Origin of the sequence: Pelagimonas sp., from assembly GCF_050633425.1 — a bacterium.
In the GTDB taxonomy this organism is placed as follows: Bacteria; Pseudomonadota; Alphaproteobacteria; order Rhodobacterales; family Rhodobacteraceae; genus Pelagimonas.
In genome coordinates this window covers 225,246-280,826 of record NZ_JBOEGM010000013.1, presented here as the reverse complement: position 1 = coordinate 280,826, position 55,581 = coordinate 225,246, and the positions used below count along the sequence as shown (strand labels likewise).

Genomic DNA, 55,581 nt, shown 5'->3' with positions numbered 1-55,581 from the left:
GGACAGTTTGTCAAGAAGTGGCCCCATTTCTTGGGCCAAACCTTCCAACTCGTCCATCGCGGGTTCCATTTCTTCCATCAACCCTTTGAAAAACAGCTTCGCCCCCTGCTCCATCAGCGAGGGGCCAGTGTCGTCTTGGGCAACCAACGGGGTGGCGGCGAAAGTGGCGATCAAGATTGGTACAGCTAAACGTGTCATGCCACCAATATAGGCCGTCTTGACATCCATGTAAGGGGAAAGGTGCAGTTAAAGCTCAATATCCAGTGTCACCGGAAAATGATCCGATGCCGTCAACAGGGCCTCCCGCAGTTCCGGCATGGACCAGCAACGCGGGTCGTCGAACGGGTGCCAAATACACCAATCGCCACTTTTGCTCTGCAAATCACGCGAGACCATGATGTAGTCCAACAATGCCTGCAAATAGCGTTTTTTGTCTTTGATGAAAAACCGTGATGTCGTTGGATGCGCACCAAGCCGACTGCGTAGGGCCTGATCGGCATGCGGATCAAACAGCGCGGTGTCACCCTCGCCCAACACAATTTCGACCGAGCTTCGCCCGAACAGGTGTTCATATTCGTCAAGCCCAGGACCGTCGTTGAGATCCCCCATAACCATGACCGGCTCATCTGCGGCTAGGTGACTATCAACCCGCCGCCGCAGCCAAATCGCCTGCGCCAATTGTTTACGCCGATTGGCAATCGAAATGCGCATGACTTCATCGCGCGATCGTGCCCCATGCGGAGCCTTGGATTTCAAATGCGCTCCGATCAACCGCAAAGTCGCACCGGATTGGGTTGTGACTGACAACTCAAGCGGTGGCTTGGAAAAACGCACCTCATCCCGCGTCGCATCAATATCAAGATCAATGCCCAAAACCTGATCAAAAACAGGAGCATCAAGCTCCGCTGCCCCCTTGGGATCATGGTGAACCGTCAGCACATCGGGATCATACAAAAACGCAATTTCCTGTTGCGTGTCATTGGCAAAACCGGTGACCACCTCACGGGTCCGCAATCCATAGACCTCGGCAAACCCCGTCAAGGCCTTGGTCGTCGACCGCTTGGAACTGGTATCGGGGGCCTCGATGATCATAACCCCGTCGGCATCCATCGCGGTAAAGACTTTGCCAAGTGCTTCGGCCTGTTGAGCACGGGTGATATTATAGCGGGCTGACCACTCCCCATCTGCCTGCAATTGCCCATGAACATCAAACAGCGCGTCAAACCATTCGACATTATAGGTGGCAATCCGCATCAACTGCGCGTTCCGGTAAGCTGGGCCTTAATCTCGGCCCAGGCATCGTTGATGTCTTGCATCCGGCGCTCTGACAGTTTGATCGCCTCTTCGGGCAATCCGCGCGCAATCATCACATCGGGATGGCTTTCGCGCACCAATTGGCGCCAATGCTTGCGGATCTCATCAATTGGCATGTCTGGGGTGACCCCCAGAACGGTGTAGGGGTCTGGTGTTGCGTCGGGCACAAATCGCGCCCGCATCGTCCGAAATTTCAGATCGTCGATCTCAAAAATCTGCGCGACCTCGGTTAAAAATGCGTCCTCGGCTGGGTGATATGTCCCGTCTGCCATTGCGATGTGAAAGAGCCCCTCGACCAGATCGTAGAGCGCTTCGGGTTCTGATCCGAACATCGATTTGATCCTGCGGGCATATTCGTCGAAGCCCGCAACATCTTGACGTGCAAGGTTAAACACCTTGGCAGCGCCAGCCTCATCTTCGGCTGATATGTGAAACACCTCGCGAAAAGCAGTGACTTCGTCGCGTGTCACAAGACCGTCGGCCTTGGCCATTTTGGCAGACAGCGCAATCACAGCAATTGTAAAAGCGATTGATTTCTCCGGCGGGCTGCGGAGTTTGTCAAAGACAACCGACAAGGCCTCGCCAGACGCGAGGGCGGCGACAGCTTGAGATATGCGGGACCAGATCGACATAATAGCTACCTTACGTCAGCAACAAGCGACTGTCAGGCGATCAATCCAGATTATTCTGTAACAAGATCAGACCGATCCAACGGGCAGACTTGTGCCCGACCTCTGTCCGGGTTGCAATATTGCGAATGAAATTCTCCTCTGAACGAAAGTCCGCTAGCGGTTAACCGCCCATCGCGCCCCCAAACCGGTCTGATTATGTCAGCGTCATGGAACCAAGCGGAGTAGACACTTTGGCCGACATGCCGGCATTTCCAGTCGCAAACGTCACTTGCGGCGTTGTGAGCAAGGGCCCCAAGACCGATTGCAGCGCATCTGCCTGAGGATGAGAAATGGTCAACTGCTCTAGCTCCAAACCACCCGCTGGCAAAATACGACCCGGTATCAGATCGCTATGCCATTGAATAAGCGCCGGGAAAAACCCGTCAAATGGCAGCTTCCCATCCTCAGGAACAGCCATCGACCACCGCAATTCCCCGCGCGACAGATCAACCCGACGACCGGCCATCGGCAATTGGGCCAGCGCCGCGTCGATATCATCAACCCGGCAAATCCATTTATCGAGACGCGCAGCACCAGAAAACTCATCAAGCCCAAACCATCGCGCGTCCTTGGGTTTCTCGGCCGAAGGATCAATTGCAATCGCCTCAAGATAAAGTCCGGGGGCCATTCCCAAAAGCCGATTATGGGTGCCGAACCTGTCATGTTTTCCACCCGGCAACATCGGGGAATGCAACGCAGCCTCAAGATGGGCAGCAGCCTCTTCCAAGGTTTCCCCCAAAACTGCGATATGATCGAGTGTCAGCATCTGGTTTGCGCCCCTATTGCCGCGAGGTTGGTGTGATCTCCGCTACAGGCTACAGAGCTTTGCGCAAAACACCAATGATTTGAAAAATGTCCGCGAAACTGAACACTTGGGCTGCGATGAACCTGAGGTGCAACAGACAAAACACGCCTCTGCATGGCAAAGGCGCGCTCACTTTTTTGATTACTAGGCGGTGTGTGCCCCTTAGGTCCGAGCCTCCCGGATCAGGCGCAAGATATCCTGCGCGGCCTCAGGAATATTGGTACCTGGGCCAAAGATCGCTTTGACACCCGCAGATTTCAGGAAATCATAATCCTGCTGCGGAATGACACCGCCGCAAATGACCAAAATGTCCCCTGCCCCTTGTGCCTTGAGTTCAGAAATCAGTTGCGGTGCCAGGGTTTTGTGACCCGCAGCCTGAGAACTGATGCCAACCACATGCACATCGTTATCAATGGCGTCTTGCGCCGCTTCGTCCGGGGTCTGGAACAACGGGCCAACATCAACATCAAAACCGATATCGGCAAAGGCCGTCGCAATTACTTTGGCACCGCGATCATGCCCATCCTGACCCATTTTGACGACCAGCATACGCGGGCGGCGGCCCTCTTCTTGCGCAAACTTCTCGATGTCTTTTTGAATGGCGGCAAATCCTTCGTCGCCTTCATAGGCAGCTCCATAAACACCGGCCAAGGTCTTTACCTCGGCGCGGTGGCGGCCAAATTCCTCTTCCATCGCCATGCTGATTTCCCCCACGGATGCACGAGCACGGGCCGCCTCAACTGCGGCCTCAAGCAAGTTTCCACCTTCTTTTGACCGGCGTGTCAGCTCGTTCAAAGCGGCCTGACAGACATCCTCATCGCGATCAGCCCGCATTTTCTCAAGGCGCGCAATCTGGCTTTCGCGAACGGCAACGTTGTCAACATCCAGAATGTCGAGCTGGTCTTCCTGCTCCAACTTGTATTTGTTCACACCGACAATGGTTTCGTCGCCGCGATCAATCGCCGCCTGCCGTTTGGCGGCAGATTCCTCGATCCGAAGTTTGGGCATACCGCTGGCAACAGCCTTGGTCATACCGCCCATTTCCTCAACTTCCTGCATCAAGGCCCAGGCATCGTTGATGAGCTGATCGGTCAGGCTTTCGACATAGTATGACCCCGCCAGCGGGTCGACGACATTGGTGACACCGGTTTCTTCTTGCAAGATGATCTGCGTGTTTCGGGCGATACGCGCCGAAAACTCAGTCGGCAGAGCAATCGCTTCGTCCAACGCATTGGTGTGCAAGGATTGTGTCCCACCCAAAACCGCGCTCATCGCCTCATAGGCCGTGCGGATCACGTTGTTATAGGGGTCTTGTTCTTGCAAACTCACGCCAGAGGTTTGGCAATGGGTGCGCAGCATTTTTGAACGCTCGGACTTCGCATCAAATTCAGTCATGACCCGGTGCCACAAGGTCCGTGCGGCGCGCAATTTCGCCGCTTCCATGAAGAAATTCATGCCAATCGCAAAGAAGAACGACAGGCGGCCAGCAAACTTATCGACATCCATGCCGGCTTCGATTGCGGCACGGACATACTCCCGACCGTCGGCAAGCGTATAGGCCAACTCTTGAACAAGATTGGCCCCGGCTTCTTGCATGTGGTAGCCGGAAATCGAAATAGAGTTGAATTTCGGCATCTCATTCGAGGTGTATTCGATGATGTCGGAAATGATCTTCATCGACGGTTCAGGCGGGTAAATATAGGTATTGCGCACCATGAATTCCTTCAGAATATCATTCTGAATGGTGCCCGCCAAAAGCGATTTTTCATGGCCTTGCTCTTCGCCCGCAACGATAAAATTGGCAAGGATCGGGATCACCGCGCCGTTCATCGTCATCGACACCGACACTTTGTCGAGCGGAATACCATCGAAGAGGATTTTCATGTCCTCAACGCTGTCGATCGCAACACCAGCTTTGCCAACATCGCCAACAACGCGGGGGTGATCGCTGTCGTACCCACGGTGGGTGGCCAAATCAAAGGCGACCGACACCCCCTGTTGCCCCGCAGCCAGGTTTTTGCGGTAGAATGCGTTTGATTCCTCTGCAGTCGAGAAGCCCGCATATTGCCGGATTGTCCAAGGACGACCGGCATACATGGTTGCCTTGACACCACGGGTGAACGGGCCAACACCCGGTGTCCCGCCCATATGTTCAAGGTTCTCAGTGTCGTCTGCCGTGTAAAGCGGCTTGACGTCGATCCCCTCTAATGTGTTCCACGTCAGATCGTCCAACGGACGTCCGCGCAGCTCTTTTTCAGCGAGTTTCTTCCAATCGTCGGGCAGATCTGTCATAGGCTTGTCCTCTCTCAGTCGGCAACGCCGCCAGCTTGTTCGCTGATCTTGCGGGCACGGGATCTTCTCTTAGTTTTGCCAACCCTTCTGCACCGGCACGCAGCCAATACAGATCGTCGGCATAGGCCTCGCGCAGAGCGGATGCCTGAAATGGGGTGAACGGCTGCCAGCGGCCCGTGTCGTCGGGCAGCAGGTCGGGGAAATCGCCGCGATCAATCAAAACGTTACGCAAAGTTTTGAGATCAGGGCTTCGATTGGCCCAGAATTGCCCCGGACCTGCGGGCGGCAGGTTGCCGCTTCCAATTGCAAGGCTCAGCAATTCGTCCGGGTGTGGGGCGAACCGTTCAAACGGGGTGACAAGGATTTCTGAATCTGGGCAAGCACAGGCCAAATCGGTAATCACATGCCGCCAACTCCGGTCGGATTTGGCAATTGCGTCCAGTGCCATTTCGTCCAAGACCGCCTCACCGCGCGGCAACAGATATGACATGGAAGAGGCCCACCAACGATCAGGCGAGCGTATTTGTAAAACCACGCGCTTGATCGGGGCAAAAGCCGCATTGATCCGCGCCATGCGTTCGCCGATATCGGGATACATTGTACCGGTGCGAAGATTGCGACGCGCGGTGCCGATTATGTTTTCGTCCGAAACAACCAAAACCTCTGCGCCATGCGCTTTGGCGCTTGTCAGGTTCAGTTGCACACGCCCTTTGGCGCGTCTCGCTTGGGCTGGGTTAATCGGTCGATCCGCGCCCCCATGCAAAAGGCCCTTACGGGTCCGCCACGGCCCCCAGAAACCAACACCCCGTAGGTTCAAAGCGCTGCGATTGGCACGCAGGTATTGCTGAAAGCTGGTCGATCCGGTGCGGTGCGCACCGATATGCATGATGACGTCCATTTGGCAACGGCCCTTAACCGGACCTGCGCGACGGATAGCGCAGGCATTTGTAGATGCCTGCGACCCTGCTGCCTTGCTTATGACAATGTCGTTAATGCTAAAATTTTCACAGCCACCGCCACCTGCACCCTGTGCAGGCCGCAAACTTGCACCTATATCTATGTGTATGAACGCATTTTCTCGTCTCGCCCTAGCGGCATTGGTGCCCGTAGCCCTTGGAACTATGGCGTTTTCCGCCACCGAGGCCGAAGAGCCATTTACCCTGATCCATGACGCGTCTGAGACAACGCTTGAGGATTGGGCCTGGCAAAAACGCGTTGTTGTCGTTTTTGCAGACAATCCTAACGATCCGCGCTTTGCAAAGCAGATGGAGCTGATCAATGACCGCCCAGAGGCTTTGCTGGACCGGGATGTGGTCGTGATCACCGACACTGATCCCGCAGCCGACAGCGCGGTGCGGCACAAATTGCGGGCGCGTGGATTTATGCTTGTTGTCCTGGCCAAAGACGGCAGCGTGGTAATACGCAAACCGGCCCCGTGGGACATGCGCGAAATTTCACGCTCAATCGACAAACTCCCCCTACGCCAGCAAGAGATACGCGAACGTTGAGCGATTAAACGTTGCCGCGCAAAAAGAAGGCTAGGTTTTCGGGCGGGTAGACCATCAGCAAGGCATCGCCAGCCGGGTCGTAGACTGTACGCGTCTCGGGAGACATCAAAACAGCGAAATAAGCCGCGGCCACGTCGTCGTCCATACAATCCTTTGCCGGGCCGACCCCGGTGGACAACATGCCAAGGCCCTTGCCCAAATCGCGCGACATCAGTTGTTCGGAAATACTGTTGGGGCTGATGTCCGGTATGTCGAACAACACTGGGATTCCCTTGTGCACACGTATCAGCGCCGTGTCGATAGACGTCGCGCGTGAAACTTTGCTGCTGATCTCGGAACGGGCCAAATCGAAAACCGCAACCGTACAGACCATTTTTGACGTGAAGTACCGGGTTTGCGCCACAAAAATCCAACCCGACAAATGCCGACGCAAATCCGCCTCTTTGTCCAGCGCGCACCCCGCCAGCAGCGCTGAAAGCACGCACACCAGACCAATCAGGTTCAATCGGGCCGCCATCCGCCGTGTCCAATCGCAAATACTCATTCACAGACTGAATAGCCGAGAATGATTGACGCTTGGTTTCCAGCCCTGAGGAGCTGGAAAGATATGTGGCGGCCCGTTTCACTGGATTACTCGAATTCCATGATCACGTCGTCGACCGCAAGGCTGTCCCCCGCAGCGGCGTTAATTTTGGAAACCACGCCCTTCTTCTCGGCGCGCAGGATGTTTTCCATCTTCATCGCCTCAACGGTGCAGAGCGCCTGACCATCCTCAACTTCTTGGCCTTCTTCGACGTTGACCTTAACGATCAGGCCGGGCATCGGGCATAGCAGCATTTTCGACGTATCAGGCGGCAGTTTCTCGGGCATCAGCTTGGCAAGTTCGGCCTGACGCGGGCTGCGCACATGCACCTTGAGATCGGCACCACGTGTCCGCATACGGAACCCATGGGTGATTTTGTCGACCTTCAACACCAAAGGATCGCCATTCACGGTCATCCGGGCAAGGCTATCTCCGGGTGTCCAATCGCCTTCGACCCGCAGCTCAGAACCATCTTCGAACCGGACAGTAGAGCCGCCCTGATCCGCAGCAATTGTCACGTCAAACCCGCGTCCTTGCAGGCTGACATGCCAGTCGGCCCCGACAACCCGTTCGTGATTGTCCAAACGGCCCGACACCCGCGCACGGCGAATTTCAGCCACACGGTTCATGGCCGCCGCAGCCGCAGCAACACGATGGAGCTCCGCATCGGCCAGTGTCACACCTTGGAAACCGTCAGGATATTGCTCTTCGATAAAGGCGGTGGTCATGTCGCCTTTGATAAAGACCGGGTGGTCCATAACAGCCGACAGGAATGGCAGATTATGGCCAATACCTTCGACTTCAAACCCATCCAGCGCCACACGCATCTCTTCGATGGCGGCCTCACGGGTTGGGGCCCATGTGCACAGTTTGGCGATCATCGGATCATAATACATGCTGATCTCGCCGCCTTCATAGACACCGGTATCGTTGCGCACCGCGTGCTCACCAACAGGCGCATCGCCCTGCCATTTGTCATTCTCAACCATCAAGCCAGCAGCAACTTCAGCCGGTGGGCGGTAGCGGGTCAAACGGCCAATTGAGGGCAAAAAGCCACGATACGGGTCTTCGGCATAGAGGCGGTTTTCAATCGCCCAACCGTTCAACTGGACGTCGTCCTGGGTGATGCTGAGCGGTTCGCCATTGGCAACGCGGATCATCTGTTCGACCAGATCGACACCAGTGATCAATTCCGTCACCGGGTGTTCCACCTGCAACCGGGTGTTCATTTCGAGGAAATAGAAGTTACGATCGCCATCAACAATGAATTCAACCGTGCCCGCGCTGGTGTAGCCAACGGCTTTGGCCAAGGCGACCGATTGCTCGCCCATGGCTTTTCGGGTGGCTTCATCAAGGAAAGGTGACGGCGCTTCTTCGACAACCTTTTGCTGACGGCGCTGGATCGAGCATTCGCGCTCGTTCAGATAGATGCCGTTGCCATGGGCATCGCACAGGACCTGAATTTCAATGTGACGCGGCTGGGTCACGAATTTCTCAATGAAAATCCGGTCATCGCCAAAACTGTTGGCCGCTTCGTTCTTGGACGACTGAAAGCCTTCGCGGGCTTCCTGGTCGTTCCAGGCGATCCGCATACCTTTGCCGCCGCCGCCAGCCGAAGCCTTGAGCATAACAGGATAGCCAACCTCGTTGGAGATTTTCACCGCCTCATCCGCGTCTTCAATCAGACCCATATAGCCCGGAACGGTTGACACTTTGGCCTCCTGAGCAATCTTCTTGGAGGTGATTTTATCCCCCATGCTTTCGATCGCAAATTTTGGGGGGCCAACAAAGGCGACGCCTTCGGCCTCAAGTGCCTCAGCGAATTTGGAGTTTTCCGACAAAAAACCATAGCCAGGGTGAACCGCCTGCGCGCCGGTCTGGCGGATCGCGTCCATGATCTTGTCGATCACGATATAGGACTGGTTGGCCTGTGGCGGGCCAATATGCACGGCCTCGTCTGCCATCTGCACATGCAGCGCCTGTTTGTCCGCATCCGAATAGACGGCAACGGTCTTAATACCCATCTTTTGCGCGGTCTTGATAACCCGGCAGGCGATTTCGCCGCGGTTGGCGATCAGGATCTTGTCGAACATGTCTGTCCCTTTCCTTATGTCTCAGGCCCGGCGGCGCAAAGGCGCGCACCAGAACATGCAAAAAGACCGCCCCCAGCCCCGGATGATCTCCGAGGCCAAAGACGGTCAAACCCATTACGAACCGCAGGCTGACGAGGGTCAGCAGCGATCCGGATATTTCTGGCAATAGGCGATGTTACCGGCAGCTCCGAGTGCCGCTCCGATAAGCGCGTCTTGCTCAAGCACAACGGCTGCTGCGCCGCCTGCCCCTGCGCCGACAAGCGCCTGTTCGCCAATTGTGTCACCGCATGCAGCAAGCGCCGTAAGCGCAAGACCAGCGGCCATCCATTTGAAATTTTGCATTCTGCTCTCTCCTCAAGGGTCCTTATAACGGATACCGCCAAGGACCACGAAATCGCACCAACAGTCCACGGCGCTGTGTCACATGAGGAAATCTCGGCAACTCCTTGCCGAACCACAGTTTTACGAGAATGACTGAAAAGGTGGGGCGGCTGGACAGGGGAATGTCCAGACCGCCCCGCAAGGGAAGGGTCACGATGAAAAATGACCGCGTCTTGGGTTCGCGTTTCAATTTTCAACCTTAGGCTGCCAAAGCCATCGGCCATCGCATAGCGCAAAGACAAACGACTGCCTATTTCGGCAGCGTTTTGCGCAAATCGGATGGCCGCAAGCAGGATCATGCCCATTGCCCCGGATTGTCGAAGGATTCAGGGAACGCAGCGCGGGCCGCGGTTTCATCAATCACCAGCAAGGCTTCATAGCTTTCGGGATCAAATGGATCGTCATAAGGCAGCACCTCGCGGCCAAACAGCCAGCTGAGACGCCCCGCATCCAGATTGCCGCGTTCAAACGGCTGGTCACCAAAATGCGTCCACAAGGCCGCCATAAACGCGGCATCCGCCCGGCGATCCGGGGGGCGACGATCACGAAACCGCTCACGCGCAGTGATGGCGGTGACCCCTTTGGGGTTTGGGCGACGCACTGTGAATTGAAAATCTGTGCCCGGCAAACGTCCGGGGAAGCCGCGATGTTTTAGCATAGTGTACCCTCCGATTGGTATTCCCAACGGTGGGTGCATCGCGAAGAAAACTCTTGCAAGAGTTTTACAAAAGCTTTGCAAAGCTTTTTTGCGCCCGTTTCAGATGTGGCGCGGTGCGGAGCGGGCCCAAAGGCCCGCCCCGTGGTACAATTACTTGTACTTGCCGGTGTAGACGGGCTCAACGCTGATCGGCTCTGGATCAACGACAACGAACTCTTCTTCTTGCTGGCCACCACAAGCGGAAACGCCTGCGACGATGGCGAACATGGCAAGCAGTTTGATGCTCTTGGACATCTAAGACTCCTGTCAATGTCAACGAAACGGACACGGTTCTGACGCCGCGCCAATTCCCTTTGCGAGGTAAAGATTGCTTGGGAGCAATCGAGCCTCAAAATAGCCGACAGGGTCTCAAAAAGATACGTTCCCATTCCCGAGAGAAAATCCTGTGACTGCAAAGCCTCAAAAAGTTGTCCACATGAGAGTCGACCCGCAAGATATTGTGTAGTCATTAAAAAACCTCCCAGATACAGAGACCGTTTTCGACGCTGTAACTTTCAAAATACTGGGTGGTCTCGGGCTGAAGCTCGCCAAAATCGACAGGTTCTTGCATCAAACTGATCACGACCTGGGTCGCTGACAGGCCTTGGATTTCAAGCTGCGGAAGCACGAATTTATCGCATAAAAATGCCATATCATCGAGCACATCACTAAAGTCTTTGCCGCCCGGGCCAATTTCAGGCGCAACAAAGCGGAAGCGGTGCGCACCTTGGTCATCCAGCCAATCGTGGAACACAACGTTGAGGCCCGATGGCACGTCAACAGGCTCTTGAGCGCGGGTCACAACAGGCATGAAGGTTATGGCGAAAGCAGTAAGTAAGGCGCAGCCCCGACCCCCATAGGGTCCTCCCGCCGGGGCTGCTAAAATCCCGGGCGCACCCAGGGACGTATTCCAAGTGCGCCAGCTCATGAGCGTCGCACCCGCGCCCAAGTCAGCCAACGCGCGCGATGCGCGGGGCTGTCCAGCAGCGCTTGAATTCTGTTTGAAAGGTTCTTTGGTACCGCACCGCGCACCAAAAACTGGCCGCCTGCCTTTACCGTTACCCCCTCCTCCGTAGCGTCAATGAGTATCACAGGTGAGAAACCGCGCAAGCCCCTAAGTTCGCGCCACAGATCTTGCCTGATTTGACGCGCCAACCGCCCCCGCCGCGCAGGCGGCAGGGTGGTCTCGGCCAACACGTCGAAACGCGCTGGCAGATGCCGCGTAAGCGTCAGTTGCGTACCTTCACGCACCTCATGCCAACCCCGGCGAGCTTTATGTGGTCCCCCAGACATAACGATCCTTACAGCGGAATATTATCGTGCTTTTTCCACGGGTTGCTAAGCTGCTTACCGCGCAGCATCGCAAAGGCCCGTGACACGCGACGGCGGGTCGATTTCGGTTGGATCACCTCATCAATAAAGCCGCGCTCTGCCGCCACAAACGGGTTGGCAAAGCGATCTTCGTATTGCGCGGTGTGCGCCGCGATCTTCTCAGGGTCACCCAAATCGGCACGGTGGATGATCTCGGTTGCGCCTTTGGCCCCCATCACCGCGATCTCAGCCGTTGGCCATGCGTAGTTCACATCACCACGCAAATGCTTGGACGCCATAACGTCATAGGCACCGCCATAGGCTTTGCGGGTGATAACGGTGACTTTGGGCACCGTCGCCTCACCATAGGCGAACAGAAGCTTCGCACCGTGTTTGATAACGCCGCCATATTCCTGCGACGTGCCCGGCAAAAAGCCCGGAACATCAACCAGTGTCAGGATCGGAATTTCAAAGCAATCGCAGAACCGCACAAAACGCGCAGCCTTGCGCGAACTGTCGATATCGAGGCATCCCGCCAGAACCATTGGCTGGTTGGCAACGACGCCCACGGTCTGGCCTTCAAGGCGGATAAAGCCGGTCAGGATGTTGCCCGCAAAGTCCTCTTGAATTTCATAGAAGTCACCTTCGTCCGCGACCTTGGCAATCAGCTCCTTCATGTCATAGGGCATGTTGGGGTTTGCCGGGATCAGCGTGTCGAGGCTGGTTTCGATCCGATCCACATCGTCAAAGAACGGGCGCACCGGCGGCTTTTCTTTGTTGTTGAGCGGCAGGAAATCGACCAAACGGCGGACTTCAGCCAAGGCCTCCACGTCGTTCTCAAACGCGCCATCGGCCACGCTGGATTTCTTGGTATGGGTGCTTGCGCCGCCCAGTTCTTCGGCTGTCACAACCTCGTTGGTTACGGTTTTCACCACATCCGGTCCGGTGACGAACATGTAAGAGCTGTCTTTGACCATAAAGATGAAGTCAGTCATCGCAGGTGAATAGACCGCGCCGCCCGCGCAAGGGCCCATGATCACAGAAATCTGCGGAATCACCCCAGAGGCCAAGACGTTGCGCTGGAAAATCTCGGCATATCCGGCCAACGCATCAACACCCTCCTGGATCCGCGCACCGCCGGAGTCGTTCAAGCCGATGATAGGCGCCCCGTTTTGCATCGCCATATCCATAACTTTGCAAATCTTGGCTGCATGGGTCGCTGAGACCGATCCCCCCAAAACCGTAAAGTCCTGAGAGAACACATACACCATCCGACCATTGATCGTGCCCCAGCCCGTGACGACGCCGTCACCATAGGGCCGATTTTCTTCCATACCAAAATCAGTACAGCGATGGGCGACAAAGGTGTCATACTCTTCAAAGCTGCCCTCATCGAGCAACAGATCAATACGTTCACGCGCGGTCAGTTTGCCTTTGGCGTGCTGGCTATCGATGCGGCGCTGGCCACCACCCAAACGGGCGTTTTCGCGGCGGTCATGCAGTTCCTGGAGAATGTCTTTCATGTGCCATCCCTTTCCTGTCCAAATTGCGCCCTTGGCCTGACCATGGGCCCGACCTTGCAAATCTGCGCACATGAACTGTGCGTGTAGCAAGAGGTGGCCAGTTTGGAGCGCAAAAGCTTTGCGGCGAAAATACAGCCCAAACCCTTTGTCTCAAGGGTTTCTTGGCAAATTTGCAAAGTGAGCATAGAATTCAATTGTAAATTTGCAAAACTGCAAACTCGCCTTTCTTGTCATTGCTATCATGGACAAACGCCCATTTGAGGCATACCGATACCCAAATGGATAGCCGCATTCAGGTCCGTTTTCGCGACCGTACCACCCCGCCACATATTGTCACACTGGTCCTTTTGGCAGGGCTGTCAGCCCTTGCGATGAACATTTTTGTTCCCTCGCTGCCGATGATGACTGCCTATTTCGATACCGAATATCAGGTCATGCAGCTTGCGGTGGCGGGATATCTTGCGGCCAACGCGATCCTGCAAATCTTTATCGGGCCGACATCTGATCACTATGGCCGTCGCCCCGTTTTGCTGGCTGGGATTGGGGTGTTTTGCCTGGCAACGGTTGGCTGCCTGTTGGCACCGGATGTCTACAGTTTCCTCGCCTTCAGAATGCTTCAAGCCGTGAGCGCAACCGCCATGGTTCTGAGCCGCGCCATTGTACGCGACATGTATCCGCAAGATCAGGCCGCCTCGATGATTGGCTATGTCACCATGGGCATGTCCGTGGTTCCGATGATTGGCCCCGTCATTGGCGGTTATCTGGGCGAGCTTATGGGCTGGCAGGCCAATTTCTGGCTGTTGCTGATCGTCGGCGTACTGATCCTGTGGATCTCCTTCGAAGACGTTGGCGAAACCAATGTTCGCAGTGGCCAGACATTGCGCCAACAAGTGCGCGAGTATCCTGAGCTGCTCTCGTCTCCGCGGTTTTGGGGCTATGCGTCTGCATCTGCCCTCTCATCAGGGGCGTTCTTCTCCTATGTGGGGGGCGCTCCGTTTATCGGCACTGAAATCTACGGCATGAATGCATCCGTTCTGGGCTTTTTCTTTGGGGCCCCTGCGGTTGGATATTTCATCGGCAATTACATCACCGGCCGTTATGCAGCCCGGATCGGAGTCAACACCATGGTGCTCTGGGGCAGCTTGATCGTCGCAGTCCCAATGATGTGTTTGATGGCGTTCTTTGCCATGGGCCTTGATAGCAAATGGGTGTTCTTTGGTTTCATGACCTTTGTCGGAGTCGGCAACGGCATGACCATTCCCAATGCGACAGCGGGCATGTTGTCAGTACGACCGCGTCTGGCGGGCACGGCCTCGGGGCTTGGCGGGGCCATCATGCTTGGCGGCGGCGCCGCGATGTCGGCAATGGCGGGCCTTTTGCTCAGTGTCGAAACGGGCGCTTGGCCACTCTTGTACATGATGTCGGGGACCGCTTCGGCATCGGTTGTGGTTATCTTGCTGGTGATCCGCCGTGAAAGACGCCTCAAGGGGCTGGACGTCGTCTAATTAACTTGCAAAGTTGCGATACGTTAATCGCAAAGGTGCAAACATGGCGACGCAAAAACTCTATGCCGGGGCCAAACTGCGGGATATCCGCACCCGGCTGGGCCTCACCCAAAAAGACTTCGCCGCCAAACTCAGCGTCTCCCTGCCCTATCTCAACCAGATGGAAAACAACAACCGGCCGGTCTCGACCACAGTTGTTTTAGCATTGGCGCAGGAATTTGGGTTTGACGTCACCGAATTGGGCCAAGGGGATGCTGAACGTCTTGTCTCGGACATGCGCGAAGCCTTGGCCGATCCGGTCTTTGGCGAAGCGGCCCCGCAATTGGCTGATCTGCGCTTAACCGCGTCCAATGCCCCGGCGTTTGCGCGCGCGTTTCTGGCGCTCCACCGGGCATATAAGCAAACACATGAGCGGCTCGCCTCCTTGGACGAAGCCTTGGGGCGCGAAGACGCCCAGTTGCGTCCCAGCCCATGGGAAGAGGTGCGCGATTTCTTTCACTATTGCGACAACTACATTGATGCGGTGGACCGCGCAGCAGAACACTACGCCCAATTGGGGGCAACCGAGCCAGACATCCGCACCGCCGCCATTGCCCGGCTGGCCCGGCATCGCGTCTCTGTGCGTTTCACCGAATCCACCCCGATGCGCAGCTTTGACGCTGAACGCCGCGAACTGACGCTTAGCGCGCTGGCCCCAGTCGAAACCCAGACCTTTCAGCTCCTGGTCCAAGTTGCCCTTCTGGGGCAAAATCAACTGCTGGATGCGACACTGGATTTGGCCCGCTTCCAATCGGACGAGGCGCGCTCCATCGCCAAACTAGGTCTGGCCAACTATTTCGCCGGGGCTGCGATGATGCCCTACACGGCGTTCCTGGATGCCGCACAAGAAACCCGCCACGACCTCGAATTATTGTCCGCGCGCTTTGGGGCTTCGGTCGAACAAGTCGCCCACCGCCTGTCCACCTTGCAGCGCCCCGGTGCCAAAGGTGTGCCCTTCTTCTTTGTCCGCGTCGATCAAGCCGGGACGATCACCAAACGTCATTCCGCCACCAGACTGCAATTCGCCCGCTTTGGCGGAGCCTGTCCCTTGTGGAACGTCCACCGGGCTTTTGAAACTCCGGGGCAATTCCTGCGCCAGCTCGCTGAAACACCGGACGGTGTGCGCTATATTTCTCTGGCACGGGATGTGTCCAAAACCGGCGGTCATTTCGGAGCCCCATTGCGCCGCTATGCCATCGCGTTGGGCTGCGATGTGCGCCATGCGGCGGCTCTGGTTTATGCAGACGACATGGACTTCACCCGCGCCTCTGCGTTTGAACCCATCGGTATTTCCTGTCGCATTTGCGAGCGCACAAAATGCCACCAGCGCTCAGTGCCGCCTTTGGAAAAACGTTTATCCATCGACCCAGCTTTGCGCGGCGTGCTTCCCTATCGGTTGGAATAAACTACCCGCAAGAGAACCGCCACTCAGCAACAAACGGATCGTCACCTCTCACATCGCGAAAAAAGCGCGCGGAAGCGCATAATGTAACAACCTCTACCCGATCAAATCGGCCCCAGGTCGATGTGGCGACCGATAGGGCCAGCGTGCGGCCAAATCGGCGGCAAGGGCTCGGTCATGCTCATCCAGTGGCCCCTCAGCCCAGGGACGAAACCGCATTCTGAACGCCGCGAGCAATGTCTCTTGTTGCGTCGCATCGGCAACATAGCCAAACCTTGCGCAATCGGCGGTAAAATCTCCCGCGTCTCGGGCCTCGGGCCAGATCGCCAAGCCCTGCCGCGCCAATCGCAACCAGTCAAATCGCCCACCCGGATCTATTTTGCGGCCCATGGCACAGTCGGAATGGCCGATCACCCGCTCGGGGCGTATGTCCCAGCGAGTCATCATTCCGCTCATCAGCCTCTCAAGCACCGCCATTTGCGGCTCGCAAAAAGGGTGTGACCCGGAATTGGCAATCTCGATCCCGATTGATTGTGAATTGACGTCGGTCACATCTCCCCAGGCACCAGCCCCGGCATGCCAGGCCCGCATGTCTTCGCTGACCAGCTGCCACAGGCGGCCATCTTCGGCGATCACATAATGCGCCGACACCTGCGCCTCGGGATTGCAGAGCCAATCACGGGCCCCGATCGCGCTTGTCATGGCGGTATAATGCAGCACAATCAAATCAGGCCGCGCGCAATTGCGCCGCGGCCCGAAATTTTCCGATGGAAAGACAATCGAGTCTGACGATCCAATCACGAGATCACATCACCCGCCGCGTGCGGCCCGAAACGGGCCTGGGTTCCAATCACAGGCAAAGCCATCGCCATCAGGGTCCATGCCCTTGCGATCCTTTTGCGGTCCGCCTTGGGCCAAAAAGGCCTCCTGCGCCAAATCGGACGAGGCAAATGCCGCACAGGCTTTGGCATATTTCACATCAGCCCGAAAGCTTGACCGCTTGTACAGCGACGTGCCAACCGGGTTGTCGGTCCGCAGCGCGTATTCAACGATATTCGGCGCATCGCTGCCCGGACGTTTGGGCAGGTCGGTCGGCGCGATCAACGTGTATTGCGCGCGATTTTGCGCGATCAATGCGGCGTCTGCTTCGATGTCACGCTCGGCGGCAACGGCGTCAAAGTCGTTCTCGCCCGAAATCCCTTCGGAGTTGCGCACAACAGAAGGGGCCGGAGCAGCGGGTGTTCCTGCGTCCAGTGGCGTTGCTTCAACATCCACCGGGCCGGGCACTGTTGCAGGGCCAGTCGCTGGCGCAGTGCCATTTAGTTGCGCTTCACGCTGCGCATCATAGCTCTCGTAATCGCCGAATCCGACGCCGCGGCCCGTATCAACAACACCTGCAGCGCTATCAGGCACCGCTGGCTCACATGCCATCAAGCCAAGAGCTGCCACGCTCAACATCAAAAATCGCATTATCGCTCCTGCCTCACCCTGATTGGGTGTTAACTTTTGACGCCGATTACCACCATTTTCCGGGTTTGGCTACAAAACCGGCGGCTTGCTCAAGCGCATAAGCGGTATTCAGCAGATCACCCTCTTCCCACGGACGGCCAATCAGCTGCAGACCAAGTGGCAATCCCTGTTTGTCCAAACCTGTCGGAATGGCGATACCGGGCAGACCAGCAAGGTTCACCGTCACAGTGAACACGTCGTTGAGATACATCTGAATAGGATCAGCATCGATCATCTCGCCAAGGCCAAAGGCCGAAGATGGTGTCGCCGGCGTCAGGATTGCATCGACCCCCTGCGCAAACACGTCTTCAAAGTCTTTCTTGATCAAGGTCCGCACTTTGCGGGCCCGGTTGTAATAGGCGTCATAGAAGCCTGCCGACAAAACATAGGTACCAACCATGACACGGCGCTGAACTTCATGACCAAACCCTTCGGCGCGAGTCTTTTCATACATTTCAGTGATGCCATCACCCGCGTCCAATGTGGCGCGGTGTCCGTAGCGCACACCGTCATAGCGGGCGAGGTTCGAAGACGCCTCAGCCGGGGCAATCACATAATAGGCTGGCAGCGCGTATTTGGTGTGCGGCAGGCTGATATCGACAACCTTAGCGCCTGCGTCTTCCAGCATTTTACGCCCTTCGGCCCAAAGTGCTTCGATCTCTTCTGGGATACCTTCCATATGGTATTCGCGCGGGATACCAATGGTTTTGCCCTTGATGTCACCGGTTAGCATCGCCTCAAAGTTGGGCACAGCCAGATCGGCTGAGGTGCTATCCTTGGGGTCATGACCACACATGGTTTCCAGCATGATCGCCGCATCGCGCACGTCTTTGGTCATCGGACCGGCTTGGTCCAGAGACGAAGCAAAGGCCACAACGCCCCAACGCGAACAGCGGCCATAGGTCGGCTTGATCCCGGTGATGCCGGTGAAGGCCGCAGGCTGGCGGATCGATCCGCCCGTATCGGTTCCGGTCGCAGCCAAGCACAGGTCAGCCGCGACAGCAGACGCCGATCCCCCCGAGCTTCCACCCGGCGTCAGTGCCGCTTCGTCATTGCCACGACGCCACGGGTTGACCGCATTGCCATAAGCCGACGTTTCATTGGACGAGCCCATGGCGAATTCGTCCATGTTCAACTTGCCCAACATAACAGACCCGGCACCAAACAATTGGCTAGTGATCGTGCTTTCGTATTCGGGTTTAAAGCCGCTAAGAATATTTGAAGCCGCTTGGCTCGGCACGCCTTTGGTACAGAACAGATCTTTAATACCCAACGGGATGCCACACATATCGGGCGCATCACCGGCCTTGATACGCTCATCGGCCGCCTTGGCCTGTTCGCGCGCAAGCTCAGGCGTGTTGTGGACAAAAGCGTTCAAAGCCCCCGCCCCTTCGATCGCTGACAGGCAGCTTTCGGTCAATTCAAGGCTTGTCACATCGCCCTTGCGCAGCGCGTCACGGGCTTCGGCGATTTTCATGTTGTTGAGATCAGCCATTATTCCACCACCTTCGGCACAGCAAAGAACCCTTCACGCGCATCGGGCGCATTCTTCAAGACTTTCTCAGGCTGATCGCCATCAGTCACCACATCTTCGCGACGTTTCAAACGCATAGGTGTCACCGAAACCATCGGCTCAACCCCATCGACATCAACTTCGTTCAGCTGTTCGATAAAGCCGAGGATATCATTAAACTCCTGCGCGAGCGCTGGCAGGGCGTCGTCTTCGACTTTGATACGGGCGAGTTTCGCCACCTTGGCGGCGGTCTCGATGTCAATCGACATGGGCAGGCCTCATAGAAGTTTGGGTCGGATCAGGCTTTAGCCTGCACTTAAAGGGGTTGCAAGCATTGGCACGCTTCTCGCCTGATCGCAGGTCTCGTTTCGCGTCAACCGGTGATCCTGAACAAAACTAGCCGTGATCTTGATGGATATCCCAAGTAAATCGGAGCAACTCACCATTGCTGGTTATCTGGTCCAGAACCGATAGGATAACGTCATGTGATAGTGGTGCCGCGATCACGGTGAAGTGCGAGGTGCCGCCATGAAACCGCCCCCCGCTTGCCACAACTTGGTCGCCAAAGTGGTTCAACGCTTCTGGTGTCGTGACCCAGCACCAGCGATGCTGGCCATCTGACATGTGAATGTCGACTTCGATGGCACATTTGCGCTGTTCGTTCAGCCCGTCCAGGATTTTAATACGCTCAATCTTGAGTTCTGAACTCACGGCATCAATGCGCCTTTGCGGTTATAGGTCACCCGTTCCGTGGTCAGATCGTCATAAATCAACTCAACCGTCACGGTGTCAACCGACCCCAAAGCATATTCGCGATACGGCAACCCGTCTTCAGGCTTCATCACGTTGGGGCTGTTGGTGTCTTCGTGGCACTTGGGCAGCGGCCATTCCTCTAGCGGCTCATCATTGACTGCGTATTTCATCGCCACCAACCCACACCGCCACGACCAGATATGTGTCACATAGACCAAATCCTGCCCGTTATATTCGCGAATCGCGATCCAGGCGTTGCGCGTGGCATTCATGATCGGTTTGACCTCAAGCGCCGTGGTAAAGCGTCCACTGGCGACCTGCTGTTCGGCCTTATAAGGCAACACCTCAGGAACCGGTTCGGCCTTTGGTTTTGCTCCGGGCGGAAGCTCCTCTCCGCCACCACCGGCTTTGGCCGCAGCCGGAGCCGCCTGCACGCCGGTGTCTAAAACCAGGGTTTCGCGATCAGCACCACCTGCCCCGGCGTCTCCGCCACCGCCAGCTATGGCCAAAACAATCAATAAAACGTCGAGCATTGTGCGCTCCTGTTTGGAATTCATGACCTATCGACAGATCAACGCTTTTGGACGCCTGATTTCCTGCCTATAGTACCCGCAAAAGACAAACACGGGCAGCCCCAGCATGGCACGCAACGCGCGCGCACCTCAAACTGTAAATATTTGCATAGTAGGCCAATCTGGGCGATTGCAATACGAGGCCGTGCTGTTCGCTGCTTCTTTGCGGCGCAATACTCCGTCACAACGGTTTCGCCTGCTGATTGCCGAACCTCAGCCCGGACCGCTCTGGCCAAACGATCCGCGCATCTCGGACCCGGCCTGTCGCGCTTTGCTGATGGATTTAGGGGCCGAGTTTGTGCCCTTTGAGAGCCAGCATTTTGGCCATGCCTATCCCTATGGCAACAAAATCGAAGCGCTGGCCGCTCTCCCCCAAGGCGAACCCTTTGTGTTTTTTGACACCGACACGCTGGTCACTGGCGATCTGGATCAGGTGCCGTTTGACTTTGAGCGGCCAACGGCCTCGATGAAACGCGAAGGCACTTGGCCGCAACTCGAAATTTATGGCCCCGGTTATTCACAGATTTGGAAATCGCTTTATGATCGGTTTGAGTTGAATTTCGAAAGTTCGCTCGATCTCAGCTGGCCCGACGAATATTGGCGGCGATACCTCTATTTTAACGCTGGGTTCTTCTTTTACCGCTGTCCAAAAACCTTTGGCGATCTGTTTTTGAAATTCGCGCTGGAAATCCGTGATAACGCCCCGCGCGAATTGGTCTGTCAGAGCCTGGACCCCTGGCTGGATCAAGTGGCCCTGCCATTGGTGATACACGCCTTGAACGGTGGGCGGGATACGCTGCCCGACGGATTGTTGGATGGTGACATCACTTGTCATTACAGGCTGTTGCCGCTCATGTATGCCCGCGAAAGCGATGCGGTGATTGACTGCCTCGAGGACATCACCGCGCCCAATAAGATCAAGAAAGTGCTCAAGGCTTATGATCCGTTCAAGCGGATGATCTATCAATCACGTGGCCAAAAGGTACGGGCGCTGTTTGACCGCGATGACCTGCCCCGCAAGGAACAGGCGATCCGTAACAAGATCAAACGCGAAGGGTTTTGGATGCGTTAACCCGCACCGCTGCGGAACAAAAGTTCCAAACGGCCCCACAAAGATGGAACAATAGTTCCAACTGACACGTTGCTAAATCATTTTCGCAAATGCCCCGTTGCCGGTTGGGCATCAATCCCTTACGCATGCTGCAAAGACTTTAGGGAGAGAACCATGACAGACGCCCCCACATACGGCTTTGACACGTTGCAAATCCATGCCGGAGCCCGGCCAGATCCGGCCACCGGCGCGCGCCAAACACCGATTTATCAAACCACCGCTTACGTGTTTCGCGATGCGGAACATGCGGCGGCGTTGTTCAATCTCCAAGAAGTTGGATACATTTATTCCCGCCTGACCAACCCAACCGTTGCGGTCTTGCAAGAACGTGTTGCAACGCTTGAGGGCGGTGTTGGTGCGGTGGCCTGTTCCTCAGGTCACGCAGCGCAGATCATGGCGCTGTTCCCATTGATGGCCCCCGGTTTGAACGTGGTTGTCTCGACCCGTCTTTACGGTGGATCGATCACGCAGTTTAGCCAGACCATCAAGCGTTTCGGCTGGGAGGCCAAATTCGTTGATTTCGACGATCTCGACGCCGTTGAAGCCGCGATTGACGAAAATACCCGTGCGGTCTTCTGTGAATCCATTGCCAATCCGGGCGGCTATATCACTGATCTTGATGCGATTTCGGCTGTGGCAGACAAAGCGGGGCTGCCGCTTATCGTCGACAACACATCGGCCACTCCATACCTGTGTAACCCGATCCAACATGGTGCAACACTGGTCGTGCATTCTTTGACCAAATACCTGACCGGCAACGGCACAGTCACCGGTGGCATCGTGGTCGACAGCGGCAAGTTCGACTGGTCCGCCAGCGACAAGTTTCCCTCGCTGAGCGCCCCCGAGCCAGCCTATCATGGGCTCAAATTCCACGAGACTTTTGGCCCGCTGGCCTTTACGTTCCACGGTATTGCCATTGGCCTGCGTGACTTGGGCATGACGCTCAACCCGCAAGCGGCACATTACACGCTGATGGGCACCGAAACCCTGTCACTGCGCATGCAACGCCACGTTGAAAACGCCCAGACCATCGCAAGCTGGCTCGAAGCGCATCCGGCGGTCGAAGAGGTGACATATGCTGGCTTGCCATCCTCGCCCTATAACAACCGCGTCGCGCGCATCTGCCCCAAAGGGGCCGGTGGTTTATTCACCGTTGCGCTGAAAGGCGGCTATGATTCCTGCGTGAAATTCGTGGATTCACTGGAAATCTTTAGCCACGTCGCCAATTTGGGTGACACGCGTAGCCTTGTCATTCACTCGGCCTCAACAACCCACCGCCAGTTGACACCAGAGCAACAAACCGCAGCTGGCGCGGGCCCCAATGTTGTACGGATTTCGATTGGTATTGAGGACGCAACCGACTTGATTGGTGATCTGGAACAGGCTTTGGCCAAGGCCAGCAGCTAACCAAAAAGGTCGCCATAGGACGACCTTGGAAAGCAAGGACAGGCGGGGGCTATATCCCCGCCTTTCTTTTGACCTTATCGGGCGATTTCAAAGACCATCGTTACCCTCGCGGTGGCTTCGATTTCCCCCGCCGCCACAGGCACATCAGCCGCCATCGCCTCTAGCATCGGCGCATCACGGTGCATCGAAGTTTGCACCATCGGATCTGCCGTATCACGGATCGAGATCACCGGCCCGAGATCAACACCGGCCGCGTCGGCATAGAGCGCGGCCTTGGCCATTGCGTCCTTGACCGCGCGACGGCGCGCCTCGTCTTCCAAAACCTGTGGGTTTTGCACGCCCCAACTCAGGTTGGACAACGAGTTGGCACCATCCTCCAGAACCGCCGCCAAAACAGCGCTAAGCCGCGATAAATCCTTCACTCGAATCGTCAGGATATTGCTGGCCTCAAAGCCTTCAAAAACCTCGACATCCTTGTCGCGATCCCACCGGGCCAGACGGTTCAACCGCAACGACGACGTCTGAATGTCGCGTTCTTCGACACCTTGGGCACGTAACCGGGCGATCACCGATTCCAAAACCGCCGACGTGCCATTCATTGCCGTGATTGGGTCTTTGCCCCGCTCTTTCGCACCCAATGACAAGGTCGCCATATCCGGGGCGGTGACAACGTTCGCTTCTCCTGAAACAGTGATGAAGGCCTCACTCTCAGCCAAAACCGGGGACGCCAAAAGCAAAGCTACGACAAGTGTAAGGGCACGCATGGGTTGCCTCCTTTAAAGATACCTTCCGGGCATGTTGCGCTGGAACTTGCCACTTACAAGACCCTCGGCGCGAAGTTTCTTTGCGTCGGCAAACAGTTGCTGTATTATATTTGCATCAGGCAATAAGACTCCCATAGCCAAGGCAAGGCTGGTAAAGACGGCTCCATGGTACCAAATTTTGCACTTTCTCTGTCCTTCGAAGGCATCGCGCTGCTGCGACGCACCGGTGATGTTTGGGCACAAATTCAAGAGGTTCCGCTAGATGGCGGTGACCTCGAAGCCGCTGTTCTGGGGTTGCGAAACCGCGCGGAAGATCTGGACCCCGCCGGCGCTCAGGTCACGTTGGTTATTCCAAACGAACAAATTCGATATCTAGATGTCGAAGACTTGGGCGGTGATGCCTCTGCACAGGATGTGGCTGTTCGAACCGCCTTGGATGGGGCGACGCCTTATCCCGTCGATGAATTGGTGTATGATTTTGCGGTTCACAATGGCCGCATTTTCATCGCTGCCGTCGCACGCGAAACGCTTGACGAAGCGGAAGATTTTGCACGCCAGAATGGCTTTGAGCCGGTGGGTCACGCGGCCATTGCTCCCGATGGGCAATTTGACGGCGCGGTTTTCTTTGGGCCTGCCGGGTCTTGGAGCGGCAGCGCGCCAGAGCGTCTTCCCAACACCATCGCGATCGTTCCTGCAAACGACGCGGCCCTGCTCCCCCTTGCGGCTGTTTCCTTGGAAGACGAAGGCAACGGCTGGCCAGAGCAGGACGATGACACAGACCAAGAACCAGAGGTCGATCAACATCAGGATGCACAGCCTGATATCCAACAGCCCGAGGCTGACGAAGCGGAAACCCCAGCGGTTGCAGTAGAACCGGACGCTGAGCCGGAAATCGCCCCCACGCAACTGTCGGCCCAACAACAAGAGTTGGATTTTGCAGAGCCTGCAACAGACGTTGTGATTGCCCCAGAGGGGGACGCGCCTTCTGACACAGCGCTCCAAGCTGACCCTGACGCCCATGAAGACACTGGCGACCAGAGCGATGAGCCTGAGTTAATCGCAGCTGAGTCTTTGGAAAAACGTCAGGACAGTCAGCTTGATCACACAGACGCCCAAGCCGCTTCTAAAGACCAACTGCCTCAGGCCGAAAACTCTTTGGCCGAAAACTCTTTGGCCGAAGCCCCTCTGGCCGAAGTTCCTCTGGCCCAAGATTTTGATCTGATTGAAGAACGTGATTTCGTCTCCGACAAAGAGCCCGATGCAGAACTGTCAGAGCCTATCACCGAAACGCTCGTAGAACCTGCTGAGTCGGAAACGCCGCCTCCGGCCATGTCGTTTTCGACCATCCGTGCCACCCGCGATGGTTCGGATATGCCTGCCCCACTCAAAGACCGAACGGTTGAGACGCAAGAGCGGCCAGCAGCGCAGGTTAAACCTCGGTTTACCCCTGTCGCAACACGCGACACTGCCGTCAAGGAAGCCGGTGTGACATCGGCTCGTTTGGATACTGAGGACGCCAAGCTAGGATCGCCCGTTGCGGCACCAAAGGTGGCTCCCGCCCCGATGTCTCCCAAAGCGCCATCGGCTCCGGTGCGCACGACACCTCAGGATCAAGCTGACGCGGCCCCAAGCACGGCTCCGGCGCTTGCGCGTTTGGCAGCTTTGCGCGCCCGGTCCGACAAACCCGTTCAGGACAACAAGGACGCTGACGGTGCTGCGCCTGACGTAGTACCGCAGCCCTCAAAGGCCGCTTCTGCAAAGGGGCGCGGCGCTTTGGCTGGTCTTGCCGCAGCGCGACAAACGAAAACCACCCAAGAGCCCGCCGTTTCCGCCCCAGAACAGCCAGAGGCGGTTCCGGAGAAAAGTGGAAAATCGGCCCTTGGACGCATCGCTGCCTTGCGCGCCAAGCCCAAGACCGAAACAGCCGACCCAACGCTTGCCGAAACGGCGGCCGCATCGCTGACTTCGCAAAGCGAGCGAGATCGTCTCACTGTTTTTGGCGCACGCAATCACGCTCAGATCGGCGGGAAACCCCGTTTCTTGGGCCTCCTTTTGACTGCGGGGCTCTTGCTCTTTATGGCGGGGGTCGCGGCCTGGGCATCGGTGTTCTTGGATGACGGTCTGGCTGGCCTATTTGGAACCGACCCAGACGAGCCTGCGATTGCTGTCGCTCCTGAAATCGCGCCAGAGGGTGTGGCGACACCCGAGATTCCGACTCTGCGTCCTTCGGATGAACCCAAAGAGGAAGATGCGGACATTCAGCTCGCGGCTCTGGATTTGGGCCCAACCACAGATGCGCCCAAGCCCCGTTCGCTGCCTATTGTACCGCAAATGCTGTCACCCGAAGAGGCCGCAGCCACATACGCTGCGACAGGCATTTGGCAGCGGGCCCCAGTCGCGCCGCATGGGTTGCCCGAAGACAACGTTGATAACATTTATGTCGCGTCGATTGACCCCGCAGTACAAGAAGCCGATGCCATCGCCCTTCCATCACCTTCTGCCCTCGCACAAGAGCCTCTGCTCGAGCCTCAGCGGTTGCCACCACCCGCAGGGCAAGTCTTTGACATGGATTCACGCGGCTTGGTGCGCGCAACCCCTCAAGGGGCCCTAAGCCCCGATGGTGTCAGAGTTTTTGCGGGCCTGCCACCTGTAATCCCACCTCAGCGCAGCGTAGCAGCAGCGCCTCAAGCCGCAGATCCGGTGCCGCCAATCAACCAAGCCCTGAGCAAACTACGCCCGCGTTTGCGGCCTGAAAACCTGGTTGAAACCCGTGAACGCGCGGTTCTCAGCGGCATTTCAAGATCTGAGCTTGCGGCCATCCGGCCTGTTATGCGGCCAAAAACCGTGCAGGAAGAAGCGGTGGTTCAAGAACCGGATGCACCTGCAACTGATCGTGCTGTTACATCTTCGCTTGCCCCCATTGGTCGGCCCCGTGATATGGCTGCAATTGTACGACGCGCCGAGAGGTCAGCCGCTGCTGCCCCGTCTAACGAACCTGTACAAACTGCCGCGATTGCCCCAAGAACAGTGACGCCCGCCGCCCCGACGTCGCGCGGCGTGGCCCAATCGGCAACGGTGCGCAACGCAATTAATCTCAATAAAATCAGCCTGATAGGCGTGTATGGAACCCCCGCCAATCGCCGCGCCTTGGTCCGTCTCCCAAACGGTAAATACAAAAAGGTCAAAGTTGGTGATCGGTTGGATGGTGGTCGCGTTGCCGCAATCGGGGATGGTGATTTGCGCTATACCAAAAGCGGGCGCAATCTGACTTTGAAAATGCCCCGTAGCTAAGTTGACCAACGTCAAACGCCGCCCCGATCTGGGACGGCGCTGTACAATATTGGCAAAATCAGATCACTCTGCGGCGCTGAGTTCACCACTTTCGATTTGCTCACGTTCAATAGATTCGAACAGAGCTTTGAAATTCCCCTCGCCAAAGCCGTCATCGCCTTTGCGCTGAATAAACTCAAAAAAGATTGGCCCGATCACCGTTTTTGAGAAGATTTGCAGCAAAATCTTGGTCTCACCACCATCATCGACACCCTCACCATCAATCAAGATGCCATGTTTCATCATCTTGTCTTTGGGTTCATCATGGCCCACCACACGGTCATAAGACAGATCGTAATAGGTCTCATTTGGGCCGGGCATGAACTTGATTCCCTTTTGGGCGATCTCATCGGTCGAATGATAAATATCCTTGGATCCGACAGCGATGTGCTGAATCCCTTCGCCATTGTATTTCTTGAGATAGGCCACAATCTGCCCCGTCTCGCCCCGGTCTTCATTGATTGGAATACGAATGCGCCCACAAGGTGACGTCAAAGCACGCGACCGCAGACCTGTGAATTTTCCCTCAATGTCAAAGAAGCGAATTTCCTTGAAGTTGAACAGATCACCGTAGAATTTGAACCACTTGTCCATGTTGCCTTTGACGACATTATGCGTGAGGTGATCGAGGTAAAAGAAACCAACGCCACGTGGTTTGGACTCTGCGATCCAGTCAAACTCTTGGTTATAAGGCGACGTGTCGTAATACTGATCGGTAAAGTACAACAGGCTGCCACCGATGCCTCGGATAGCAGGCCAATCAACGGTTTTGTCATCGCCCTCATAGGCTTCCGCGCCTTGGGAAACCGCATAGTCAAACGCCTTTTGCGCGTCGACAACCCGCCACGCCATTGAGGGGGCACAGGGCCCGTGCTCTTCGACAAAACGCGCGGCAAAACTATTGGCTTCGGCGTTGATGACATAGGTGATATCGCCCTGCTGCCATAGCTCAATAGCCTTGGTTTTGTGATTGGCAACATGCTGATAGCCCATAGATGCAAAGAGATCGCGCAATTCCTGAGGCTCTGGATGTGCGTATTCAACAAACTCAAACCCATCGGTGCCGGCAGGGTTTTCAACACTTATTGTCGATTGCGGTGCGTCATGTGGGAATGGGCCCATTGGATGTCTCCTTTAAAAGTTCCACCAACAATATAGCTTTTACGGCCTGCGCTGTTTGCGCATTGTTGCGGCATAATTTCTCATTTCCGCGTCACGATTGCGTAAATTTCAAAAATGACGCTAAATGCCCGCATGAAACTGGAATCCGCCGACATAACGCTACTGACCTTACTGCAAAAGAACGGTCACGCCACAGCCCAGGAGTTGGGTGACGCTCTCAATCTGTCTGCCAGTCAAGCCAGCCGCCGACGGCAGAGGTTAGAAGAATGTGGTGTCATTCAAGGCTATCGCGCTCGGCTAGATCCCAACATGCTTGGCCTATCTGTTCAGGCTTTTGTACAAGTTCAATTGGCCAGCCACGGGCCTGAACAAGGAGCTGGGTTTTCCCGGCTCATGCGGACCCGCGCCGAGATAACGTCAGTTTGGACGATGACGGGTGAAGCAGACTACCTGTTGCGCGTGTGGTGTCCTGATCTTGCCGCACTTAACCGGCTGATCCATGACGTGTTGCTCGCCCACCCCGTTGTCGCGCGTGTGCACAGTCAGATCGTGATGGATCAGCCAAAAGAAGACGCGCCGCTTCCAGTCTTTTAGTCAAAACGCGAGGTCGACACGCACGCTGATCGATTTTTCGCCGAAAAATCGCCGCCCGTTCAAAACGGCACGTCATCCACCGCATCGGCCCCAACGATAAAGCGGGACACAACTTTTTTCAGTCCGGCTTTTTCAAACTCGATCTCAACTTTGTCGCCTTCGACACCGACAACAGCCCCATAGCCAAATTTCTGATGAAACACCCGTTCTCCAACCATAAAGGCTGCGACGGCCTGCATATCAATCACCGTATTGCGGCTCTCTTTGGGTTGGCTCATCGGGCGCTCTTGACTTCGAGCTTGCAAGCGTTTCCAGCCCGGCGAATTGTAGACATTCGCTTCAGCGGCACGCGTTTCCAATCCAGAAGACGCGCCGCCTGCCAGCCCACCCGAAGACATTCCACCAGGAGCCGCCGCTCCATAATTTCCGCCATACAAACCGGGCGGTGTTAAAACCTCCACATGCTCTTCAGGCAGTTCATCGACAAAACGTGACGGCAGCTGGCTTTGCCATTGTCCAAATACCCGCCGGTTGCCAGCAAAGGAAATTGTACACACCCTCTCGGCCCGTGTGATCCCCACATATGCAAGCCGTCGCTCTTCTTCGAGCCCTTTGACACCGCTCTCGTCCATTGATCGCTGTGACGGAAACAACCCGTCTTCCCAGCCGGGTAAAAACACCGCCGGAAACTCCAACCCTTTGGCACCGTGTAACGTCATGATCGAGACCTTAGCCCCGCCATCATCGCTTTCATTATCCATAACCAGCGCCACATGCTCCAAGAACCCTTGCAAGTTCTCGAAATTTTCCAATGCTTTGACCAGTTCTTTGAGGTTTTCAAGCCGACCAGGCGCTTCGGGCGTTTTGTCGTTTTGCCACATGCCTGTATAGCCGCTTTCATCCAGGATGATTTGGGCCAGTTCCACATGGCTCACTTCGGACTTTTGTGGCTGTGGCTGTAACAGATCCTCAACAAGTGAGTCGCCATCCGCCGCAACAGTGGCCCTCATCATCCTCCCCCAGCGGGCGATATTAACCACCAATTCGCCAAGCGCTTTGGCCCCCCGGCCCTTGATCACGCCCTGTTCAATCGCCAGCGCGGCCCCATCCAAAAGCGACACGCCGTTTTCACGGGCCATCAGCTGAATGTTTTGCTGGGCTTTATCACCCAACCCGCGCTTGGGCGTGTTCACAATCCGCTCAAACGCCAAATCATCATCGGGCGAGGTCACGATGCGGAAGTAAGCCATTGCATCACGGATCTCCATCCGCTCGTAAAAGCGTGGGCCGCCAATGACGCGATAGGGCAATCCAATGGTCAAGAACCGGTCTTCAAAGGCCCGCATCTGATGCGAAGCCCGCACCAAAATCGCCATGTCATCAAGGTTAACCGGCTCGGCGCCTCGTGTACCGCGCTGCATTGCTTCGATTTCATCACCGATCCAGCGCGCTTCTTCTTCGCCATCCCAATGGCCAATCAGACGCACTTTTTCACCCTGCTCTTCAGCCGTCCAAAGCTCCTTGCCCAATCGGTTAGAGTTGCCCCGGATCACACCAGAAGCCGCGGCCAGAATATGCGGGGTCGAGCGGTAATTCTGCTCAAGACGAACCACATGTGCGCCTTCGAAATCCTTTTCAAAACGCAAAATGTTGCCAACTTCGGCACCGCGCCAGCCGTAAATCGACTGATCATCATCCCCAACACAGCAAATATTGCGATGTCCCTGCGCCAGCAAACGCAGCCACAAATACTGGGCAACGTTGGTATCTTGATATTCGTCCACCATGATGTAGCGGAACCAGTTTTGGTATTTGCGCAAAATATCCGGGTGGGCCTGAAAGATCGTCACCACATGCAGCAACAAATCACCAAAATCGACGGCGTTCAGTTCCAATAAGCGGCGCTGATACTGATCATAAAGCTCAGGACCACGATGATTATAGGCCCCGGCATCCGCAGACGGGATTTTGTCAGGCGTCAACGCCCGGTTTTTCCAACCATCAATGATCGACGCCAATTGCCGTGCTGGCCAGCGTTTGTCATCAATGCCAGCCGCGCGGATCAACTGTTTGAGCAAGCGCAGCTGATCATCGGAATCCAAAATGGTAAAGTTCGATTTCAGATGCAGCACCGGTTTGCCATCGACAACCGCATCATCGTCATCGGCTCCGACCAATTCCGCATGGCGGCGCAATAATTTCACACAGATCGAATGAAAGGTCCCAAGCCAAGGCATCCCCTCGACCGTTTCGCCGAGCATCCGTCCAACGCGATTCTTCATCTCGCGCGCGGCTTTGTTGGTAAATGTCACCGCCAGAATTTCGTTTGGTCGGGCGCGATTTGTGTTCATCAAATGCACAATTCGCGCGGTGAGCGCCTTGGTCTTGCCCGTCCCGGCTCCGGCCAGCATCAAAACCGGCCCGTCCAAGGTTTCAACGGCCTGGCGTTGTGCTGGGTTCAGCTCATCCAAATAGGGAGCCGGGCGCGCCATCATAGCGCGGGCCGACAGTGACGCGCCTTCGAAGGCGTCCATCTCATCAAAACTGCTCATAGAGAGGAGTTTATCGAAACCATGCCCCGATGGGAAGCGGTGTTCGCACTATGTTCACAAGGCTTTTTTGGCCAGGATCAGGCCGCAAACCGATCGGCATTGGCGCGGGCTGATTGAAACAGCGGCGCTTTGTCACCGGTTTCGGTGTCGAACTGCACCCGTGTCAAAAATGGTTCGGCATCCAGACCAGAACAAACCGTCTTTTCCGCCAGCGACGCCAGCGCCAGCTTCGCCACAAGGTTGGGGTTCACATTGGCACCAAGTACACAATGAACCGAAGGGTAAGCCCTTGGTACTGGTTCAGAATCCCGCTCAACCGTTGGGGTTAGGAACATGGTGACCAGTTGCGAATTTCGCGTTTCCGCCAATCGCAACAAGCGCGCATGGCTGGGGCCTTTGGGGCCCTTGTCGATGACCAAAACATCCACCAAGGACCGGCGCAAACATGCCTCGGCCACTTGCAAATTACCTGTTCCGGTCACCTGCAAACCCGCCTCAAGAAAGGCGATCATCGAAAGGTCAAGCCGCCCAGGTTGCGTATCAACTATCAAACAGTGCATCACATGCTCCCTCAATTCTTGTCCCGACTCAGTTTTCGTCAAAACCATTTAAAATTGGATGAACCGGCATGATCTCTTTTGAGAGGGCTGGACAGTGCGCGCCATCTGTCCACAAATGCCGGAATGGATTTGGATCTTACTTACCCCGCTGTCTCAGACTTGCGCCGACGTGCCCGGCGCCGCGTTCCGCATTTCGCTTTTGAATATCTCGACAGCAGCACCGGCAGAGAGCTTCAGGCGACGCGCAACCGCGATGCGTTGGATGCGGTGTTGTTTATGCCTGACATTCTAAAGGGGGCGATTGATCCCCAGTTTGAAACCACATTCATGGGCCAAACCTATAGCCGCCCGTTCGGGATTGCGCCTGTTGGAATGGCCGGCGTGATGTGGCCGGGGGCGGAACGTTATCTCTCCGGTTTCGCGCAAAAGGCCCGCATTCCTTATGGTCTCTCCACCGTGGCCACCCGCCTGCCCGAGGAAATTGGCCCCATTGCCGGGGATATGGGATGGTTTCAGCTCTATTGCCCTTCTGATCCGGACATCCGGCGCGATATGTTGCGCCGGGCCCGCGACGCTGGATTTACCAAACTGATTCTGACCGTAGATGTGCCCGACGATAGCCGCCGCGAACGGCAACGCCGTGCAAAACTCAGCCTGCCGCCCAAAATCACACCCCGTGTCATTTGGGAGGTTCTGACGCATCCGCAATGGGCGCTTGGCACTCTTAGAACCGGGGCCCCGCGTCTGCGCTTGCCCGAGAGCTATGTTGACACATCTCAGTCCCGATCCTCTTTGGCCCATGCGGGTCATATTATTAGGGGGGCCCCCGACTGGGACACCCTCTCAGCCCTGCGCGACGAATGGAGCGGCGATCTGCTTGTCAAAGGTGTGATGTGTCCAGACGCGGCCAAAAAGCTGGTCACGGCTGGGGTTGATGCGATCTGGGTCTCAAACCACACCGCACGTCAGTTTGAACCCGGCCCCGCCTCGATTGATGCGCTCCCCGATATCCGAAAAGCCGTCGGCCCAGATATGCCGCTGATTTTCGACAGTGGCGTCGCCTCGGGCATGGACGTTTTGCGCGCTCTGGCTTTGGGCGCTGATTTCGTGATGTTGGGACGCGCGTGGCACTATGCGGTGGGCGCGCTGGGGGCGCGTGGGCCTGAGCATCTGATGCATATCCTGACAGATGACATGAAACTCAACATGGCGCAGATCGGGGTTCAGAATTTGGGAGCGCTATCAGAGCGCCTCATTCGGCCACCGGCAAAATAGGACAGTAATTGCGACCTATTGGGAGTTCCTTGCGAATCCAATGATTTTTGGACGAATCCTTTGTCTTCAATGACTTTGCAGGAATTGCAAAGTTTTGGAAATCGTATAGCAAATTTTGCAAATATTCCATTTAGGTAAATAGAGCTGACCTTAAAAATCGGAAATTTCGGCGATTTTTTGGCTTTCTTGATTGCTAATCCAAGATCACCTGCCGATAAAACCGCTGCAATGCGGCAAGGCCGGTCCTATTCCTGCACAAAGCCGCTCGACACTAAGTTCCTAAGGAGCCGCTCCTATGACCACTTTCAACAAAATCCTGATCGCCAACCGAGGTGAAATTGCCATTCGCGTGATGCGCGCGGCAAACGAGATGGGAAAGCGGACGGTTGCGATTTATGCCGAAGAAGACAAGCTTGGCCTGCACCGGTTCAAAGCCGACGAAGCCTATAAAATCGGTGAGGGCATGGGCCCCGTCGCGGCCTATCTGAGCATTGAGGAAATCATTCGGGTTGCCAAAGAATGCGGCGCGGATGCGATCCACCCCGGCTATGGTCTGTTGTCGGAAAACCCTGATTTCGTCGACGCTTGTGAAGCCAACGGCATCACCTTTATCGGCCCCAAGGCCGCCACTATGCGTGCGCTTGGTGACAAGGCCTCGGCGCGTAAAGTTGCTGTCGAAGCAGGCGTGCCGGTGATCCCGGCGACTGAAGTGCTTGGCGATGACATGGACGCCATCAAAGCCGAGGCGGCCGCAGTCGGTTATCCTTTGATGCTCAAGGCATCATGGGGCGGCGGCGGACGCGGCATGCGTCCTATCGAACATGAAGACGAGCTGGCGGAAAAAGTCATGGAAGGCCGGCGCGAGGCGGAAGCCGCCTTTGGCAATGGCGAAGGCTATCTGGAAAAGATGATCACCCGCGCCCGTCACGTCGAAGTTCAGATCCTGGGCGACAAACAGGGCAATATCTATCACCTATATGAGCGTGATTGCTCGGTTCAGCGCCGCAACCAAAAAGTCGTGGAACGCGCCCCTGCCCCTTATCTCTCCGAAGCCCAGCGCGAAGAAATCTGTGAGCTTGGTCGCAAGATTTGCGCCCATGTGAACTATGAATGCGCCGGCACTGTCGAATTCCTGATGGATATGAACACAGGCAAGTTTTACTTCATCGAAGTCAACCCACGTGTGCAGGTGGAACACACCGTCACCGAAGAGGTCACTGGCATCGACATCGTTCAGGCACAAATCCTGATTGCTGAGGGCAAATCCCTCGCCGAAGCCACTGGTAAAGCGTCACAATATGACATTCGCCTCAACGGTCACGCCTTGCAGACCCGCGTCACCACCGAGGATCCGCAAAACAACTTTATCCCCGATTATGGCCGTATCACCGCCTATCGTAGCGCTACAGGCATGGGCATTCGCCTGGACGGTGGCACCGCCTATGCGGGCGGGGTGATCACCCGCTACTATGACAGCTTGCTGACCAAGGTGACTGCCAAGGCGCAAACACCCGAGGCCGCGATTGCACGTATGGATCGGGCCTTGCGCGAATTCCGGGTGCGCGGCGTGTCCACCAACATCGCCTTTGTGGAAAACCTGCTGAAACATCCGGTGTTCTTGAACAATCAGTACACCACCAAATTCATCGACGAGACGCCCGAGCTGTTCCAGTTCAAAAAGCGTCGGGATCGCGGCACCAAGGTCTTGACCTATATCGCCGATATCACCGTGAACGGTCACCCGGAGACACAAGGGCGCGCTGAACCGGCGTCTGACCTGCGGACCGCCAAACCACCTGCGTTGAAGGCCGAGACCCCGGCACCGGGCACCAAGACATTGCTTGAGGCCAAAGGACCCCAAGCCGTTGCCGATTGGCTGTCAGAGCGCAAAGAGCTTTTGATCACCGACACCACCATGCGCGACGGGCACCAATCGCTTTTGGCCACGCGGATGCGCTCAATCGATATGATCGGGGCCGCGCCCGCCTATGCCCACAATCTACCCCAGCTGTTCAGCGTCGAATGCTGGGGCGGCGCGACATTCGATGTGGCCTATCGCTTCTTGCAGGAATGCCCCTGGCAGCGTCTGCGCGACCTTCGCGCCCGTATGCCCAATGTGATGACACAGATGTTGTTGCGGGGCGCAAACGGTGTTGGATACACCAATTACCCTGACAATGTGGTTCAGTTCTTTGTGCGCCAGGCCGCTGAAACTGGCGTGGATGTCTTCCGGGTCTTTGACAGCCTGAACTGGGTGGAAAACATGCGCGTCGCAATGGATGCGGTGCTGGACAGTGGCCGGGTGCTAGAAGGCACAATTTGCTATACAGGTGATATTCTCGACCCGGATCGCGCCAAATATGACCTGAAATATTATGTCGCCATGGGCCAAGAACTCAAGGCCGCTGGTGCCCATGTTCTGGGCCTCAAGGATATGGCTGGCCTGCTCAAAGCCTCTGCGGCTGGTCCTCTGGTTAAGGCCCTCAAGGAAGAGGTCGGCCTACCGATCCACTTCCACACCCACGACACCTCCGGCGCAGCGATTGCCACCATTATCGCCGCGGCCAACGCGGGTGTTGATGTGGTCGATGCCGCGATGGACAGCTTCTCGGGCAACACCTCGCAGCCGACCCTTGGCTCGGTTGTCGAGGCCTTGCGTCATACAGATCGTGACACCGGTCTTGATATGGGGGCCGTGCGCGACATGTCGAACTATTTCGAAGCGGTGCGCGGGCAATACGCAGCCTTTGAAAGCGGCCAACAGGCCCCTGCCTCAGAGGTCTATCTGCACGAAATGCCCGGCGGTCAGTTCACCAACCTCAAAGCCCAAGCCCGCTCTATGGGGCTTGAGGAGCGCTGGCACGAGGTTGCTCAGACCTATGCCGATGTGAACCGGATGTTTGGCGACATCGTCAAGGTGACACCATCCTCCAAAGTGGTCGGCGACATGGCCCTGATGATGGTCTCCCAAGGCTTGGACCGCGATCAGGTCGAAGACCCCAATACGGACGTCAGCTTCCCCGATAGCGTCATCGACATGATGAAAGGCAACCTCGGGCAGCCCCCCGGTGGCTGGCCTAAAAAGATCCAGAAAAAGATCCTCAAGGACGAGAAAGCCTTTACAGAACGTCCCGGCCTACACGCCCAGGCCGTCGATATCGAAGCAACCCGTGCGTCATTGTCTGAACAGCTCGAGGGCAAACCCATCGATGATGAGGATCTGAATGGCTATTTGATGTACCCCAAGGTCTTCCTTGATTACATGGGCCGCCATCGGACCTATGGCCCGGTGCGGACTTTGCCAACACGGACCTTCTTCTACGGAATGAATCCCGGCGAAGAAATCACCGCCGAAATCGACCCCGGCAAGACATTGGAAATCCGCCTGCAAGCGCTTGGGGAAACCGATGAAAAGGGTGAGGTTAAGGTCTTCTTTGAACTCAACGGTCAACCGCGTACGATCCGCGTCCCGAACCGCAAAGTCGCGGCTGAAACCGTCGCACGCCCCAAAGCCGATCCCGCAAATGAGGGTCATATCGGCGCGCCCATGCCCGGCGTTGTTGCTTCGGTTGCGGTCCAGGCCGGTCAATCGGTCAAAGAGGGCGACCTGCTGTTGACCATCGAAGCCATGAAGATGGAAACCGGCCTGCATGCCGAACGTGACGCGGTTGTCACCAGCATCCACGTCACCCCAGGCACACAGATCGATGCCAAGGACCTCTTGGTCGAATTGGACTAAGCGCCATAGGCCGGACCTGCGCGGATGCAATACCCGCATTCAGGTCCGGCCCATCAAACAGACCTATTTTGAACGTCTGACCGGTTTGCTCAATCGTTTCTTAGCGGTGGCAGCAAATTCTCAACACCCTCCAAATCCAAATTTAAGTTCAGGGCCGCTCCGGGCGCAGGTGCCTTGAGGCGTTCCACAATATGGTACCCTGTCGGGAGCCGATCCATCCAATCGCCCATCCATGAAACCCCACATTTTTGCAACGCAATGATGATTGCTGGTGGTGTTTTGGCTCGGCCAACGGCACCGCGCCCTTCGCCCGGTGAATTGATGGTTTCAAAGGCACGGGCCGGTGTTTCGCTTTGATCCAAAATCACAGCCCACGTGACATGCCAGCCCAGCAACCCATGCAAAAAATAAATGTCGGAATCGACCTCGACCCAACGCGCCATGTCAAACACATCGGGGTTCTTCGGTTTGTAAACCGCGCGATCCTCAAGACATTCTAAAACGTTGGGCGGGGCAATCGCCCCGTTTTCAGCACGCGCCGGTATTCCTGCCGAAATAGCCGCCGAAATAGCCAAAGACCAAATGACCCGCGACAAGACAGGTAGCGTTTTCATCGACCAAACCGAAAGAGCGCGAAATACACAAAGGCCAAAATGAGAGCCCCGTTGAAGACGTTCAACTCAAAGCTGCCAAAATAGAAAATTGAACCTATACCAAAAAACAGGAATACTACTCTAGCAGCCCAGTTCGGGCCCATGTTCGGGCCTGTGGTGGGGTCTGTGTTGGGGTCTTTGACAGCCATACGCGGGTTACCTCGTTTGAGAAGGGGCACGGAGGTGCTTAATCTCAACCAGCACGAGTTTAGCGCCCAATATGTATCTGTCCATGGGGGCGGCTCGGAGCCATGGAGCTGCCCCCATCTGAAATATTGAGGTACGGGTCAGTTTTAAACTCAAGGGCAGAGGACAAATGAAAAAACGTTTCGCAGCTGCGATTGTGGCCGGCACACTGGTCGCCATGGCATTGCTTTTTGCCCTCACCAATCCCGTCTCAACCCATTGCCTTGAAAACGATACATCATCCGCAAAAGCCGCCTTGGTGGACGTATTCGCACGCCACGCAGCAAGCCTTTTCCACGTTTCCGCCGCCTCCGCCACGGCATCACTTTGGTCCTCCATCGACGTCACAACGGTAGAGGGGCCTCAAATGTCGTTCGATGCCGACACGACTTTGTATATCAAATACCGCTTTACCGCTTGCGGGGCGGATTTGCGCAGGACAGCGATCTATCACTGCGCAGGTGGTATTTCAGAGGGCTTGCCCGCCTCTGCCGCCTGTTTGTTTGCCGCAGAATGAAACGGCGCTAACCGGCACCATTGACCCGATCATGAGGCCACGCGCCTCGTCCAACGCATTGCACTCTCTTGCGGAACCCCCTAACCTTGCTCCAAGTCCTTATGGGGGAAGGGTTTGCATTGCCAAAAGCATTGAACATCGTTGCAGGGGTGCTGGCTTTGAGCCTGGCCGCAAGTGCTGCGATCGCCGCCCCCAAGCGGGTTGTTTCCTCCAATTGGCAAATCAGTCAGGCTTGGGCCGCCGCGCGTGCCACGCTCCCCAATGCGATTGGCGCAATGGAGAAGCGCAACGGCTGGTTTAGCCCCTCGCTCGCCTTCAAAGTCGCGCTACCGGTTGATAACCCGGATGTGCAGGTCGAAATGGTCTGGGTCGACAAAATCCGTCGCCATGGCGATGTTTTCAAAGCGCGGCTTGCCAGTCATCCCAGCCATATGGCGACAAAGCGCATGGGGCATACCGTCGAATTCTTTCACGATCAGATCGCCGATTGGGCCGTGCAGGCCGTCGATGGGCGCTATTATGGCTATTACACGACGCGTGTTTTGATCAAATCCATGGAGCCAGATCGCGCGGCGAAATACCGGGCAATGTTGGTTGAAAACCCATTGCCGCCCGAATGGCGTTTTAATCCAGACTGATGGCACAACACCTTGCTCTTGTTGCGATTTTGGTGCCGTCCTATGACGAGGGTCTGGCGTTCTTCACCCAATCCTTGGGCTTTGATCTGCTGGAGGACACTGATCTGGGCAACAACAAGCGCTGGGTGCGCGTCGCCCCACCCGGTGCCCAGACACAGTTTCTCCTTGCCCGCGCCGTTGAAGATCAGCGTGCCTTTATCGGTCAACAAGGGGGCGGTCGGGTTTGGTTGTTTTTGCATACCGATGATTTTGACACCGATTACGCCAAGATGACCAAGGCCGGGGTCCATTTCGAAGAATCGCCACGTCGCGAATCCTATGGCACCGTTGCGGTCTTTCGCGATCCATTTGGAAATCGCTGGGACTTACTTCAGCTCAATCAGCCCTGACAACAGCAAATTTATTCCGGTATTCCTGACCCTTGGCACGCCCGACTTCGGGAATACCTGACTGCTCGTGACGTCGCGTCGAATTTATAGTGACGTTATGGAACATTCAAAGCTCACACAGTTTCGTGGCTCCGAGGCCACCCTCCCCGCCCCGCTCTTCAGCTTCTTACAGCAGCTTGGAGACGTGCAAAGCTCGGATCAAGTTTGGGCGAATTTCACACATCTTTGCAAAGCCTTCGGGCTCCCCTCTGTGACCTATATCCAACGCGGCTGTCCATTGGATAACGTTGAGGACACGCCCGACGACACCTGCGGCTGGCATATATTGTCGACCGGTGACGCCGGTCTCGTGGCGCCGCTGCTGTCGCTGCCCTTGCTCAGCCCGCTTTTACAAGGCGCAGGAGCGAGTTTGTCTTTGACGCCCGAATTGTTGCACATGCGTGCGCCACGGGCCTCAGATGCAGAGCATGAGCTCCAATCAGAGATCCTCGCTCAGCTTGGCATGCCAATCGGATTGGCGATCCCGGTTCTGTCGGGTGATGCGCAGGACGCGGCGGTCATGTTGATTGGCTTTCAGCGCTCCGCAGCCGAATGCAATTGCATTTTGGAACGCTTCGGATGCGGTCTGCACCTTGCGGCCATGGCAAGCCATGCCCGCTACAACGCGCTCTATAAGCAGGAATTCATTGCGCGGGTGCAGTTGACGGAAAAACAGGCCGAACTGATCGCGCTTGTGGGCACTGGCTTACTGGATAAACAGATCGCCTATCAGCTTGGCATCTCATTTTCTGCGGTTCGCCAAAGGCTTGCTGCGGTTCAGCACAAAACGGGTGCCCGCAACCGCGCCCACTTGTCGGCGATAGCAATGCGCATTGGGCTCACACCTGATCCCTTGATGACGACCGCTGGGATCGCTGCCGAATAGCCTTTGCGCCGCCCCTTGCGGTGGCAGTGGCCCCAACATCAACGCGCAGAGCACTCGCTGGCATCGGGCCAATTTGAGGTAATTCGGGCTTATTCAGAAATGTCTGAAAAAACTTGCCGCCCCGCGCATTTTTTCCCTTGCGCCCCTCTGCTGCTCGGACTAAACCGCGTCCACCGTTCAGGTGCGGGCGTAGCTCAGGGGTAGAGCATAACCTTGCCAAGGTTAGGGTCGGGCGTTCGAATCGCCTCGCCCGCTCCAGAACGAAACGACAAGATGGTATGCGGGCGTAGCTCAGGGGTAGAGCATAACCTTGCCAAGGTTAGGGTCGGGCGTTCGAATCGCCTCGCCCGCTCCATCTGTCAGTTTCCAAACAAAACGAAACAAAGCCGCGCCTTTTGGGTGCGGCTTGTTTGGTTGTCTGGTTCTGTTGTGCGTCGTTTGCATAGGTGGTGTGACCTATTGGTGTTTTGGCTGGGGCAAGGTCTCCCCTGCCCCTCTTGCAAATAACGCATGCAAATCACTCAAGCTCAAGCGTCACATGTGGCACACCATCCGAAGTCCGCTCCTTTGTGTGCCCATTGGGGCCGATCACCGCCTGTACCCGCTGACGCATCGACGAAAAGCTGTCAAAGCGCACCACATCGACCGGATAATCCAACCCTAGCGCCACATAGGTCCAGCCGTCACCGCGATCCTCTGAGCGCACCACTGTCGCCGCAAAGGGTTGCGACAGATAGTGACCTGTCACGCGCCCGCCCACTGCCAATCCTGTGGCCATCTCTGGCAAACGCGCCTTGCAGGTGTTCCAATCGCGAAACCCATAGCTTTTGGCGATCAGTTCTAGGGCTGCGCCATGAGACAGGGTCACCCCTTCGGCCTTCTTGGCCATCCGCAACGCCTTGGCTTCGGCCTTGGCAGCCGACAATGTTGGCAAAATCCGCGTCATGACTGGCCCTCCACCACAGGATGAAAGACCCCATAGGCAAAGTCACCCTTGCGAGCATTATGTACCAAAACTCCGGCAATCATCAGCGCCAACAGCACTTCCGCCACCGGAGCAGCCAGCCAAATGCCGTATTCTCCGATCACCATCGCCAAAACAAAGGTCAGCGGAATCGCGAATAAGAAAGGTTTCGCCAGCCCCAGCAATGCCGCGCGCCCGGCATCACCAATCGCCTGGAAATACCGCCCAATCATCATTGATGGCCCCGCCAAAACAAACAGCGACACAACGATGGGCATAATCCGCACAACTTCGGATATAACCGCGGGATCATCAATAAAGGCGGCCCCAACCTCCCAGGCAAAAACCGTCAGAATAAACTGTACGACGCCACAATAAACCAACGATGCGATGGTGGCGATCTTGAGACTGCTGTTTGAACGTGGCCAGGCCTTGGCCCCAAAATTATTGCCGGTGATCGTTTGCATCGCATGGGACAAGCCCAACAGCGGCATAAAGCAAAACGTCATCACCCGCGTGAAAATCCCATAGGCCGACACGGTTTCGGCATAGTGCGGCGTGTCCACCAATTGCAGCGCCCCGATCACAACCGCCGACCCAAGCGCAACCCCGATAAAGGTCAGGCTTTGCGGGGCCCCAAGCGCGAGAATACGCCCCCAAGAGCTTGTCATCGGATGGTCAAGCAGGGTGCGCGGCCGCATGCGGGTATCGCCCCGCGTCCGAAAGATCAGGATCACGGTAAACGACACCAATTGCGCAAGTATCGTCCCATAGGCCGACCCGGCAACCCCCATGTCCAGATGGGCAATCAGCAGGTAATTAAAGCCAATATTGGCCAGTGTCACCACCACGCCCAATATGGTCATCAGCGCCACTTTACCCTCATTGCGCAGCGCATCAAAATTGACCGACAGCACAAACATCAAGGGCGAAGCCAGCGCAGTGATACGCAAATAGACGAGCCCCAAATCCGCCAGCTCTGTTTCTCCGGCGGATAGCAACAGCGCAACCCGTTCACCAAACAGAAAAAACAAAGCGATGAGGGTCGCTGCAAGGGCCATGGCCAAACCATGCGCCCCTGCGAAATCAGCCCCGGCCTCATGGTGGTCACCCGCGCCCAAATGCCGGGCAAGACGGCTCGACATGCCGCTCGCGACCAGCGTCGCAAGCGAGACAATCAACATATAGAGCGGGAACATCAACGTGACCGCGGCCAAGGCCTCGGGCCCGACATAAAGGCCCAAAAATAGCGCATCGGCCACGGCCAACGCACCATTCACCGCCATCACAAAGATGATCGGCAGGGCGGTTTTTAGATAAGTCACACCCAATGGCTGGGTGAGATAGGTATTCGTACTGGTGGCAGACATCTATGTCGTCCTCTGTTTAACGCACGCGCCGGAAACCGTTTGGAAGCCGAGTGTTGTGATAGGACCCGCATTGCCATCCGCGTGTAAAAACATGGGAGGATATGTGACAAAATCAAACTGAACTTCACCAAGACATCTGTCTGCGGGTGGCGGGCGTCAGCAGCCCTTGGCGTTTGCTAACCGGATGTGACGCACGCTGTCAACCCAAGTCAATTTCAGTTTAATCCGTTTTCATGGCGCATGCGCCACAGAGTTACGCCGCCCCCCTGCCAACCCTTGGCAGCACGCCACGTGCTTCCTATAACCGCCCCACCAAGGCCCAGCAGATCAAGGCCCACCACACGCAGGAGAGTGCCATGCGCAGCGCGCAAATCAGCCGCAAAACAGCCGAAACCACCATTTCGGTCGAGATCAATCTCGACGGGTCCGGGACTTATGACAACAAAACCGGCGTCGGCTTTTTTGACCATATGCTGGACCAACTGTCGCGCCATTCGCTGATCGACATGACGGTGCGCTGTGACGGTGATTTGCACATTGATGACCACCACACCGTCGAAGACGTGGGCATCGCGCTTGGTCAGGCTTTGGTATCGGCGCTTGGCGACAAACGCGGAATCCGGCGCTATGGCGATTGCCTTTTGGCGATGGATGATGCGTTGGTGCGCACCGCGCTTGACCTGTCCGGCCGCCCCTATTTGGTCTGGAACCTCGACTTGCCAACCCAAAAGATCGGCACCTTTGATTGTGAGTTGGTTCGTGAGTTCTTTCAGGCGTTTAGCACCCATGGCGGCATCACCTTGCACGTCGATGCGCTCCACGGGATCAACAGCCACCACATTGCCGAAGCCGCGTTCAAATCGGTGGCACGGGCCCTGCGCGAAGCCGTCGAATCCGACCCGCGCAAAGCCGACGCGATCCCCTCGACCAAGGGGATGCTCTAAGACAGAGAAGGGGCCAATCGGCCCCCTTCTCACCCCCAGAATCTCACCCTTATTCACGCTGCCATAAGCGCGGGTTTCCGGCTCAAGTACCACTCCGCCACAATCAGGTTGGGCACCCAACAAGCCCAAGCAATCACCGGATAGGCGGCCTCAAACCCCCAAACGCCTACGCCAATTGGCATCTGTAATCGCAGCGTCACGGCGGCCAAAGTTAAGGCGGCGGATCGGATGATCCATCTGCGATGATCCGTGATGCGTTTGTTCATAGCGAACCAAATTGCCAAACCAGTCGACACAAGCCAAAGCGTTGATAGTAAAAAGAAACCCGTTGCTGCAACTGTACCCGTTGCGGCATCAGGCGCAATAATCAGCCCCCCAACACCCGCAATCAAAATCGCCACGCCGTACACACGACCCATCCACCGATGCAGGCTTTGTCGCGACATCCGCAGCCGGTTCGACATCTGAAACGGCAAGATCGCCAAGGCAACCGGCGCAAAGAAGACATGGGCATAAAAAGCCATTTTGGCCCCGTCCATGTGATGCATCATAGCGGGCATCGACAGCTCAACCCCCAGCACCAAAAACCGCCAAGACACAAGCGCGACCAACAAGGACAGGCTCCAAAGCAAAAAGACATTGAGTTTATTAAAGGCAGACATCGCAGGCTCCGTTAAATTTTGACAGTGTAAACTTTCCACTGTCAAAATAGAAAGCAACTTGACGCTGTCAAGGGGGCTGATACGATCATCACAAATGTCTGATCGCACGTCAAAATCCGCCCACCACCACGGCAATCTGCGCGCTGCGCTGATCGAATCGGGCATGGCCATCCTGATCGAAGAGGGATTGAACAAGCTCACATTGCGCCGGTGCGCGGCGCGGGCGGGTGTGTCACACGCGGCCCCGGCCCACCATTTCGATGGCGTTGCGGGCTTGCGGGCCGCGATCTCAGAAGAAGGCTTTCGCATCTTTCGCAACTACATGCTTGATGCCCGCAACAACGTGGGCCCTGATCCGCATGACCGCATCAAAGCGATCTGCCGCGGCTACATTTATTTTGCCACCGACCACCCTGCCCTGTTCGAATTGATCTTTTCGATCAAGATCATATCCGATCTTCAGGATTTTCCCGGCTCCGACAAATTGGCCATTGGTTACGATGTTCTGCACGACACCTGCACCCCTTTTGTCGAAGCTGGCCACGATCCGATTGTTGTCGAAACACAGGTCTGGTCTTTGGTGCATGGCTTTGGAACCCTGATGCTCACCAATCGTTTTGGAGGGCCCAATCCGGACGATCCCTGTGGGCCAGCGTTTGCCCCAGTGATGGCGCTACTTGACCACCTTCCCGTCAAGAGGACTTGACCCCGGCCCGTCTTCGCGGCAATCGAACCCCAACCCTAGACAAGAGGCCCGGACATGCTGACAGCGATCATCGATTATGAAAGCGGCAACCTGCATTCTGCTGAGAAAGCGTTTCAGCGCATGGCCACCGAAATTGGCAACACCGAGGTTGTGATCACAGACGACCCGGACGTGGTCGCCAAGGCTGACCATATTGTGTTGCCCGGCGACGGAGCCTTTCCGTCTTGCGCATCAGCGCTGCGGGCATCGGGCTGTTTTGATGCCATGGTTGAAGCGGTCGAAGTCAAAGGCCGCCCGTTCCTGGGCATTTGCGTCGGAATGCAGCTGATGGCGCGTTTGGGTCACGAATATAAGAGGACCGAAGGGCTGGGCTGGATTGACGGGGAGATTGTCAAAATAGCCCCCAAGGATCGCGCGCTCAAAGTGCCGCATATGGGCTGGAATGATCTGGTGATCGAACGGCCGCACCCGGTTCTTGAAGGCTTAACAACCGGCGACCATGCTTATTTTGTTCATTCCTATCAGATGCATATGGATGATCCCTCGCAACGCGTTGCCCATGTGAATTACGGCGAAGACGTCACGGCCATTGTCGCGCGCGACAACCGGATCGGCTTGCAATTTCACCCTGAAAAAAGCGCCGATGCCGGGCTGCGGATGATCGCAAACTTCCTCAATTGGAAGCCATAATCAAAAAGAAGCCGCCCCGAAGATCGGAGCGGCCGCACTTTGCCACGGGGGCATGGCCCCCAAAATCAGTCAGATTACTTGACGCGGGTCCAGGTTTGGCTCGAACAAATCAACCCACCGGCCACACAACCCTTTAGTTTGATCTTATTGCCGTTCAACTGCATTTTGCCGATATAGATTTTGTCGTTAGACGGACGCCACACTTTGCCCTCATAGGATCCACCGCCGACGGCCTTCATGTTGCGCACCAACTGTTTGCCTTTGTTGGGGGAATCGTATTCGCCTGAGCCGTTAAAAGTCCGCGCAATGGTGCCGCAAATGTTGCTCCCGCAGGGGGCCAGCTTCACATGCGCATAGGCACCATCATCGGGTTGGGTTTTCCAGATGCCTTCGACCGGGTCCGCAAATGCCGCGCCCGCAACCAATGTCAGCGCTGCTGCCAATGCCAATTTCTTCATATCTCGCTCTCCTCCCATTGAGATCACGCCCAGAGTGACGTAAACGTCACCTTTCGATCAAGCCTGACCCAAGGTCGACTTGCATGTTTCGTGGCGTCAGATTAAGGGGCAAACAGGCACAAAGATAGGGACGCAAACCATGATCCTTTACCCGGCGATCGATCTCAAAGACGGCAACGCAGTACGACTGTTGCGCGGTGACATGGACAAGGCGACCGTCTTTAGCGACGATCCTGCCGCCCAAGCGATGGAATTTGTCGCGGCGGGCTGTGAATGGTTGCATCTGGTTGACCTCAACGGGGCCTTTGCGGGCGAGCCGGTGAACGCTGCGGCGGTCGAAGCGATTCTGAGCCAGACCAAAACCCCGGCGCAACTTGGCGGTGGCATCCGCGACATGGCGACAATCGAGATGTGGCTCTCCAAGGGGTTGGCGCGCGTCATCCTTGGCACTGTCGCCGTTGAAAACCCAGATCTGGTGCGCCAAGCCGCCAAGGCTTTCCCCGGTCAGGTTGCCGTGGGTATCGACGCCAAAGACGGCAAAGTCGCCACCAAAGGTTGGGCCGAAGTCACCAATGTCGATGCCACCGATTTGGCAAAATCCTTTGAGGATGCGGGCGTTGCCGCGATCATCTATACCGACATCAACCGCGACGGTGCCATGCAAGGCCCCAATGTCGAAGCCACGGCCGCGCTGGCCAATGCCGTCACCATCCCGGTGATTGCTTCGGGTGGTGTGTCTTCTTTGAAAGACCTCAAAGACCTGAACACCTGCGGCGCGCCCCTCAACGGCGCGATCTCGGGTCGCGCACTCTATGATGGGGCCATCGACCTCAAAGAAGCGCTCGATCTTCTAAAGGCGTGAAGGGCAGCTGGGCAATCCTTGCCACCCTGTGTTTTGCACCGGCGTGGCTTTGGTTGATCGCCCGTGCGTTTGTTAGGTCTGTCATGTTGCTCGACTCAGATTGAATCTTAAACGGTGCTTTGGCAAAGCACTGCAATCTGTTCGGCTGGGATATCAGCAGCCAACTCTTCAACCTAGCGACTTCCTTGAGCTGGGCATTCCTTTATCCTTTGGTCATTCCGTGGCTTGCAATCGGAAGTCTCATCTTCTTGGTCTTTTTGATCCTGCGCTTGGTCAAATTCATCTAACCCGACACCATCTCACGTCATGTGCAGACGGTGACCCTTTGCCGCGCTGCAAAAGGCGCATAGGCAACATAGCTTTTCGATGAAAGGAAAGCTCATGTTCTCCCAAACCTCCGCCTGCCCCCTCCCCGTTTCCAGCGCCTTGCATCAAATGCGTACCCACGGCGACTTTCTCGATTGCTACCGCGTCGCTTCGGACATGGCCCCGCGCGCGGCAGCCGAGATCATCACCGATTTCCCCGGCTGGGCACAGCTTCTGGTCAAACTGCGCGGGATTGTCACCGCCCCCTTTGGCCTTAAACAATCCGGCCCCGAAGACGTCGACAGCGTCGGCTTCTTTCCGGTCATTTCAGACACGCCGACCGAATTGATCGCCGGGTTTGACGACAAACACCTCAACTTTCGCGTCTCAGTGATCCAGTCAGACGGCCATGTTCACCTTGCCACATGGGTCGCCCCTCATAATCTTGGTGGTCGCCTCTACCTTGGCGCGATCCTGCCCTTTCACATCCTAATCGCGCGTAACGCACTGGTGCGGGTACAAAACACCCCATCCTCCGGCCCAACCTTATCCCCAACATGATCACAACTGCTCCCCGTAGCTGCCATTAAACTGCCGCACCTCTGAGAGTATTCAAAAGCAACCGAATAATCGCGTTACGAGGACATTTACGATGTTTGCTTTGGTGATCCTGCTGACCGCTGCCGCCGCGGGCCCAATTGTGGCCACGACCATCTACCATTTCCGCAAGGAAACCGGTGCCGGTGCCATCAGCACAGCAACCCAAATCGGTCTGGTGTTTCAATGCCTGCTTGTCTTGGGCGCGGTCTATTTCGTCAAAACCTCGGGCTGCACCGGCCCCCGTGAGACCGGGATTACATGCTCAGACGCCTCCGACAGCCTCGGCACCATCCTCTTCACCTTGTCTGTGTGGGTCAAAAAAACAGGGCCGATCACCGTACCGCTGATGTTTGTGGTCTACGGCCTGACCTATTTTTACCACGAAGGCACCAAGGATGCGCCAACCAAGACCGGATAAACCACCGATCCCAGTATATGGCGGCGTATATGGCGGTGAAACTGCGATCAAAGGCTTTCCTTGTGGGCGATGTCGGGCCATAAGACCGCCATGTTGAAAACACGTATCATTCCTTGCCTAGACGTCGCGGATGGCCGCGTTGTCAAAGGCGTGAACTTTGTCGATCTGGTGGATGCCGGTGACCCTGTGGATGCCGCCCGCGCCTATGACGCCGCCGGGGCCGATGAAATCTGTTTCCTCGACATTCATGCCACCCATGAAAATCGCGGCACCATGTTTGACGTGGTCACGCGCACCGCTGAACAATGCTTTATCCCGCTGACCGTTGGCGGTGGTGTACGCACCTCTGACGACGTGCGCGCGCTGCTTCTGGCGGGGGCCGACAAAGTCAGCTTCAACTCCGCCGCTGTCGCCAATCCGGATGTGGTCGCCGACGCCGCTGACCGCTTTGGCAGCCAATGCATCGTTGTGGCAATCGACGCCAAAACCGTCGAACCGGGCCGATGGGAGATATTCACCCATGGCGGTCGGAACGCCACTGGCATCGACGCTGTTGAATTTGCAGAAACCGTCGCGGCGCGGGGGTGCGGCGAAATCCTTTTGACGTCGATGGATCGAGACGGCACCAAAGCGGGTTTCAACCTACCTTTGACCCGAGCCATTTCTGATGCGGTTGATGTGCCGGTGATCGCCTCCGGCGGCGTCGGCACACTTGAACATCTGGTCGAGGGCGTCACCAAAGGCGGTGCCAGCGCCGTTCTCGCAGCCTCAATCTTTCACTTTGGCGAATTCACTATCGGCGAGGCCAAGCAATACATGGCCGATGCCGGCATTGACGTGAGGCTCTGATGTCTGTTCTCCACGATCTAGAAACCACCATCGCCGCCCGCAAATCCGCCGATCCAGACAGCTCGTGGACCGCCAAGCTTTTGGCCAAAGGCCCGGAAAAATGCGCTGAGAAATTTGGCGAAGAAGCCATCGAGGCCATTATCGCCGCCGCCAAAAATGATCGCGAAAACCTGACCTATGAAAGCGCCGATGTGCTTTATCATCTGTTGGTCATGTTGGCGGCGCGCGACATTCCCTTGGATGATGTCCTGAACGAACTCGCCCGTCGGCAAGGCACCTCTGGCATCACCGAAAAAGCCAGCCGCTGATCTGCTGCCTGATGGGATGGCGGGCGGGGCGTGTTTGCACCGCAAAAAGCGCCGTCCTCATCACAGTTTTGACGAGATAACTCCAGTGGCAAATCCGCCCATGCGTAGCTCACCAAACAACCGCTGATATTCAATTTTCGGGCAGCGGTTCATCACAACATCCACCCCATGCGCTTCGGCCACCGCAGCCGCATCGGCATTCTCAACCCCGATTTGCATCCAAATCGTGCGCAGGTTGGGAAACACATCCAACGCCTCAGACACAATCGGCGGAACATGTTCTGAGCGCCGAAAGATATCGACCATATCGACGTCTTTGGGGCAATCACGCAGCGATCCAACCACCTCTTGCCCAAACAAACGCTCTCCCGTGTGGCGCGGATTGACCGGAACCACGCGAAATCCTTTCAGTGTCAAATACCGCGCCACAAAATAGCTCGGCCGCACCGGGTTCATTGACACGCCCACCACAGCGATCACACGGGTGCGCGCCAAAACCGATTTCAAAAAATCATCTGAATAGCTCATGTTGTCACCCTAGCCTGAGCTGCAGCCAAAAGAAAAGGCGCCCGGGTCACGACCGGGCGCCAGTTGTGGAACGAGGGACAGTGAAGGCTTCGCAGGGGTTCCGATCCTGCGTCCTGAACAATAAATAGGCATTCATGTCACAGTTTAAACCCCTATCACTCTCTTGTGAAAAAAAATCTTGCTATCCCTGCATTGCGCGAGATCGAACCGGCGTATCCTGTTGTTGCACCGTGTCATGCAGGCTTTCCGACGGGTCTTCGCCAACTCTGCGCCGCCGTCTCAGCAAAAACAGTTTTCCAAACCCCTGCCATGTTCCCACAGAGGGGGCCCCGCGATCACACACAAACCGACCACGCCAATCGGACGGCACATCCAAACCACAGGTTTCAAGCTTTTCTATCATCCAACTCAATGGGATATTGGACAATGGTCGCGATGCTTTGTTGGGCCCGATCATGCCGCCAATGTCCCCATGCGTGCCACGAAACCAAACTTGCTCCACATGCCCAACATAGTCAGGCCGACAGGTCCAAAGCACCGGCGCAAAGGCCATACGGGTCTCATCCAGCGCCAAAGCCTGGAACCCGTGGCGAATCGAATCGCCTAACTCATGATTGTGAAACGCGTGATGCTGGGTTCGAAAACGCCACAGAAAGGGCAACCTTAACCCCAGAGCTTTGACCGTATCCCACACGCCAACCATTTCGATCGGCGCCTCACGATGACAATAGAGCCCGGCAAAAGCATCCGCCGACTCCCCATTGGGCGCATAACGGTACAGCCGATAAATCTGGCGGATGTTGCGTTCGGTCGCATGCTCGGCGCGCAGCAATCCAACCTGATCAATCACCCCAGCCAGCGATCGCACCGCATAGGCCCCACGTGAAAATCCCAACAAGAAAATCCGATCACCGGGCCGATACCGCGATGCCAAATAGCCATATGCCCGACAAATCTGTCTGTTTATGCCACGCCCCAGCACCACCTCATGGGTGTTTTTCCAATCGCGCCATTGAATCCCAGCCTCGTAATACAAGGAGGCCTGACCATGCGCCTTAAGCAAGCGAAACGTCAGCCCGGCATTGGTCTCCTGCCCCGGTTTGAGGGTCGAGGCCGTACCATCAAGAATGATCACATGGTCCCGCGCGCCCCGCTGGGACGTGAGCGCGGAATGATCCGACGCGAATCGCCGCCGGATCCATCCAAAGAACGTGTCAGTCAGTCCGGCTTGTGTTGGCCCCGTGTTCTGCATCCCTCAACATTTCCCACACCCGATGCGGTGTGAACGGCATATCTGCCTGCTTAATCCCTCGCGCCCAAAGCGCGTCTTGAACCGCATTCGCCACAGCGGCCATGGCCCCAACAGTCCCCGCCTCGCCGCAGCCCTTCATCCCCATTGGGTTGGTGGTCGACGGCACCGCTTCGGTTGCAAAGCGGATCATCGGCAGATTATCGGCGCGCGGCATCGCATAGTCCATAAACGTTGCCGTTAGAAGCTGACCGTCCTCATCATAAACAACACGCTCGCTCAACGCCTGTCCAAGGCCCTGCGCCACGCCGCCATGTACTTGGCCCTCAGCCAGCATAGGGTTGATCAGGTTACCAAAATCATCAACGACCGTATATTTTTCCACACAAGTTTCACCAGTTTCCGGGTCAATTTCAACCTCGCAGAAATGGGCCCCATTGGGAAAACTACGCCCAGGAAGCTTCGCGGTGGCTTGCCAGACCAGCAAATCTTGCCGCCCTGCTTCTCGGGCCAATTCAGCAACCTCAAGCATTGTGGGCGACACGTTCGACCCGGCAACCCGGAACCGTTCATCATCAAAGGTCACGTCTTGTGCATCCGCGCCAGCTTGCTCGGCCAGAAACGCGCCAAACCCGGCAACCATCGCCGACACAGCCTCAAGCGTGACATTGGTTTGCACGGTCACTGAACGCGATCCCCCCGTACCACCCCCCTGGGCGATCCGGTCAGAATCGCCCTGAACCACGTCGATATTTTCGGTTGGGATACCGGTTTGATCAGACAAAAACTGTGCAAAAACAGTCTCATGGCCTTGGCCGTTTGATTGGGTTCCAACATAAATGGTTGCGCCACCGTCATCGGTGAATTCAACCTTCACATCCTCATTGGGCGCTCCAAGAATGCTTTCAATGTAATAACAAAGCCCCAAGCCACGCAGTTTCCCCGCGGCCTCAGACGCCTGCCGACGCCCCGCAAACCCAGCAACATCCGCCTCAGTTTCAGCACGGCTCAGCACCAGATTAAAGTCACCAACATCATAGGTTTCACCAGGAATAGTGTCATAGGGGAACTGATCAGGGCGGATGAAATTGCGCCGCCGCAGCTCATGGGGGTCAACGCCCAATTCCCGCGCAGCACGGTCCATGACCCGTTCGATCAAATAGATCGCTTCAGGGCGTCCAGCCCCACGATAGGCATCAACCTGCGTGGTGTTGGTATAGATGCCCTCGCATCGCATATAGGCCGCTGGAATGTCGTAAACCCCTGTCAAAACGCGCGAAAACAGGAACGACTGAATCATCTGCGCAAATTGCGAGTTATAGGCCCCCAAGTTTGAAAACGTATGCAAGCGATAGCCGGTGATCCGGTTGTCCGCATCAAACCCCATCTCGACCATCGTCACCAGATCACGGCCGGCATTGTCTGACAACATCGCTTCGGTCCGGTCTGACATCCACAACACCGGGCGGCCCAATTGTTTGGCCGCAAAGGCCACAACATAATATTCGGGATAGGACATGCCCTTCATCCCAAAGCCACCGCCAACATCGGGGTTGGTGACGCGCACGTCGTCCTTGTCCAGATGCATCACGCGGGCAAGCTCGGCTTTCATGCCCCAAACGCCCTGCCCCCCAAAGGACAGATGCAGCCGACCATCTTGCATTTCGGCAAAACATCCGCGCGGCTCCATGGAATTCACGATGACACGGTTATCGCCAACCTCAAGCCGCACAACACGCGCCGCACTCTCCAACGCCTTGGCCGTCGCCTCTTCATTGCCAAGCCCATAGTCAAAGGCCCGGTTGTCGGGACATTCCGCATGCACCGCTTCGCCCCCCGGCAATGGGTCCACATGAACCGGCAGTTCGTCATAGTCAAAATCAATCAGTTCCGCCGCGTCCTTGGCGATCTCAACACTGTCTGCGATCACAACCGCAATCGCCTCTCCAACAAAACGCACGCGATTTTCGGCCAGTATCGGGCGTTTGGGGCGCGGAGCCTGTGAGCCATCGCGCATAGGTGCCGAGGTATAATCCATCGCGGTGTCAAGCCCAGCCGCGTCCAGATCGGCCACCGTGATCACCTGATGAACCCCCGGCAATGACGCCGCCTCGCTCACATCCAAAGATGTGATTTCAGCATGGGCCACAGGTGAGCGGTAAACAAAGGCGTGCAACGCCCCTTCTGGCGCGATGTCTTCGACATAACGCCCCCGGCCTGTCAAAAGCCGCGTGTCTTCAAACCGCGGCACTGATTGGCTTTTTCCGAATTTGTCCATGGAATCCCCTCGCGCAAAAGCGTGCGAGGGGAACTTTAGTACGATTACCCGCCCTGTCCAGAGCAGCACCGCGACTAGCTGTGCAACGTCACAACTTTATGGGCACCGTAACCGTTAAAACGCGTCGCTTGTGCCAAGGAATAGGCCCCAATTCCGTGGAACAACAGGTAATCCCCCTCTTCGATCCCATCGGGAAGGTTCAACGGGCTTGGGAGCCGATCAATACTGTCACAGGTTGGGCCAAAAACCACCCGGTTGCGATAATGGTCCAAGGGTTGCGCATGGTCATCGGCCATCAGCTCAACCCGCTCTCCGGTCCCAAGGTCACGCCATTCGTTTAGCCCGCCATAAATGCCATCATTCAGGAAAACGGCCTCGTCCGTCACGCATTTGACCCGAAGTGCCAATGTGAAGGCCTCAGAAACCATCCCGCGCCCCGGCTCACAGACCAGATTGGGCCGCGATTCGCCAAAAGACTGTGCAACGGCGGTGTCTATCGCGCCAAAAATCTTTGCAAGGTCCGGCAAAAGCCCGCAGCGATGTGCCGGAAACCCACCCCCGACGTTTAATCGCGCCAGCGTCACCCCGGCTTGTTTCGCCAAATCCGCCGCAGTCTGGATATAAGCCACCCAGGCTTGTGCATCGTGGCACTGGGTTCCGGGATGAAACGTAATCGACGCCACACCGCCGCGCTGCGCTACCTTGCGCAACAACGCCACCGCGGCTTCAGGTTCGGCTCCAAATTTCGAGCCAAAGTCATAGGCCGCCCCCTCGACCGGCAATTTGAACCGCACCGCAATCTCGGCCCCGTCCAAATCGCCCAGCTTGTCCAACTCGCTCATCCGATCCACCGACCAGCTTGTCACACCATAAAGACGCGCCAAAGCGATCTCATCACGCGACCGGATCGGGTTGTGGTAATGCAGCCGCGCATTGGGCAAAACCTGCCGCACCCGCATCATTTCTTCGGGCGAGGCCACGTCAAAAGCCACAATTCCCTGGTCGACCAAAACCGCCAAGACATCCACATGCGGATTGGCCTTGACCGCATAGGTCACTTCGCCGGGAAACCCGGTCAGAAATTCCTGCGCAGTCGCCCGCAACTGGTTGGGGTCAAAGAAAAAGATCGGCTCGTCGGGATGCTCACTCCGCAGCCACACCTGTTTTGAGTCCGCAAGCGGTTCAAAATGTCCCATTTTTCGCGTGTCCTTTGCCTGGTCCCTACAGAATGGGTTGGAAATCCCTCGATTTCACCTGTCGGAACTGCCAATATGTCAGAAAATATTTGTCAATCTGTAAGGCTGGATATGCAAAACGACGAAACAGACCTGAAACTGATCGCATTGCTGTCAGAAAATGCCCGACTTCCAGTTGCGGATTTGTCGCGCCGTCTGGGCATCGCCCGCACCACGGTTCAGGCCCGCATTGACCGGCTGTTGGCGCGCGGGGCCATTGCCGGGTTCACCCTGCGCAAAGGGCCGGGATTGCGCGCCCCTGTACGGGCCACGGCATTGCTGTCTATCGAACCACGCGCCGCTGCGGCCGTTGTGGCGCGGCTCAAAACCCTGCCACAGGTCGAGACGGTTCACACCACCTCGGGCCGCTTCGATCTCATCGTGACGCTCGGCGCAGACACCACCGAAGACCTCGATGAGAGGCTCGACGACATCCGCGATGCGCAAGGGGTGAAAAGCTCTGAAAGCCTGATCCATCTCTCTACCAAGATCGACCGCGCCGGATAGTTCCGGTTTTGGCGGGTGTGGGGTGGGCGGGTGGGCACAGCCGTCAAAGGCGGTGCTATCCGGCGCTTACTCCGCCTTTTCCGTCTCAGCAACAGATTCGTCCGCAATGCTGTATTTTTTGAACAATCCACCCTGGAACATAAAGAATAGGAACACAGAGGCAGGAAGCCCAAACGTCTTGAAATATACCCAGGTTTCAGTGGCTTGCGTGCGCCAGATCAGCTCATTGAGAACAGCAAGCCCCAGGAACAATCCCGTCACGCGCTTTGTCAAAATCATCCAACCCTCATGTTGCAAGGGCATAAGCCCTTCCATCACCGATTTCAGATAGGATTGTCCGCGCATCAGACCCAAGCCCAGCGCGCCACCAAACAGCAAATAAATCAGCGTCGGCTTCATCTTGAAGAAACGTTC

Annotated in this window: 55 protein-coding genes and 2 tRNA genes (2 of these 57 running past the window's edge); 24 read left to right on the top strand and 33 right to left on the bottom strand. The window is 56.4% G+C overall.

The features are described from left to right. The 6 genes from ACRBB0_RS12535 to ACRBB0_RS12510 form a co-directional block, all read right to left on the bottom strand. Positions 1–198 carry the 5' portion of a hypothetical protein gene (locus ACRBB0_RS12535; RefSeq protein ID WP_431374772.1) on the bottom strand. It extends 177 nt beyond the left edge of the window, so the window shows 198 of its 375 coding nt (coding positions 1–198); its start codon is at positions 196–198; its stop codon lies beyond the left edge, outside the window. A gap of 48 nt (positions 199–246) precedes the next feature. Further along, complete coding sequence (locus ACRBB0_RS12530) at positions 247–1,254, bottom strand: endonuclease/exonuclease/phosphatase family protein (protein WP_431374771.1); 1,008 nt, start codon at positions 1,252–1,254, stop codon at positions 247–249. Continuing rightward, positions 1,254–1,946, bottom strand: coding sequence for a TerB family tellurite resistance protein (locus ACRBB0_RS12525; RefSeq protein WP_431374770.1), 693 nt, complete (start codon positions 1,944–1,946; stop codon positions 1,254–1,256). The genes ACRBB0_RS12530 and ACRBB0_RS12525 overlap by 1 nt, the downstream gene beginning before the upstream one ends. 193 nt (positions 1,947–2,139) lie before the next feature. Further along, positions 2,140–2,751: a VOC family protein gene (locus ACRBB0_RS12520; protein WP_431374769.1), complete on the bottom strand. Its 612-nt coding sequence runs from the start codon at positions 2,749–2,751 to the stop codon at positions 2,140–2,142. A gap of 201 nt (positions 2,752–2,952) precedes the next feature. Further along, complete coding sequence (gene scpA / locus ACRBB0_RS12515; protein WP_431374768.1) at positions 2,953–5,082, bottom strand: methylmalonyl-CoA mutase; 2,130 nt, start codon at positions 5,080–5,082, stop codon at positions 2,953–2,955. Then, positions 5,045–5,980 (bottom strand): hypothetical protein, encoded by a 936-nt coding sequence (locus tag ACRBB0_RS12510; RefSeq protein ID WP_431374767.1) that lies wholly within the window; start codon positions 5,978–5,980, stop codon positions 5,045–5,047. Before ACRBB0_RS12510 ends, scpA begins: the two co-directional genes overlap by 38 nt. Before the next feature lie 166 nt (positions 5,981–6,146). Here ACRBB0_RS12510 and ACRBB0_RS12505 point away from each other — a divergent pair, with 166 nt between their 5' ends. Then, positions 6,147–6,590: a DUF4174 domain-containing protein gene (locus ACRBB0_RS12505; RefSeq protein WP_431374766.1), complete on the top strand. Its 444-nt coding sequence runs from the start codon at positions 6,147–6,149 to the stop codon at positions 6,588–6,590. Between the two features lie 4 nt (positions 6,591–6,594). On the opposite strand, the gene ACRBB0_RS12500 is transcribed toward ACRBB0_RS12505, so the two are convergent. The 7 genes from ACRBB0_RS12500 to ACRBB0_RS12470 form a co-directional block, all read right to left on the bottom strand. Then, the gene (locus ACRBB0_RS12500; RefSeq protein WP_431374765.1) at positions 6,595–7,107 is read right to left on the bottom strand and encodes a hypothetical protein; all 513 of its coding nucleotides are present in this window, start codon (positions 7,105–7,107) and stop codon (positions 6,595–6,597) included. A gap of 113 nt (positions 7,108–7,220) precedes the next feature. After that, a complete protein-coding gene (locus ACRBB0_RS12495) occupies positions 7,221–9,266 on the bottom strand; it encodes an acetyl-CoA carboxylase biotin carboxylase subunit (RefSeq protein WP_431374764.1) in 2,046 nt (681 codons plus the stop codon). A gap of 138 nt (positions 9,267–9,404) precedes the next feature. Beyond that, the gene (locus ACRBB0_RS12490; RefSeq protein WP_431374763.1) at positions 9,405–9,608 is read right to left on the bottom strand and encodes a hypothetical protein; all 204 of its coding nucleotides are present in this window, start codon (positions 9,606–9,608) and stop codon (positions 9,405–9,407) included. A 334-nt stretch (positions 9,609–9,942) separates the two neighbouring features. Continuing rightward, entirely contained in the window at positions 9,943–10,305 is a 363-nt protein-coding gene (locus tag ACRBB0_RS12485) for a hypothetical protein (protein WP_431374762.1), read from the bottom strand. A 150-nt stretch (positions 10,306–10,455) separates the two neighbouring features. Continuing rightward, positions 10,456–10,599 carry a hypothetical protein gene (locus tag ACRBB0_RS12480; protein ID WP_299928030.1) on the bottom strand — a complete coding sequence of 48 codons (144 nt, stop codon included), beginning with the start codon at positions 10,597–10,599 and terminating at the stop codon, positions 10,456–10,458. 214 nt (positions 10,600–10,813) lie between these two features. Next, entirely contained in the window at positions 10,814–11,155 is a 342-nt protein-coding gene (locus ACRBB0_RS12475) for a DUF6497 family protein (protein WP_431374761.1), read from the bottom strand. A 490-nt stretch (positions 11,156–11,645) separates the two neighbouring features. Next, positions 11,646–13,178: an acyl-CoA carboxylase subunit beta gene (locus tag ACRBB0_RS12470; RefSeq protein WP_431374760.1), complete on the bottom strand. Its 1,533-nt coding sequence runs from the start codon at positions 13,176–13,178 to the stop codon at positions 11,646–11,648. 278 nt (positions 13,179–13,456) lie between these two features. On the opposite strand from ACRBB0_RS12470, the gene ACRBB0_RS12465 reads away from it, so the two are divergent. After that, positions 13,457–14,683 (top strand): multidrug effflux MFS transporter, encoded by a 1,227-nt coding sequence (locus ACRBB0_RS12465; protein WP_431374759.1) that lies wholly within the window; start codon positions 13,457–13,459, stop codon positions 14,681–14,683. Positions 14,684–14,726: 43 nt separating this feature from the next. After that, positions 14,727–16,127, top strand: a complete 1,401-nt coding sequence (locus ACRBB0_RS12460) for a helix-turn-helix domain-containing protein (protein WP_431374758.1) — start codon at positions 14,727–14,729, stop codon at positions 16,125–16,127. Between the two features lie 93 nt (positions 16,128–16,220). Here the strand turns inward: ACRBB0_RS12460 and ACRBB0_RS12455 are convergent, their stop codons facing one another. The 6 genes from ACRBB0_RS12455 to ACRBB0_RS12430 form a co-directional block, all read right to left on the bottom strand. After that, positions 16,221–16,826, bottom strand: coding sequence for an N-acetylmuramoyl-L-alanine amidase (locus ACRBB0_RS12455; RefSeq protein ID WP_431374757.1), 606 nt, complete (start codon positions 16,824–16,826; stop codon positions 16,221–16,223). A gap of 108 nt (positions 16,827–16,934) precedes the next feature. Further along, the gene (locus ACRBB0_RS12450) at positions 16,935–17,594 is read right to left on the bottom strand and encodes a hypothetical protein (protein WP_431374756.1); all 660 of its coding nucleotides are present in this window, start codon (positions 17,592–17,594) and stop codon (positions 16,935–16,937) included. 46 nt (positions 17,595–17,640) lie between these two features. Then, positions 17,641–19,128 (bottom strand): Asp-tRNA(Asn)/Glu-tRNA(Gln) amidotransferase subunit GatA, encoded by a 1,488-nt coding sequence (gene gatA / locus ACRBB0_RS12445; RefSeq protein ID WP_431374755.1) that lies wholly within the window; start codon positions 19,126–19,128, stop codon positions 17,641–17,643. Further along, positions 19,128–19,415 carry an Asp-tRNA(Asn)/Glu-tRNA(Gln) amidotransferase subunit GatC gene (gene gatC / locus ACRBB0_RS12440; RefSeq protein WP_431374754.1) on the bottom strand — a complete coding sequence of 96 codons (288 nt, stop codon included), beginning with the start codon at positions 19,413–19,415 and terminating at the stop codon, positions 19,128–19,130. Before gatC ends, gatA begins: the two co-directional genes overlap by 1 nt. Positions 19,416–19,542: 127 nt before the next feature. After that, complete coding sequence (locus tag ACRBB0_RS12435) at positions 19,543–19,857, bottom strand: hypothetical protein (protein ID WP_431374753.1); 315 nt, start codon at positions 19,855–19,857, stop codon at positions 19,543–19,545. Beyond that, the gene (locus ACRBB0_RS12430) at positions 19,854–20,432 is read right to left on the bottom strand and encodes a hypothetical protein (protein WP_431374752.1); all 579 of its coding nucleotides are present in this window, start codon (positions 20,430–20,432) and stop codon (positions 19,854–19,856) included. The genes ACRBB0_RS12435 and ACRBB0_RS12430 overlap by 4 nt, the downstream gene beginning before the upstream one ends. 106 nt (positions 20,433–20,538) lie before the next feature. Here ACRBB0_RS12430 and ACRBB0_RS12425 point away from each other — a divergent pair, with 106 nt between their 5' ends. Both ACRBB0_RS12425 and ACRBB0_RS12420 read left to right on the top strand, forming a co-directional pair. Then, complete coding sequence (locus tag ACRBB0_RS12425) at positions 20,539–21,543, top strand: hypothetical protein (protein ID WP_431374751.1); 1,005 nt, start codon at positions 20,539–20,541, stop codon at positions 21,541–21,543. Positions 21,544–21,696: 153 nt separating this feature from the next. Beyond that, positions 21,697–22,989: an O-acetylhomoserine aminocarboxypropyltransferase/cysteine synthase family protein gene (locus ACRBB0_RS12420; RefSeq protein WP_431374750.1), complete on the top strand. Its 1,293-nt coding sequence runs from the start codon at positions 21,697–21,699 to the stop codon at positions 22,987–22,989. Between the two features lie 74 nt (positions 22,990–23,063). On the opposite strand, the gene ACRBB0_RS12415 is transcribed toward ACRBB0_RS12420, so the two are convergent. Next, on the bottom strand, positions 23,064–23,753 hold the full coding sequence (locus tag ACRBB0_RS12415; protein WP_431374749.1) for an SIMPL domain-containing protein: 690 nt from the start codon (positions 23,751–23,753) through the stop codon (positions 23,064–23,066). Between the two features lie 165 nt (positions 23,754–23,918). Here ACRBB0_RS12415 and ACRBB0_RS12410 point away from each other — a divergent pair, with 165 nt between their 5' ends. Continuing rightward, the gene (locus tag ACRBB0_RS12410; protein ID WP_431374748.1) at positions 23,919–27,044 is read left to right on the top strand and encodes a hypothetical protein; all 3,126 of its coding nucleotides are present in this window, start codon (positions 23,919–23,921) and stop codon (positions 27,042–27,044) included. A gap of 63 nt (positions 27,045–27,107) precedes the next feature. Here ACRBB0_RS12410 and hppD read toward each other — a convergent pair whose 3' ends face one another. Continuing rightward, a complete protein-coding gene (gene hppD, locus ACRBB0_RS12405; protein WP_431374747.1) occupies positions 27,108–28,205 on the bottom strand; it encodes a 4-hydroxyphenylpyruvate dioxygenase in 1,098 nt (365 codons plus the stop codon). Between the two features lie 132 nt (positions 28,206–28,337). Here hppD and ACRBB0_RS12400 point away from each other — a divergent pair, with 132 nt between their 5' ends. Then, positions 28,338–28,799 carry an Lrp/AsnC family transcriptional regulator gene (locus ACRBB0_RS12400; protein ID WP_431374746.1) on the top strand — a complete coding sequence of 154 codons (462 nt, stop codon included), beginning with the start codon at positions 28,338–28,340 and terminating at the stop codon, positions 28,797–28,799. 59 nt (positions 28,800–28,858) lie between these two features. On the opposite strand, the gene ACRBB0_RS12395 is transcribed toward ACRBB0_RS12400, so the two are convergent. Both ACRBB0_RS12395 and ACRBB0_RS12390 read right to left on the bottom strand, forming a co-directional pair. Further along, positions 28,859–31,351 (bottom strand): ATP-dependent helicase, encoded by a 2,493-nt coding sequence (locus tag ACRBB0_RS12395; RefSeq protein ID WP_431374745.1) that lies wholly within the window; start codon positions 31,349–31,351, stop codon positions 28,859–28,861. Positions 31,352–31,428: 77 nt separating this feature from the next. Beyond that, on the bottom strand, positions 31,429–31,911 hold the full coding sequence (locus ACRBB0_RS12390; protein WP_431374744.1) for a hypothetical protein: 483 nt from the start codon (positions 31,909–31,911) through the stop codon (positions 31,429–31,431). Positions 31,912–32,034: 123 nt separating this feature from the next. Between ACRBB0_RS12390 and ACRBB0_RS12385 the strand changes: the two genes are divergently transcribed. Both ACRBB0_RS12385 and ACRBB0_RS12380 read left to right on the top strand, forming a co-directional pair. After that, the gene (locus ACRBB0_RS12385) at positions 32,035–33,186 is read left to right on the top strand and encodes an alpha-hydroxy acid oxidase (RefSeq protein ID WP_431374743.1); all 1,152 of its coding nucleotides are present in this window, start codon (positions 32,035–32,037) and stop codon (positions 33,184–33,186) included. 295 nt (positions 33,187–33,481) lie between these two features. Next, positions 33,482–36,925 (top strand): pyruvate carboxylase, encoded by a 3,444-nt coding sequence (locus ACRBB0_RS12380; RefSeq protein ID WP_431374742.1) that lies wholly within the window; start codon positions 33,482–33,484, stop codon positions 36,923–36,925. Positions 36,926–37,014: 89 nt separating this feature from the next. On the opposite strand, the gene ACRBB0_RS12375 is transcribed toward ACRBB0_RS12380, so the two are convergent. Then, entirely contained in the window at positions 37,015–37,539 is a 525-nt protein-coding gene (locus ACRBB0_RS12375) for a hypothetical protein (protein ID WP_431374741.1), read from the bottom strand. Positions 37,540–37,894: 355 nt separating this feature from the next. On the opposite strand from ACRBB0_RS12375, the gene ACRBB0_RS12370 reads away from it, so the two are divergent. From ACRBB0_RS12370 to ACRBB0_RS12345, 6 genes are all read left to right on the top strand, one after another. Beyond that, on the top strand, positions 37,895–38,281 hold the full coding sequence (locus ACRBB0_RS12370; RefSeq protein ID WP_431374740.1) for a hypothetical protein: 387 nt from the start codon (positions 37,895–37,897) through the stop codon (positions 38,279–38,281). Between the two features lie 86 nt (positions 38,282–38,367). Next, positions 38,368–38,919 carry a DUF2314 domain-containing protein gene (locus tag ACRBB0_RS12365; RefSeq protein ID WP_431374739.1) on the top strand — a complete coding sequence of 184 codons (552 nt, stop codon included), beginning with the start codon at positions 38,368–38,370 and terminating at the stop codon, positions 38,917–38,919. Beyond that, positions 38,919–39,308: a VOC family protein gene (locus ACRBB0_RS12360; RefSeq protein ID WP_431374738.1), complete on the top strand. Its 390-nt coding sequence runs from the start codon at positions 38,919–38,921 to the stop codon at positions 39,306–39,308. Before ACRBB0_RS12365 ends, ACRBB0_RS12360 begins: the two co-directional genes overlap by 1 nt. A gap of 97 nt (positions 39,309–39,405) precedes the next feature. Further along, positions 39,406–40,233 carry a helix-turn-helix transcriptional regulator gene (locus ACRBB0_RS12355; RefSeq protein ID WP_431374737.1) on the top strand — a complete coding sequence of 276 codons (828 nt, stop codon included), beginning with the start codon at positions 39,406–39,408 and terminating at the stop codon, positions 40,231–40,233. A 183-nt stretch (positions 40,234–40,416) separates the two neighbouring features. Continuing rightward, positions 40,417–40,491: transfer RNA gene (locus ACRBB0_RS12350), tRNA-Gly, on the top strand. Positions 40,492–40,513: 22 nt separating this feature from the next. After that, positions 40,514–40,588: transfer RNA gene (locus tag ACRBB0_RS12345), tRNA-Gly, on the top strand. A gap of 162 nt (positions 40,589–40,750) precedes the next feature. On the opposite strand, the gene ACRBB0_RS12340 is transcribed toward ACRBB0_RS12345, so the two are convergent. After that, positions 40,751–41,179: a glyoxalase superfamily protein gene (locus ACRBB0_RS12340; protein ID WP_431374736.1), complete on the bottom strand. Its 429-nt coding sequence runs from the start codon at positions 41,177–41,179 to the stop codon at positions 40,751–40,753. Continuing rightward, positions 41,176–42,567: an MATE family efflux transporter gene (locus ACRBB0_RS12335; RefSeq protein WP_431374735.1), complete on the bottom strand. Its 1,392-nt coding sequence runs from the start codon at positions 42,565–42,567 to the stop codon at positions 41,176–41,178. Before ACRBB0_RS12335 ends, ACRBB0_RS12340 begins: the two co-directional genes overlap by 4 nt. 356 nt (positions 42,568–42,923) lie before the next feature. On the opposite strand from ACRBB0_RS12335, the gene hisB reads away from it, so the two are divergent. Further along, positions 42,924–43,511, top strand: a complete 588-nt coding sequence (gene hisB, locus ACRBB0_RS12330; RefSeq protein ID WP_431374734.1) for an imidazoleglycerol-phosphate dehydratase HisB — start codon at positions 42,924–42,926, stop codon at positions 43,509–43,511. A gap of 53 nt (positions 43,512–43,564) precedes the next feature. Here hisB and ACRBB0_RS12325 read toward each other — a convergent pair whose 3' ends face one another. Next, the gene (locus ACRBB0_RS12325) at positions 43,565–44,173 is read right to left on the bottom strand and encodes a DUF2306 domain-containing protein (RefSeq protein WP_431374733.1); all 609 of its coding nucleotides are present in this window, start codon (positions 44,171–44,173) and stop codon (positions 43,565–43,567) included. A 94-nt stretch (positions 44,174–44,267) separates the two neighbouring features. Between ACRBB0_RS12325 and ACRBB0_RS12320 the strand changes: the two genes are divergently transcribed. Further along, positions 44,268–44,879, top strand: a complete 612-nt coding sequence (locus ACRBB0_RS12320) for a TetR/AcrR family transcriptional regulator (RefSeq protein WP_431374732.1) — start codon at positions 44,268–44,270, stop codon at positions 44,877–44,879. A 54-nt stretch (positions 44,880–44,933) separates the two neighbouring features. Continuing rightward, entirely contained in the window at positions 44,934–45,569 is a 636-nt protein-coding gene (hisH, locus tag ACRBB0_RS12315; protein WP_431374731.1) for an imidazole glycerol phosphate synthase subunit HisH, read from the top strand. A 74-nt stretch (positions 45,570–45,643) separates the two neighbouring features. On the opposite strand, the gene ACRBB0_RS12310 is transcribed toward hisH, so the two are convergent. After that, positions 45,644–46,027, bottom strand: a complete 384-nt coding sequence (locus tag ACRBB0_RS12310) for a DUF2147 domain-containing protein (RefSeq protein ID WP_431374730.1) — start codon at positions 46,025–46,027, stop codon at positions 45,644–45,646. A 139-nt stretch (positions 46,028–46,166) separates the two neighbouring features. On the opposite strand from ACRBB0_RS12310, the gene hisA reads away from it, so the two are divergent. From hisA to ACRBB0_RS12285, 5 genes are all read left to right on the top strand, one after another. After that, the gene (gene hisA / locus ACRBB0_RS12305) at positions 46,167–46,889 is read left to right on the top strand and encodes a 1-(5-phosphoribosyl)-5-[(5-phosphoribosylamino)methylideneamino]imidazole-4-carboxamide isomerase (RefSeq protein WP_431374729.1); all 723 of its coding nucleotides are present in this window, start codon (positions 46,167–46,169) and stop codon (positions 46,887–46,889) included. A 381-nt stretch (positions 46,890–47,270) separates the two neighbouring features. Further along, positions 47,271–47,756, top strand: a complete 486-nt coding sequence (locus ACRBB0_RS12300) for a DUF2867 domain-containing protein (RefSeq protein WP_431374728.1) — start codon at positions 47,271–47,273, stop codon at positions 47,754–47,756. Positions 47,757–47,847: 91 nt separating this feature from the next. Further along, positions 47,848–48,213, top strand: coding sequence for a hypothetical protein (locus ACRBB0_RS12295; protein ID WP_431374727.1), 366 nt, complete (start codon positions 47,848–47,850; stop codon positions 48,211–48,213). 90 nt (positions 48,214–48,303) lie between these two features. Then, positions 48,304–49,062, top strand: a complete 759-nt coding sequence (hisF, locus tag ACRBB0_RS12290; protein WP_431374726.1) for an imidazole glycerol phosphate synthase subunit HisF — start codon at positions 48,304–48,306, stop codon at positions 49,060–49,062. Continuing rightward, complete coding sequence (locus ACRBB0_RS12285) at positions 49,062–49,370, top strand: phosphoribosyl-ATP diphosphatase (protein WP_431374725.1); 309 nt, start codon at positions 49,062–49,064, stop codon at positions 49,368–49,370. The genes hisF and ACRBB0_RS12285 overlap by 1 nt, the downstream gene beginning before the upstream one ends. Before the next feature lie 60 nt (positions 49,371–49,430). Here the strand turns inward: ACRBB0_RS12285 and ACRBB0_RS12280 are convergent, their stop codons facing one another. The 4 genes from ACRBB0_RS12280 to ACRBB0_RS12265 form a co-directional block, all read right to left on the bottom strand. Beyond that, positions 49,431–49,898, bottom strand: a complete 468-nt coding sequence (locus ACRBB0_RS12280; RefSeq protein ID WP_431374724.1) for a CoA-binding protein — start codon at positions 49,896–49,898, stop codon at positions 49,431–49,433. A gap of 181 nt (positions 49,899–50,079) precedes the next feature. After that, a complete protein-coding gene (locus tag ACRBB0_RS12275) occupies positions 50,080–51,150 on the bottom strand; it encodes a DUF2235 domain-containing protein (RefSeq protein ID WP_431374723.1) in 1,071 nt (356 codons plus the stop codon). Beyond that, positions 51,113–53,425, bottom strand: coding sequence for a xanthine dehydrogenase family protein molybdopterin-binding subunit (locus ACRBB0_RS12270; protein ID WP_431374722.1), 2,313 nt, complete (start codon positions 53,423–53,425; stop codon positions 51,113–51,115). Before ACRBB0_RS12270 ends, ACRBB0_RS12275 begins: the two co-directional genes overlap by 38 nt. A 74-nt stretch (positions 53,426–53,499) precedes the next feature. Continuing rightward, on the bottom strand, positions 53,500–54,621 hold the full coding sequence (locus tag ACRBB0_RS12265) for a type III PLP-dependent enzyme (protein ID WP_431374721.1): 1,122 nt from the start codon (positions 54,619–54,621) through the stop codon (positions 53,500–53,502). Positions 54,622–54,732: 111 nt separating this feature from the next. Between ACRBB0_RS12265 and ACRBB0_RS12260 the strand changes: the two genes are divergently transcribed. Next, entirely contained in the window at positions 54,733–55,167 is a 435-nt protein-coding gene (locus tag ACRBB0_RS12260; protein WP_431374816.1) for an Lrp/AsnC family transcriptional regulator, read from the top strand. Between the two features lie 66 nt (positions 55,168–55,233). Here the strand turns inward: ACRBB0_RS12260 and ACRBB0_RS12255 are convergent, their stop codons facing one another. Next, positions 55,234–55,581, bottom strand: partial view of an inner membrane-spanning protein YciB gene (locus ACRBB0_RS12255; protein ID WP_431374720.1) — the 3' portion only. Its footprint extends 273 nt past the window's final position; 348 of the gene's 621 nt are visible here — the last part of the coding sequence; its start codon lies off the right edge, out of view; the stop codon is at positions 55,234–55,236.

What these genes read in the sequence shown, in the direction of transcription:
- ACRBB0_RS12530 (WP_431374771.1), bottom strand. Translation starts at nt 1,254, where the DNA reads ATGCGGATTGCCACCTATAATGTCGAATGGTTTGACGCGCTGTTTGAT.
- ACRBB0_RS12485 (WP_431374762.1), bottom strand. Translation starts at nt 10,305, where the DNA reads ATGCTAAAACATCGCGGCTTCCCCGGACGTTTGCCGGGCACAGATTTT.
- ACRBB0_RS12505 (WP_431374766.1), top strand. Translation starts at nt 6,147, where the DNA reads ATGAACGCATTTTCTCGTCTCGCCCTAGCGGCATTGGTGCCCGTAGCC.
- ACRBB0_RS12490 (WP_431374763.1), bottom strand. Translation starts at nt 9,608, where the DNA reads ATGCAAAATTTCAAATGGATGGCCGCTGGTCTTGCGCTTACGGCGCTT.
- ACRBB0_RS12525 (WP_431374770.1), bottom strand. Translation starts at nt 1,946, where the DNA reads ATGTCGATCTGGTCCCGCATATCTCAAGCTGTCGCCGCCCTCGCGTCT.
- ACRBB0_RS12495 (WP_431374764.1), bottom strand. Translation starts at nt 9,266, where the DNA reads ATGTTCGACAAGATCCTGATCGCCAACCGCGGCGAAATCGCCTGCCGG.
- ACRBB0_RS12325 (WP_431374733.1), bottom strand. Translation starts at nt 44,173, where the DNA reads ATGTCTGCCTTTAATAAACTCAATGTCTTTTTGCTTTGGAGCCTGTCC.
- ACRBB0_RS12520 (WP_431374769.1), bottom strand. Translation starts at nt 2,751, where the DNA reads ATGCTGACACTCGATCATATCGCAGTTTTGGGGGAAACCTTGGAAGAG.
- ACRBB0_RS12420 (WP_431374750.1), top strand. Translation starts at nt 21,697, where the DNA reads ATGACAGACGCCCCCACATACGGCTTTGACACGTTGCAAATCCATGCC.
- ACRBB0_RS12335 (WP_431374735.1), bottom strand. Translation starts at nt 42,567, where the DNA reads ATGTCTGCCACCAGTACGAATACCTATCTCACCCAGCCATTGGGTGTG.
- ACRBB0_RS12425 (WP_431374751.1), top strand. Translation starts at nt 20,539, where the DNA reads ATGGCACGCAACGCGCGCGCACCTCAAACTGTAAATATTTGCATAGTA.
- ACRBB0_RS12270 (WP_431374722.1), bottom strand. Translation starts at nt 53,425, where the DNA reads ATGGACAAATTCGGAAAAAGCCAATCAGTGCCGCGGTTTGAAGACACG.
- ACRBB0_RS12455 (WP_431374757.1), bottom strand. Translation starts at nt 16,826, where the DNA reads ATGACAAGCGCGATCGGGGCCCGTGATTGGCTCTGCAATCCCGAGGCG.
- ACRBB0_RS12390 (WP_431374744.1), bottom strand. Translation starts at nt 31,911, where the DNA reads ATGCACTGTTTGATAGTTGATACGCAACCTGGGCGGCTTGACCTTTCG.
- ACRBB0_RS12360 (WP_431374738.1), top strand. Translation starts at nt 38,919, where the DNA reads ATGGCACAACACCTTGCTCTTGTTGCGATTTTGGTGCCGTCCTATGAC.
- ACRBB0_RS12470 (WP_431374760.1), bottom strand. Translation starts at nt 13,178, where the DNA reads ATGAAAGACATTCTCCAGGAACTGCATGACCGCCGCGAAAACGCCCGT.
- ACRBB0_RS12480 (WP_299928030.1), bottom strand. Translation starts at nt 10,599, where the DNA reads ATGTCCAAGAGCATCAAACTGCTTGCCATGTTCGCCATCGTCGCAGGC.
- ACRBB0_RS12285 (WP_431374725.1), top strand. Translation starts at nt 49,062, where the DNA reads ATGTCTGTTCTCCACGATCTAGAAACCACCATCGCCGCCCGCAAATCC.
- ACRBB0_RS12375 (WP_431374741.1), bottom strand. Translation starts at nt 37,539, where the DNA reads ATGAAAACGCTACCTGTCTTGTCGCGGGTCATTTGGTCTTTGGCTATT.
- ACRBB0_RS12475 (WP_431374761.1), bottom strand. Translation starts at nt 11,155, where the DNA reads ATGCCTGTTGTGACCCGCGCTCAAGAGCCTGTTGACGTGCCATCGGGC.
- gatA (WP_431374755.1), bottom strand. Translation starts at nt 19,128, where the DNA reads ATGGCTGATCTCAACAACATGAAAATCGCCGAAGCCCGTGACGCGCTG.
- ACRBB0_RS12460 (WP_431374758.1), top strand. Translation starts at nt 14,727, where the DNA reads ATGGCGACGCAAAAACTCTATGCCGGGGCCAAACTGCGGGATATCCGC.
- ACRBB0_RS12510 (WP_431374767.1), bottom strand. Translation starts at nt 5,980, where the DNA reads ATGGACGTCATCATGCATATCGGTGCGCACCGCACCGGATCGACCAGC.
- ACRBB0_RS12400 (WP_431374746.1), top strand. Translation starts at nt 28,338, where the DNA reads ATGAAACTGGAATCCGCCGACATAACGCTACTGACCTTACTGCAAAAG.
- ACRBB0_RS12265 (WP_431374721.1), bottom strand. Translation starts at nt 54,621, where the DNA reads ATGGGACATTTTGAACCGCTTGCGGACTCAAAACAGGTGTGGCTGCGG.
- ACRBB0_RS12385 (WP_431374743.1), top strand. Translation starts at nt 32,035, where the DNA reads ATGGATTTGGATCTTACTTACCCCGCTGTCTCAGACTTGCGCCGACGT.
- ACRBB0_RS12310 (WP_431374730.1), bottom strand. Translation starts at nt 46,027, where the DNA reads ATGAAGAAATTGGCATTGGCAGCAGCGCTGACATTGGTTGCGGGCGCG.
- ACRBB0_RS12370 (WP_431374740.1), top strand. Translation starts at nt 37,895, where the DNA reads ATGAAAAAACGTTTCGCAGCTGCGATTGTGGCCGGCACACTGGTCGCC.
- ACRBB0_RS12380 (WP_431374742.1), top strand. Translation starts at nt 33,482, where the DNA reads ATGACCACTTTCAACAAAATCCTGATCGCCAACCGAGGTGAAATTGCC.
- ACRBB0_RS12395 (WP_431374745.1), bottom strand. Translation starts at nt 31,351, where the DNA reads ATGAGCAGTTTTGATGAGATGGACGCCTTCGAAGGCGCGTCACTGTCG.
- ACRBB0_RS12450 (WP_431374756.1), bottom strand. Translation starts at nt 17,594, where the DNA reads ATGCGATTTTTGATGTTGAGCGTGGCAGCTCTTGGCTTGATGGCATGT.
- ACRBB0_RS12430 (WP_431374752.1), bottom strand. Translation starts at nt 20,432, where the DNA reads ATGCTCGACGTTTTATTGATTGTTTTGGCCATAGCTGGCGGTGGCGGA.
- ACRBB0_RS12260 (WP_431374816.1), top strand. Translation starts at nt 54,733, where the DNA reads ATGCAAAACGACGAAACAGACCTGAAACTGATCGCATTGCTGTCAGAA.
- hisF (WP_431374726.1), top strand. Translation starts at nt 48,304, where the DNA reads ATGTTGAAAACACGTATCATTCCTTGCCTAGACGTCGCGGATGGCCGC.
- ACRBB0_RS12320 (WP_431374732.1), top strand. Translation starts at nt 44,268, where the DNA reads ATGTCTGATCGCACGTCAAAATCCGCCCACCACCACGGCAATCTGCGC.
- ACRBB0_RS12410 (WP_431374748.1), top strand. Translation starts at nt 23,919, where the DNA reads ATGGTACCAAATTTTGCACTTTCTCTGTCCTTCGAAGGCATCGCGCTG.
- ACRBB0_RS12415 (WP_431374749.1), bottom strand. Translation starts at nt 23,753, where the DNA reads ATGCGTGCCCTTACACTTGTCGTAGCTTTGCTTTTGGCGTCCCCGGTT.
- ACRBB0_RS12500 (WP_431374765.1), bottom strand. Translation starts at nt 7,107, where the DNA reads ATGGCGGCCCGATTGAACCTGATTGGTCTGGTGTGCGTGCTTTCAGCG.
- hisB (WP_431374734.1), top strand. Translation starts at nt 42,924, where the DNA reads ATGCGCAGCGCGCAAATCAGCCGCAAAACAGCCGAAACCACCATTTCG.
- ACRBB0_RS12275 (WP_431374723.1), bottom strand. Translation starts at nt 51,150, where the DNA reads ATGCAGAACACGGGGCCAACACAAGCCGGACTGACTGACACGTTCTTT.
- ACRBB0_RS12300 (WP_431374728.1), top strand. Translation starts at nt 47,271, where the DNA reads ATGTTCTCCCAAACCTCCGCCTGCCCCCTCCCCGTTTCCAGCGCCTTG.
- ACRBB0_RS12280 (WP_431374724.1), bottom strand. Translation starts at nt 49,898, where the DNA reads ATGAGCTATTCAGATGATTTTTTGAAATCGGTTTTGGCGCGCACCCGT.
- ACRBB0_RS12295 (WP_431374727.1), top strand. Translation starts at nt 47,848, where the DNA reads ATGTTTGCTTTGGTGATCCTGCTGACCGCTGCCGCCGCGGGCCCAATT.
- ACRBB0_RS12355 (WP_431374737.1), top strand. Translation starts at nt 39,406, where the DNA reads ATGGAACATTCAAAGCTCACACAGTTTCGTGGCTCCGAGGCCACCCTC.
- gatC (WP_431374754.1), bottom strand. Translation starts at nt 19,415, where the DNA reads ATGTCGATTGACATCGAGACCGCCGCCAAGGTGGCGAAACTCGCCCGT.
- ACRBB0_RS12465 (WP_431374759.1), top strand. Translation starts at nt 13,457, where the DNA reads ATGGATAGCCGCATTCAGGTCCGTTTTCGCGACCGTACCACCCCGCCA.
- hppD (WP_431374747.1), bottom strand. Translation starts at nt 28,205, where the DNA reads ATGGGCCCATTCCCACATGACGCACCGCAATCGACAATAAGTGTTGAA.
- hisA (WP_431374729.1), top strand. Translation starts at nt 46,167, where the DNA reads ATGATCCTTTACCCGGCGATCGATCTCAAAGACGGCAACGCAGTACGA.
- ACRBB0_RS12340 (WP_431374736.1), bottom strand. Translation starts at nt 41,179, where the DNA reads ATGACGCGGATTTTGCCAACATTGTCGGCTGCCAAGGCCGAAGCCAAG.
- scpA (WP_431374768.1), bottom strand. Translation starts at nt 5,082, where the DNA reads ATGACAGATCTGCCCGACGATTGGAAGAAACTCGCTGAAAAAGAGCTG.
- hisH (WP_431374731.1), top strand. Translation starts at nt 44,934, where the DNA reads ATGCTGACAGCGATCATCGATTATGAAAGCGGCAACCTGCATTCTGCT.